Raw genomic sequence first — 47,775 nt, 5'->3', positions numbered from 1 at the left:
CCGGCAGGCATCCATCCCCTGCCCAGCACCACCGGCCGCTTTCCCGGCATCCAGGAAAACCCAGGTCCGCCCAGGAAACCTCAGCTCATCTGCGACGCTACGCGACCGTGATGTACGGCGCGGTCGGCGACGTCAACGGCGACGGCCGCGACGACCTCGCGCTGCACGCGTACTGCGGCGATGGCGTCTACTGCAAGAAGTTCTACACGGCGTCGGCCACGGGCCTCACACCCTCCGCCGTCCCCGCGGGAGACGGCGGCGTAGGGCTCGGCGACGTGAACGGCGACGGTTACGACGACGTGGTGGTCGGCTTCCGGTACGACGAGAAGATCGAGGTCGCGTACGGCTCGCCGTCCGGCGTCACGGCCCCCAGCACCTGGAAGTCGTACAGCCAGGACACCCCCGGCGTGCCGGGCGCTGGAGACCCACGACGCCTTCGGCTCCGCCGTCGCGGTCGGCGACATCACCGGCGACGGCATCGACGACGTGGCGGTCGGAGCGCCCGGCGAGGAGTTCGGCCACGGCGACGCCGCGGGCGTCGTCGACATCCTGCGCGGCAGCCGCACCGGACTGACGGGGTCGGGCGCCCAGGCCTTCACCCAGAACACGGCCGGGGTGCCCGGTACCGCGGAGCTCGGCGACACCTTCGGCAGCGCCGTCCGACTCCTCGACATCAACGGCAACGGCTACGCCGACCTGGCCGCCGGGGCCATGGGCGAGGACAACGACAACGGGGCGGTATGGGAGCTGAGGGGGCGCCCGACGGGCATCGTGACGGACGCGGCGCTGGTGTTCGGGGGCCGGGCGGTCGGGGCGCCGTATGCGAGGGCGGGGTTCGGGGCGGAGACGGAGTAGGCCACGCCGGCGCGTGCCCGGCCACGTCCACGGCGAACGGCACGGTGCCGACCTCCGCACGCCGTCCCGCGCTCCCGCGATCTGCGTGCCGTGGGCGTCCAGGATCTCGGTGAGACGGTCGCCGTAGCGGGCGGAAGAGGGCTCTGCCTGCGGAAACGCCGACCGAGAAAAAATCTGGAAGAAATCCGGGGAGCGTGTCGATTCCCGCGCCGCCCGATCGACGCAGGGGTGAGAGGCCGGGAAGGACCCGGTCACCGACCCTGAGGAGTCACCATGCCGCGCTACCTGTCCCTGGTCCGGATCGACGAGGCCAACGCTCCCGCCGAGGGCCCCAGCCCCGAGCTCATGCAGCGGATGGGGGAGCTGCTGGAGGAGATCACCAAGGCCGGCGTGATGCTCGACACCGCCGGGCTCACGCCGTCGTCGCAGGGCACCCGCGTGCACTGGGACGGTGAGAAGACCTCGGTCACCGACGGGCCGTTCACCGAGTCCAAGGAAGTCATCGGCGGCTACGCGATCATGCAGTGCAAGGACAAGGCCGAGGCGCTGGAGTGGGCCTCGCGGTTCCTGAAGGTCCACGGGGAGGAGTGGCAGGTCACCTGCGAGGTGCGGGAGATCGCCGAGGGCTGACCTGCCCTCCTTGGATCCACAGTCGTACGGGTGTTGCATGGTGGGCTGTGACCCCGCAGCCCACCGCAGACCCGCACGGCGCCATCGAGACCGTCTTCCGTATCGAGTCCCCCCGCGTCATCGCCGCCGTCGCCCGCACCGTCCGCGACGTCGGCATCGCCGAGGAACTCGCCCAGGACGCGCTGGTCGCCGCGCTGGAGCAGTGGCCCCGGGACGGCGTCCCCGACAACCCCGGCGCCTGGCTCATGGCCACCGCCAAGCATCGCGCCGTGGACCTGATCCGCCGCCGCGAGAACTACGCCCGCAAACTCCAGGAGATCGGCCGCGACCTGGAGACGACGGCACCGCCCGAGGAGCCGTCCGCCCTCCACGACCCCGACGACATCGACGACGACCTGCTGCGCCTGGTCTTCACCACCTGCCACCCGGTGCTGTCGCCTCAGGCCCGTATCGCCCTCACCCTCCGTCTCCTGGGCGGCCTGACCACACCCGAGATCGCCCGGGCGTTCCTGGTGCCGGAGTCCACGGTCGCCCAGCGCATCGTGCGGGCCAAACGCACGCTCGCCACCAAGAACGTCGCCTTCGAGGTCCCGTACGGCTCGGACCGCGAGGCCCGCCTCGGCTCGGTCCTGGAGGTCATCTACCTGATCTTCAACGAGGGGTACGCCGCCACCGCAGGCGACGACTGGCTGCGCCCGTCCCTGTGCGAGGACGCGCTGCGCCTGGCGCGCGTGCTGTCGTCCCTGATGCCGAAGGAACCGGAGGTCCACGGCCTGACCTCGCTGCTGGAGTTCCAGGCGTCCCGCGCGGCGGCCCGCACCGGCCCGTCGGGCGAGCCGATCCTTCTCCAGGACCAGAACCGCCGCCGCTGGAACCGCATGCTCATCGCCCGCGGCATCACCGCCCTCGGCCGCGCCGAAGCCACCGCGACGAGCGCCCCCGGCCCGTACGTCCTGCAGGCCGCCATAGCCGCCTGCCACGCGCACGCGTACTCCTACGAGGAGACCGACTGGGCCGCCATCGCCACCCTCTACGGCCTGCTCGCGGCTCGCGCCCCGTCCCCGGTCGTCGAGCTCAACCGCGCGGTCGCCGTGTCGATGGCGGACGGGCCCGGGGCGGCCCTGGAGATCGTCGACTCCCTCGCCGCCGTACCCGCTCTGCGGGAGTACCACCTGCTGCCGAGCGTGCGTGGCGACCTGCTCGCACGCCTGGGGCGTACGGCGGAGGCGCGCGCGGAGTTCGCGCGGGCGGCGGAACTCACGGAGAACGAGCGGGAGCGGGAGCTGCTGCGGATGAAACTCCGTTCACTTCCCCCACAGTGATTGCTCAGTGATCGCTCAGTGATTGCTCGGTAAACCATTCCCTTCCTGGTCAGGGACGGTTTACAGTTGCGCGGCTGCCCCAGCCTGCGTGACGCCTTCCGCGGTCCGGCAGCCGTTTCCGACACCCGTGGGGGGTACACGCATGGGATCTTCAGGATCCGCCAGATCTGCCGCGCGCCGCAGACTCGTCGCGCTCACCGCCGCGACGGCCCTCGCCGCCTGCACCGCCGTCGCGCTCGCACCGGGCGCGTCCGGCGAGACCGAGTGGACCACGACCAACGGCATCCTCACCGCCGACATGGACGGGTCCGTCTCCCAGCTCACCGAGGACGGCTCGGCGCCGCCCGTGAAGCGGCTCTCGAACGCGATGAAGCCCGCCTGGTCGCCGGACGGCAGCCGCATGGCCTACGTCAACCAGACGACGGGACGCGTCAACGTCGTCCGGTACGACTTCACCGGCCCCGTGGAACTCCCGGTCAAGACGACCAACTCGATCCTCGCCGACGACCCGACCTTCTGGGGCAGCGGCAGCCAGGTCGTCTTCTCGCTCAGCGGCCGGCTGCGCGTCGCCCCGTCCGACGGCACCGCCTACGAGCGGCACCTGTTCACCACCGCGCAGGAGGGCTGCGACACCCAGCCCAGCGGCGCCCTGGACGGCAAGCTGGCGTTCATCCGCTCGGGCACCACGTGCAGCGGCGACACCCGCTACGGCTCCGTATGGCTCTACGACGGCCCGACCGGCGCCTTCACCAAGCTGGTGGACGGCAAGGCGAACGCCCCGGCCGTCTCCCCGGACGGCACCAAGGTCGCGTACACCCTGGGCGACAAGCTCTACACGGTCAACGTGGACGGCACCGGGGTGACCCAGTTGGCCGCCGACGACACCGGTTACCTCAGCAAGCCCGCCTGGTCCCCCGACGGCACCCGGCTCGCGTACCAGCTGACGACGACCGCGCAGAACCTGGAGAACCACGTCCTCGACCTCGCCACCGGCGCCGTCAAGGTCATCTACAACACGCCCACCACCGCCAAGTGGGACCTCGCCTGGCAGCCGCTGCGCAAGAACGGCGTGGGCCGGGTCTGGGGCGCCGACGTCTACGGCTCCAACATCGCCGGGTCACGCTGGACCTGGAACACCGTCGGCCAGACCGAGGCCGGCCTGGTGAACGCCTCCTCCGCCGTCCTGGTCTCCAAGGACAGCCAGGCGTACGCGCTGACGGCCCCGGCTCTCGGCGGCAGGAAGGGCGGCCCGGTGCTGCTGACGCCGGCCGACTCCCTCTCCTCCGCCGTGCAGACCGAGCTCAAGCGCATCCTCAAGCCCGGCGCGACGGTCTACCTCGTCGGCGGCACGTCCATCCTGAGCAGCTCCGTCGCGTCGAAGGTCTCCTCGCTCGGCTTCACCCCGAAGCGCCTGGCGGGAACGTCCCGTTACTCGACCTCGGTCGCGGTCGCCAAGTCGATGACCAGCGCCCCCGAGAACGTCTTCCTCGCCACCGGCACCGACTACCACTCCGCGCTGGCCGCCGCCTCCGCCGCCGGTGGCCAGGGCAGGACCGGCAAGTCCGTCGTCGTCCTCAACAACGGCAACCAGCTGACCTCGTCCGTGAAGTCGTACCTGAACAGCCTCGACCCGCGCGTGGCGCGCATCATCCCGGTCGGCGGCTCGGCGAAGTACGCGCTGACCCACACGACCTTCTCCAACTGGCCGTCGTCGTACACCTACTACCCGATCGTCGCGAGCACCCACGAGGCCACGGCTGCCACGCTCGCCCGCTTCTGGTGGCGCGGCCCGGGCAACGCCGCGCTCGCCTCCGTCGACAGCTGGCGCGGCGGGACCACGGCCGCCGCGGCGATGAACGTCTACGGCCCCCTGCTGTGGACGCGAGTCGACGCCCTCTCCACCGACACCAGGTCGTACCTGGTCAGGGGTGCCGCGAACGTCAACTACCTGGCCGTCTTCGGCGGCACCGGCTCGGTGTCCACGGCGGCGCTGGACTCCGCGGGCGCGGCGATCAGCGCGAGCAGCAGCCTGTGGAACTACACGCCGTACTACAACGGCGTGGAGCCGGCGACGAGTTCGAGCACGGCCATGAAGACGGCGCCCACGACCCGTCCGGACCTGACCGCGCTGCGGACGACGGTCACGCAGTAGCCGGTCCCGCAGTAGCCGGTCCCGCAGTAGCCGGTCCCGCAGTAGCGGGTCCCGCGGGGGCGCCGATCAGCATGGTCGGTGCCCCCGCGACCCGGGTCAGGAACACGGTCGCCGAGTGAGGGCCGGACGGCTTGACCTTCTTCCGCAACTCCTCCGGCTCAACGGCCGACCCACGCTTCTTCACGGTCAGGATCCCGACCTCCCGCTCCCGCAGCAGCGCCTTCAACTTCTTGACGTTGAAGGGGAGTTGGTCGGTGATCTCGTACGCCGTGGCATACGGGGTCGGGTGCAGCCCGTCGGCGGTGACGTAGGCGATGGTCGGGTCGATCAGCCCGCCCTGAAGCTCCTCGGCCACCTCGGCGACCAGGTGGGCGCGGATGACGGCGCCGTCGGGCTCGTACAAGTACCGCCCGAGCGGCCGTACGTGGGGATCGGGAAGCCCCTTGCCGAGCAGGCTGCGCGGCCCGGGCAGCAGCGTCGCCCGCACCGCACCGGGCTCGGTCCCGAACCACAGCACCGCCTCCTTCACATCCCCGCCGTCGGAGATCCACTCGGCCTCGGCCTCGGCCGGAATCGCCTCGTGCGGCACTCCGGGCGCGATCTTCAGCGCGGCACGCGGAGCTTTGCGGGCCGCCTCGACGGCCCAGGACAGCGGAGGCGAGTAGGCCTCGGGATCGAAGATGCGGCCGCGTTTGGAGGAACGCCGCGCCGGGTCGACGAACACCGCGTCGTAGCCGTCGGTGCCGACCTCCGTGACGTCCGCCTCCCGCACCTCGATGAGGTCGTCGAGCCCCAGCGCCTCCGCGTTCGCCCGCGCCGCCGCCGCGGTCCCCGGATCCCGGTCCACCGCCAGCACCCGGATCCCGGCCCGCGCCAACGCGATCGCGTCGCCCCCGATCCCGCAGCACAGATCGGCGACCGACCCGACCCCGAGTTCCTTCATCCGCCGGGCCCGATACGTCGCCACACTCGCCCGCGTCGACTGCTCGACCCCGTTCGGCGTGAAGAACATCCGCCCCGCGTCCTCGGCCCCGAACTTCGCCACCGCCCGCTGGCGCAGCCGCGCCTGGCCGAGCGCCGCCGACACCAGCTCGGCGGGGTGCTCGCGGCGCAGCCGGGTGGCGACGGCGAGTTCGTCGGCGGGGTCGGTGTCGCGTACCGCGTCGAGGAGGGCGCGGCCCTCGGGGGTGAGGAGGCAGGAGAAGGAGGCGAGGTCGTTCACCGGGTCATTGTCGGCCAGTCGGTGGATGGTCCGCCTCCGGCGGCGGTGTCGGCCGGTCTTCGGGGCGGGTGCCTGCGAGGATCCGGCTCCATGCGAGTAGTACGACAAAATGACAAAAGTCGCCGCAATGGAGCAGCCACGGGGCGCCGTCGTCGCGCAGCCGGGCGTTCACGGATCCGTGGCGGAATCGCCGCGCTCACTGCCGCCGCCATCGCCTCGGGGTGTGCCCAGGGTGACGGAGGCGGACGAGACGGCGGAGGCGGACATGCGGCCGTACGCCCCACGCCGAGCGGGCGGCCCCTCAAGGCGCCGCCCCCGGTAGAAACCCCGGACGCGCATGCCAAGAAGTTCCGGTCCGCGCACGCCGCCCGGGTCGCCGCCGCGAGGCGCTGGCGTCTGGCGCGCGTCCCGCTCACGCCCCCATCGCCACCCACCAGGAAGCCGGAGATCACCACCCGCAACGGCTTCGAGGTCGACGGGCACGCGGAGCTCGGCCTTCCGCCGGTCTTCACGACCGTCCCCACCAAGCAGCGGGTCGTCTTCCTCACCATCGACGACGGCGCCGAGAAGGACCCGGCGTTCCTGCGGATGATGAGCGACCTGAAGGTGCCGTACACCGCCTTCCTCAGCGACTACCTGATCAAGGAGGACTACGGCTACTTCAAGCGGATGCAGCGAAGCGGCGTCGTCCTGAACAACCACACCCTCCACCACCCCTACCTCCCGGCCCTCTCGTACCACCGCCAGAAGTATGAGATCTGCGGCATGCAGGAGGTGATCGAGAGGCGCTACGGCAAGCGCCCGCTGCTCTTCCGCCCGCCCTTCGGCAACTACAACAGGAACACCCTGCGCGCCGCGAAGTCCTGCGGCATCGAGTACGTCCCCCTGTGGAACGAGGAGGTCTTCGTCGACCACTGGGACTACCGCGAGTGGGACCGGAAGATCCGCCCTGGCGACATCGTCCTCAGCCACTTCCGGGGCAGGGCCGACTGGAAGGGCACAATGCCCGACATGATCCGCCGATTCCTGAACAAAGTGACGGCCGAGGGGTACGCGGTGGCCCGGCTGGAGGACTACCTGTGAGGCCGGCGCCGGCACCGCTGCCGGCGCTCGTACGTGCTCTGGCAGCCGTCGTCCTGGCGCCCGTTCTGCTCGCCGGCTGCGCCCGGTCGGCCGTATCGGACGACCCCGGCGGTGGGACGGGCGAGAAGGCGGCACAACAGGCACGGTCGGCCAACGGCCTGACGCCCACAGCGCAGCCGTACCGCCGCTGGGGTCTCACCGCCCCGTTGCCCGCGCCCCCGTCCCCACCCGCCCGGCGGCAGGTCTCGCCCGGCGGTGATCGGCGGCCCGGGCACGATCCGCTGCCCGTCGTGGACCGCATCCGCACCCGCGACAGGGTTGTCTTCCTCACCTACGACGACGGCGCCGAGAAGGACCCCCGCTTCGTCGACATGGTCCGTGAACTACGGCTGCCCGTCAGCATGTTCCTCACCGACAGCGTGGTCGGTCCGGGCTACGGCCACTTCGCGCGCCTGCGGTCGGTGGGCGCGTCGATGCAGAACCACACCCTCGACCACGCCGCCCTGCGCGGTCTGCCGTACGCCGGCCAGCGCGCCGAGATCTGCGGTCAACAGAACAAACTCCGTGCCCGCTTCGGCATCCGGCCCCAGCTCTTCCGGCCGCCCTACGGCACGTACGACACCACCACGCTCCGTGCGGCAGCCGACTGCGGCGTGCGGGCGGTGGTGCTGTGGCGGGCGGCGATGGAGGGCGACGGCGAGCTGACGTACGCGGAGGGACCCCACCGCCTGCGCGCCGGCGACATCGTCTCCGTCCCTTCGGGCGAACCGACCGGCCTGAGCCTGAGGGAGCGAACGACGAGGCTGCTGCGGGAGGTCCAGGGAAGGGGGCTGACGGTGGGCCGTTTGGAGGACTACGTCTGACGGAACTTTTCGGTGCCGGTCCGTGCATCCCAGCCCGTCTGGGGTCGAAGCGGGGGTCGGGGGGCGGCAGCCCCAGGGGCGCTCACGGCAACCCCGATGACCAGGAACCCGGCTCGGCCGGCGCCGCGAATTAGCAGTCCGCTTGACCGAGTGCTAATCACGGTCATAGTCTCGGCTCTGGCACTCCCCACTGGAGAGTGCCAACTACGCGACGGGCAGGTCCGGCACCCGCGACGACGGATCGACCTGGTCGCCACCTCAGACAGTTAACCCCGTGAGATCTCCGAAGGGGGAGGTCGGATCGTGACGACCGCCAGCTCCAAGGTTGCCATCAAGCCGCTCGAGGACCGCATTGTGGTCCAGCCGCTGGACGCCGAGCAGACCACGGCCTCTGGCCTGGTCATCCCGGACACCGCCAAGGAGAAGCCCCAGGAGGGCGTCGTCCTGGCCGTGGGCCCGGGCCGCTTCGAGAACGGCGAGCGCCTGCCGCTCGACGTCAAGACCGGCGACATCGTGCTGTACAGCAAGTACGGCGGCACCGAGGTGAAGTACAACGGCGAGGAATACCTCGTCCTCTCGGCTCGCGACGTGCTCGCGATCATCGAGAAGTAGTCACCTCGAGCATTCAGTTGCTTTCAGCTGCGCCCCTGGCCCCCGCGACCAAGTAAGAAGCCGGGCGCCCGGGGCGCAGTGTCTTTTTGAACCCACTTTCCGAGAGGGCTCCCGCTGTCATGGCGAAGATCCTGAAGTTCGACGAGGACGCCCGTCGCGCCCTCGAGCGCGGCGTCAACAAGTTGGCCGACACGGTCAAGGTGACGATCGGCCCCAAGGGCCGCAACGTCGTCATCGACAAGAAGTTCGGCGCGCCCACCATCACCAACGACGGCGTCACCATCGCCCGTGAGGTCGAGGTCGAGGACCCGTACGAGAACCTCGGCGCCCAGCTGGTGAAGGAGGTGGCGACCAAGACCAACGACATCGCGGGTGACGGTACGACCACCGCCACCGTGCTCGCCCAGGCGCTGGTGCGCGAGGGCCTGAAGAACGTGGCCGCGGGCGCCTCCCCGGCCGCCCTGAAGAAGGGCATCGACGCCGCCGTAGCCGCGATCTCCGAGGACCTGCTCGCGACGGCCCGCCCGATCGACGAGAAGTCCGACATCGCCGCCGTGGCCGCGCTCTCCGCGCAGGACCAGCAGGTCGGCGAGCTCATCGCCGAGGCGATGGACAAGGTCGGCAAGGACGGTGTCATCACCGTCGAGGAGTCCAACACCTTCGGTCTGGAGCTGGACTTCACCGAGGGCATGGCCTTCGACAAGGGCTACCTGTCGCCGTACATGGTGTCCGACCAGGAGCGTATGGAGGCCGTCCTCGACGACCCGTACATCCTGATCAACCAGGGCAAGATCTCCTCCATCCAGGACCTGCTGCCGCTCCTTGAGAAGGTCATCCAGTCGGGTGCCTCCAAGCCGCTGCTGATCATCGCCGAGGACGTCGAGGGCGAGGCCCTGTCGACCCTGGTCGTCAACAAGATCCGCGGCACCTTCAACGCGGTCGCGGTCAAGGCCCCCGGCTTCGGTGACCGCCGCAAGGCGATGCTCCAGGACCTGGCGGTCCTCACCGGCGCCACGGTCATCTCCGAGGAGGTCGGCCTCAAGCTCGACCAGGCCGACCTGGACGTGCTGGGCTCCGCCCGCCGTGTCACGGTCACCAAGGACGACACAACCGTCGTCGACGGCGCCGGCAAGGCCGAGGACGTCACGGGCCGCGTCGCCCAGATCAAGGCCGAGATCGAGAACACCGACTCCGACTGGGACCGCGAGAAGCTCCAGGAGCGCCTCGCGAAGCTGGCCGGCGGCGTGTGCGTGATCAAGGTCGGCGCCGCCACCGAGGTGGAGCTGAAGGAGAAGAAGCACCGTCTGGAGGACGCCATCTCCGCGACCCGCGCCGCGGTCGAGGAGGGCATCGTCTCCGGTGGTGGCTCCGCGCTGGTCCACGCCGCCAAGGTGCTCGAGGGCGGCCTCGGCAAGACCGGCGACGAGGCCACCGGTGTCGCCGTCGTCCGCCGCGCGGTCGTCGAGCCGCTGCGCTGGATCGCCGAGAACGCCGGCCTGGAGGGCTACGTCATCACCTCCAAGGTCGCCGAGCTCGAGAAGGGCCAGGGCTTCAACGCCGCCACCGGCGAGTACGGCGACCTGGTCAAGGCCGGCGTCATCGACCCGGTCAAGGTCACCCGCTCGGCCCTGGAGAACGCCGCCTCCATCGCCTCCCTCCTCCTCACGACCGAGACCCTGGTCGTCGAGAAGAAGGAAGAGGAAGAGCCGGCGGCCGGCGGCCACAGCCACGGGCACGCGCACTGAGCTCAGCCGCTCCGCGTTCGTACAAAAGGCCCCGTTCCGTCACAGCGACGGAGCGGGGCCTTTCCCCTTCGCGGTCACTGACCGAGTACCCCAAGCTGCTCCAGCAGCCCCGCCCGGTCGTAGAGCCAGCGGCTTTCGCAGATCTTCCCGTCCCGCAACCGCTGCCAGGTCATGCCCTGCATGGTCACTTCCTGTCCGGTCGCCGGAATCCCCAGGAACTCACCTTTGTGCCGCGCGACCCATGTCCACCGGGTGCACACCTGGTCGTCCTGCGCCATCTGGTCGTCGATCCGGAAGGTGAAGTCGAAGGCGGCGTACCAGCCGGCGTACACCTCGCGCATCCCGTCGATGCCCTGGACGGGCTGCGGGTACGACGGATCGTGATCCGCGTAGTCGTCGGTGAGGTGCTCACCGATCCGCCCCGGCTCCGTCTTGCCCATGGCCTCGAAGAAGGACCGCGCGGCCAGGGTGTTCAGCTGCTCGTCCCGCACGACGTCGAGATCGGTGAACGTCGGCGTCTCGTCACAGAGCGCGACCATCTCCTCGAAGATCCGATTGGTCTCAGGAAGGTTGGAGTTCCGCATCGCCTCCTCGTACGACGGAAACTCCACGATCTCGATGAAGTGCGACGCGTCCGACCGGTCCTTGCCGATCACGTCGTGCGTCGCCGTCCGCTTCCCCTTGGTCTGCTCGACCCACCTGTCCATCAGCCGGTTCATCTCGTCGAAGCGGCTGGTCCTGCAGTCGATGAGCTGTACGAAGGTCATGACGTCATCGCCTCCCGGCCCCCCTGGGCGCGACCGAACAGCACTATTGTCCCCGCCGCAGGGGCGCTGTGCCTGTCGGCGTCGGCGAACCGGCCGAACCGGCCGGCAGGGCCTTTACTGCGGCCCGTACTTCCGTCCCGTCCTCGAGCTGATCCCCCCGAGCAACCCCCGAGGCACCAGCTTTGTCGCGCCCATCAGCACCTTGTACCGAGGGTCCGGAATGGACAGGGACTTCCCCCGCGCCAGGTCCTCCAGCGCCGCAGCCGCCACCTTGTCCGCATCCAGCCACATCCACCCCGGAATGTTGTCCGTCCCCATCCCTGCGCGCTGGTGGAACTCCGTCCGTACGAACCCCGGGCACAGCGCCATCAGCCGCACCCCACTCCCGGCCAGGTCCCGCGCCGCCCCCTGCGTGAACTGCACGACCCACGCCTTGGACGCGCCGTATGTCCCGCGCGGCACGAAGGCCGCCACCGACGCGACGTTGACGACACCCCCGCGCCCCCGCTCCCGCATCGCCGCCGACGCCGCCGAGGTCAGCCGCAGTACCGCCTCGCAGTGCACCTTGAGCATCATCAGCTCGTCGGCCATGGAGACGTCGAGATAGCGGCCCTTGTTTCCGAAGCCGGCGTTGTTGATCAGCAGGTCGACGGGGTTCCTGCGGTCGCCGAGGCGGGCGGCGACGGCCTCGATGCCGGTGTCCTCCGCCAGGTCGGCCGTCAGCACCTCCGCCTCGATGCCGTGCCGGTCGTGCAGCTCCGTCGCCTGCTCCCGCAGCCGCTTGGTGTCCCGGGCCACCAGGACGAGGTCATGCCCGTCAGCAGCGAGCCGCCGCGCGAACGCGGCGCCGATGCCCGCGGTCGATCCCGTAATCAATGCCGTTGTCATGGCGCAAGATTAGTGACCCGGACCGTGCGCCTCCGCTCCTTGCTCAGCCGTGCTGGTGCCCCGAGTGACCGAGTGTCCCGCCGCCACCCGACGGCGCCTGCGCCCGCTGCCCCTTCTCCACCACCACGAACTGACCCATCATCCCCTCGTCCTCGTGGTAGAGCAGATGGCAGTGGTACATGTACGGCGTGTCCGGATCCGCCGGCCCGGTGAAGCGCAGCGCCAGCTTCATGGTCGTCCCGTTCGGCAGGAAAACCGTGTCCTTCGGTCCGCGTAGCGCCGGCGGCGGTGCCTCACCGTTCACCTCCAGCACCCGGAACTGCACGTCGTGCACATGGAAGTTGTGCGGCATGCCGTTGCTGTTGCGGACCGTCCACACCTCCGTCGTCCCGCGCGTGACCGTCTCGTCGACGCGGCCCATGCCCATCGACCGCCCGTTGATACCGGACCGCTTCAGGTCGAAGTACCTGCCCCGCACCGCATCCGTGCCGTCGGGTGTCTCCAACTCGCCCAGCCCGGTGGGTATCTCGGGCGAGGGCCGGAGCTTCCTGGCCGCCCGCAGCTCCAGGACGTCGAAGGAGTCGTCGCCCCCACCGAACCTGCGCTGCCAGCTGTCCCCGTAGTTGTCCTGCGGAAAGCTGCGCAGCATCACGCGCTCACCCGCCCGCATCCGTACGACGATCTCGGCTCGCTCGCCCGGCGACAGCTGGACACGCTCCATGGACTCGGGCCGCTCCAGCAGACCTCCGTCCGTCGCTATGAGCGACAAGGCGCGGCCGTCCGGGAATCCGAAGGCGTAGGTGCGTGCCGTCGAGGCGTTGAGCAGCCGCAGCCGTATGAGCTCGTCGCGGACCTCCCGGTAGGGACGCAGTGTGCCGTTGACCATCGTCCGGTCGCCGAGGAAGCCCACGTTCTGCATGATCTTGCGGCCGCCGTCGAGCTTTGCGCCGTCGAAGCGCACGTCCTGCACGATGACGGGCAGGTCGTCGACGCCGTACCGCTTCGGCAGGGAGAGCTTCGTGGACCGCTGGTCGTCGAGGATGAACATGCCGGCCAGGCCCTTGCGCACATGCTGTTCGGTCGAGCCGTGCGGGTGCGGGTGGTACCAGAGCGTCGCGGCGGGCTGGTCCACGGTCCAGTGGGGAGTCCAGGTACCGCCGGGGTGGATCATCTGATGCGGGCCGCCGTCCATCCGTGCGGGCAGGTGCATGCCGTGCCAGTGCACGCCGGACGCCTCGTCGAGCCCGTTCGTGATGCGTACACGGACCCTCTCACCGCGGGCCGCGCGCAGCGTCGGGCCGAGGTAGGAGCCGTTGAAGCCCCAGGTCGGGGTCTTCCGGCCAGCCTCGAACTCCGTCTCGCCCGCGCGCATGCGCAGGTCGAAGACGCGGGTGCCGTCCTTGTCGACGGACGACTCGGCCAGGGGCGGTATCGCCAGCGCGTTGTCGAACGACGCCTTGCCGACCGTGCTGACGTCGGCGCCGGTCCACAGCCAGGCGAACAGGCCGCCGACCGCCAGCACGAGGACCGTGACGACGGAGCCGAGAACGATGAGGACGCGCTTGAAGCGAGACATGCTTCGAGCGTCCTCGATCACCGCTCGCCGAACATCCGGGTCGTCCCCCGGAGGACCCCGAGTCAACCCCCGGCGCTTGTCCGGGGTTTCCCCCTAGGAGCCGTGCGGCGCCTGCCCGACCGACACCCCGGCCCTGAGTGACGTCCCGTCAGACCCCGTACTTCGCCACGTACTTCCGCGCCGCCTCCAGCGACTCCGGATGCAGCGCCTCACCCGCCGCCAGCAGCCGCGGCAGCAACTTCCGCTCCGTCGTGACCGCCCGGAACTGCAGCGCCACCGTCACGTCGTGACCGGGGCGATGGACGATCTCCATCGCATCGCCCGCCCGGATCTCGCCCGGCTCGATCACCCGCAGATACGCGCCCGGCGCACCCTTCGCCGTGAACCGCTTGACCCACTGCTTCTCACCCAGATGGCCCTGGAAGGTGAGACAGGGAATCCGGCCGCACGTCACCTCCAGCACCACCTCGGACCCGATCCGCCAGCGCTCGCCGATGAGCGCGCCGGACACGTCCAGGCCAAGCGTCGTGAGGTTCTCGCCGAACCCGCCGTTCGTCAGCGACCGCCCCAGCTCGCGCTCCCAGTCGTCGAGGTCCTCGCGCGCCACCGCGTACACGGCCTGGTCGTCGCCGCCGTGGTGCTCCTTCTTGCACACCGCGTCTCCGGCCAGCCCACTCCCCCCGATGCCCTTGGGCCCCGGTGCCGCCACCCGTACCGGGCCCGTCACCGGCCGCTTGTCGATGCCCGTCACGTCTTCGGGATCATCCGCGTACGGCACGGCCTTCGGACGGCCCAGGTTCACAGACAGAAGCTTCATGGCGGCACGGTAGGTGACCGTCAGCCAAAGCGTCCATGCACTATTCGGCGCTTTATCCAAGGCTCGCTTATGCTCGACGGGTGATCGAGGCTCGTCATCTCCGCGTGCTGCGCGCCGTCGCCGCCACCGGCTCCTTCTCCGCGGCGGGGCGCGATCTGGGCTGCACCCAGCCCGCCGTCAGCCAGCAGATGAAGGCCCTGGAGGCATCCGTCGGCACGCCCCTGCTGATCCGCAGCGGGCGCGAGATGCGGTTGACCCAGGCCGGTGAGGCGCTGGTGCGGCACGCCGCCGGGATTCTGGCGGGACTCACCGCCGCCGAGGAGGAGGTCGCCGCCATCGCCGGGCTGCGGGCCGGGCGCGTCCGCCTCGTCTCCTTCCCCAGCGGCAGCTCCACCCTCGTCCCCACTGCCCTCGCCGCCCTGCGCGCCGCACACCCCGGCACCCGCGTCTCCCTGGAGGAGGCCGAGCCGCCGAAGTCCGTCGAGTTGCTGCGCGAGGGCGACTGCGACGTAGCCCTCGCCTTTCGGTACGAGGGTGCCGCGGGCTGCCCGGAAGGGGAGTGGGACGACCTCGTCGTACGCCCCCTGCTGACGGACCGTCTCGTCGGCCTCGTACCCGCACGGCACCGGCTCGCGCGCGCGGAGTCCGTCGCCATCGGGGACCTCGCGGCCGAGCCGTGGATCGCCGGATGCCCGCGCTGTCGAGGGCAGTTGGTCGAGGTGTGCGAGAGCGCGGGCTTTACGCCCCGTATCGACTTCGCCACCGACGACTATCCGGCGGTCGTCGGCCTTGTGGGCGCCGGCCTCGGTGTGGCCGTCCTGCCCCAGCTCGCCGTCGAGTCCGTACGGCCGCGAGGCGCGCGCACGGTGGTGTTGGAGCCGGCGGTGCGGCGGGAGATCGTCGCCCTCACCCTGCCCGACCTCGCGCAGGTGCCGGCGGTGGCGGCGACGCTCGAGCAACTGACGAGGGCTGCTGCCCGCTAGCGAAAAACAAGGGCACGCGTGCGCGTGCCCTGTATGGAGAAACGTTCCTTCAGTTGCGGGGGCCGACCTCTCCGCTGGTCGTCGAGGCCGAGACCAGCCGGTTGCGCGCCCGCCCCATCAGCTCCTCACGCTCGTCCTCGGTCAAGCCGCCCCACACGCCGTACGGTTCGCGTACGGCCAGCGCATGCGCCGCGCACTGCGCGCGCACCGGGCACCTCATGCAGACCTCCTTGGCCGAGTTCTCACGAGCGCTCCGGGCCGCACCGCGCTCACCCTCCGGATGAAAGAAGAGCGAGCTGTCCACCCCGCGACAGGCAGCCAACAGCTGCCAGTCCCACAGGTCCGCGTTCGGTCCGGGAAGGCGGGAGAAATCTGCCATTGCGTGACCCCTTGTAGCCGTTCTGGGCGGATACGGTGTCCACGACCGTACATCTACGATCTAAGGAGATGAAAATATGACTCATTGCGAATCTAGCCTCAGACGCCAACAAATGGGAAGAAAAAGGGCTGAATGGGGCATGGGTTGTGATGAAACATTGAGGGTCCGTCGTGCATGTCTGCCCCGTGTCCGTCCCCTCACGTAGAGTGCCGAAGATGGCACACGGCCCCGTAACTCTTTCGAGTGACCGTCGTTGAGAGGGCGGAGGCGGTTGAAGGAACAAGCGCTCGGGCAGGCGTCCGAGACGGTCGACCGCACAGGTGACGATTTCGTACCAGCCTGGAGGCTCAAGGTGACGTGCATCAGCTGCGGAGGGCGGCCATGACATCCGTCCTCGTCTGCGACGACTCCCCGCTTGCCCGAGAGGCGCTTCGCCGTGCGGTCGCGACCGTGCCCGGCGTCGAGCGCGTAACGACGGCGGCCAACGGCGAGGAAGTCCTCCGCCGCTGGGGCGCCGACCGCTCGGACCTGATTCTGATGGACGTACGCATGCCCGGTCTGGGCGGCGTCGAGACCGTGCGGCGGCTGCTGTCCGCCGACCCCGGTGCGCGCATCATCATGCTCACCGTCGCCGAGGACCTGGACGGAGTGGCCCTCGCGGTCGCCGCCGGTGCCCGCGGCTATCTGCACAAGGACGCCTCGCGCGCGGAGTTGCGCGCCACCGTCACGCAGGCCCTCGCCGACCCCACCTGGCGGCTCGCCCCGCGCCGGCTGCGCTCCGCCGAGATGGGCGCCGCGCCGACGCTCACCGCGCGTGAGATCCAGGTGCTGGAGGGCATGAGCCACGGCCGCTCCAATGCCGAGATCGGCCGCGAGCTGTTCCTCTCCGAGGACACCGTCAAGACGCACGCCCGACGCCTGTTCAAGAAGCTCGGCGCCTCGGACCGGGCGCACGCGGTGGCGCTCGGCTTCCGGTGGGGCCTGGTCCGGTAGGTGGGCCTGAGAGCCTGTCCGCAGGCCCCCGCCTGCGCCGCGGCGTCCGGTACGCACTCTCCCGGTCTCGGCTTCGGTCGAGCGGGGGGACCCCCGCGCGGCGTTGCACAACCGCCCACGTGGCTCCGCCACGAGGGCGCTCCGGCTCCTTGCGATGGCACGCTCCCCCACCCTCGAACCGCGCTTCGCACGGCTCGGGCGGGAGGTGCCCCCACGACGCCGCGGCGCCGGTCCTGCGGGCGGACGACGGGGGCCTGCGGACAGGCTCCCAGCGGGGGTACGGGGATCCCCGCCCGCCGCGTGGTGGGCGGGGCGGCTTTTCGCAGTGCGGGTCGGCGCGTTTACCGCAAGGTGAGCGGTGGTGGCAAAGCGGCCTGCCGGGTGCCCGCTGCTCGTTTCGGCGCGGATGCCGCATCCTTGAGATGTGGAGTCTCTCGGGGACGAGTCGATCGAGCGGAAGGGGAGGGCGCAGGGGATGAGTGCCGGCGCACCTGCTCATAACGCTTCGGTGCACAACATCGGGCGCGATGCCACGGACCAGAACGCCGCAAGGCACCATGGACCGATGCGCGAGGACGAGGCGGCTCATGCCCAGGGGGCGATCGGTGCACTCGTCCACCGCGCCGTGGACGGGGACGAGCAGGCCACGCACGATCTGCTCGCGCACGTCCACCCCTTGGCCCTGCGCTACTGCCGCACCAGGCTGTCCCGCCTTCCGGGCGACGCCCGTCACTTCGTCGAGGACCTCGCGCAGGAGGTCTGCGTCGCGGTCCTTCTCGCGTTGCCGCGCTACAAGGACACCGGCCGCCCCTTCGAGGCGTTCGTCTTCGCCATCGCCGCGCACAAGGTGGCCGACCTGCAGCGGGCGGCGATGCGCCACCCCGGCTCGACGGCCGTGCCGTCCGACGAGATGCCGGAACGCCCGGACGACTCCCTGGGCCCGGAGGAGCGGGCGCTGCTGAGCAGCGACGCCGAATGGGCCAAGAAACTGCTGGCCAACCTGCCCGAGAACCAGCGGGAGCTGTTGCTGCTGAGGATCGCGGTGGGGTTGACCGCGGAAGAGACGGGTCAGATGTTGGGAATGTCACCCGGCGCAGTGCGGGTGGCCCAGCACAGGGCGCTGAGCAGGTTGCGCGCGCTGGCCGAGCAGTAGCGCTCCCCTGAGTGCGCCCCAAATGAACAGGCTTCACCGCGGTTCCGTACGAACATACGAAGCCTGAAGCCGCCCAGAACCGTGGAATGAGTCAGCCATGCTTCCCGTTAGCATGGACATCCGCACCGATCAAGGCCATTTGGGGAAGGTGTCATGACTGCCAACGTCGACGGAGTGCCCGGAAAATTCGCGACACTCGGGCTGACCTACGACGACGTGCTGCTGCTGCCGGGCGCATCCGAGGTGCTCCCCAACGCGGTCGACACCTCGTCCCGCATCTCCCGCAATGTTCGGGTGAACATCCCGCTGCTCTCGGCGGCCATGGACAAGGTGACCGAGTCCCGCATGGCCATCGCGATGGCCCGCCTCGGCGGCGTCGGCGTGCTCCACCGCAACCTCTCCGTCGAGGACCAGGTCAACCAGGTCGACCTGGTGAAGCGGTCCGAGTCCGGCATGGTCACCGACCCGATCACGGTGAACCCGGAGGCGACCCTCGCCGAGGCCGACGCCCTGTGCGGCAAGTTCCGCATCAGCGGCGTCCCGGTCACCGACCCGGCCGGCAAGCTGCTCGGCATCGTCACCAACCGTGACATGGCCTTCGAGTCGGACCGCAGCCGTCAGGTGCGCGAGGTCATGACACCGATGCCGCTGGTCACCGGCCAGGTCGGCATCTCCGGCAGCGACGCGATGGAGCTGCTGCGCCGCCACAAGATCGAGAAGCTTCCGCTGGTCGACGAGGCGGGCATCCTCAAGGGCCTCATCACGGTCAAGGACTTCGTCAAGGCGGAGAAGTACCCCAACGCCGCCAAGGACGCCGAGGGCCGCCTCCTTGTCGGTGCCGCCGTCGGCGCCAGCCCCGAGGCCCTGGAGCGCGCCCAGGCGCTCGCCGAGGCCGGGGTGGACTTCCTGGTCGTCGACACCTCGCACGGCCACAACAGCAACGCCCTCAGCTGGATGTCGAAGATCAAGTCGAGTGTCGGCGTCGACGTGATCGGCGGCAACGTCGCCACGCGTGACGGCGCCCAGGCCCTGATCGACGCCGGTGTCGACGGCATCAAGGTCGGTGTCGGACCGGGCTCCATCTGCACCACCCGCGTGGTCGCCGGCATCGGCGTCCCACAGGTCACGGCCATCTACGAGGCCTCCCTCGCCGCCCGCCCCGCCGGCATCCCGCTGATCGGCGACGGCGGCCTGCAGTATTCCGGCGACATCGGCAAGGCGCTCGCCGCCGGCGCCGACACCGTGATGCTGGGCTCGCTGCTCGCGGGCTGTGAGGAGTCCCCGGGCGAGCTGTTGTTCATCAACGGCAAGCAGTTCAAGTCGTACCGCGGCATGGGCTCGCTGGGCGCCATGCAGTCCCGCGGCCAGGGCCGGTCGTACTCGAAGGACCGCTACTTCCAGGCCGAGGTCGCCTCCGACGACAAGCTCGTGCCCGAGGGCATCGAGGGCCAGGTGCCCTACCGCGGCCCGCTGGCCAACGTGCTGCACCAGCTCGTCGGCGGTCTGCGCCAGACCATGGGCTACGTGGGCGCGGCGACCATCGGCGAGATGGAGAGCAAGGGCCGCTTCGTGCGGATCACCTCCGCCGGTCTCAAGGAGAGCCACCCGCACGACATCCAGATGACCGTCGAGGCGCCGAACTACAGCCGCAAGTGACGGCCACGCACGCGTGAGGCTCGGTCGAGGGCGGTCCCGGAACATCCGGGGCCGCCCTTGTCGTACCCGTCGGCGATACTGGAAGACGCTGAAACGCATCAGGGAAAGGCCACAGACGTGACTGAGATCGAGATCGGGCGCGGCAAGCGCGGCCGCAGGGCGTACGCCTTCGACGACATCGCCGTCGTCCCGAGCCGCCGTACGCGAGACCCGAAGGAGGTCTCGATCGCCTGGCAGATCGACGCCTACCGCTTCGAGCTGCCCTTCCTGGCCGCCCCCATGGACTCGGTCGTCTCCCCGGCCACCGCGATCCGCATCGGCGAGCTCGGCGGCCTCGGCGTACTGAACCTCGAAGGGCTGTGGACGCGGTACGAGGACCCGCAGCCGCTGCTCGACGAGATCGCCGGGCTGCCGACGGAGGCCGCCACGCGCCGCCTGCAGGAGATCTACGCCGCCCCCATCAAGGAGGAGCTGATCGGGCAGCGCATCAAGGAGGTGCGCGACTCGGGCGTGGTCACGGCCGCCGCGCTCTCCCCGCAGCGCACCGCCCAGTTCTCCAAGGCGGTCGTCGACGCGGGCGTGGACATCTTCGTCATCCGCGGTACGACGGTCTCGGCGGAGCACGTCTCCGGTGCGCACGAGCCGCTGAACCTGAAGCAGTTCATCTACGAGCTCGACGTCCCGGTGATCGTCGGCGGCTGTGCCACCTACACCGCGGCGCTGCACCTGATGCGCACCGGTGCGGCGGGTGTCCTGGTCGGCTTCGGCGGCGGCGCCGCGCACACCACGCGCAACGTCCTGGGCATCCGGGTGCCGATGGCGACGGCGGTCGCGGACGTGGCGGCGGCCCGCCGTGACTACATGGACGAGTCCGGCGGCCGGTACGTGCACGTGATCGCGGACGGCGGCGTCGGCTGGTCCGGCGACCTGCCCAAGGCGATCGCCTGTGGCGCCGACGCGGTCATGATGGGCTCTCCGCTCGCGCGCGCGACCGACGCGCCGGGCAAGGGCCACCACTGGGGCATGGAGGCCGTCAACGAGGAGCTGCCGCGTGGCAAGAAGGTCCACCTCGGCACGGTCGGCACCATCGAGGAGGTCCTGACGGGCCCGTCCCACACCCCGGACGGCTCGATGAACTTCTTCGGCGCCCTGCGCCGCGCCATGGCCACGACCGGCTACAGCGAGCTCAAGGAGTTCCAGCGCGTCGAGGTGACGGTGGCGGACTCGCAGCACCAGCGCTGACGCCGCGCCCGGCTCGAACGCAAGGGGGCCCGGACCACCGAGAGGTGTTCCGGGCCCCTTCGCATGGGTGCGGGACGGCTCAGGCCGCGGCCTTCTTCGCGCCGGAGAACGCGGCGAACGCGCCGATGCCGAGGAAGACGAAGGTCAGAGCGTCCGCATCCTCGCTCCAGAGCTTGGTCACCACGTCGAAGTGGTCGGTGAGGACCGTGGTCACGGAGACGCCGAGCTCGTCGGCGCCGATCGCCGCGATGCCGATGAGCTGGCCGAGGTAGACGGCGCCCAGGGAGAGGATCGCGCTCAGAACGGGCAGCGCCGGGTTGGCGCCGCCGATCTTGCCGGCGGCGAACCCGATGACGAAACCGACGCCGACCGCGGCGTAGCCGATCTCGTACTCGGTGGCGCCGACGATGCCGCCGTAGATGCCGGCGGTGACCAGGGCCGCCACGACAGCGGCGACGATGCCGAGGGCGATGTTGTTGCGAGCGGGCGCGGGCGCGGGCGGGGCCGGGGGTACGGCGTCCGGCTGCTGGGCGAACGGGTTGCCGTCGGTGGGCTGCGGCGGCACTGACTGGGTCATGACAGGAATCCCCCCACGGGACTGGTCCACAGGACCTTGAATGAGCGGTGTGACTGCGCACGACTGTGCGACGAGACGCCGAAGAGTAACAGGCCGACCGCCCCGCTTCGCCAGTGATTTGGCAGGGCAATCGGTGGCTGTTCGTGGTCAGAGCCGGTGCGCCGCCCCCATCGGCGTCGCGCCCCGCGTGTCCAGCAGAAGCTGGGCCTTCACCGACAGGCCCTGGAGGTCGTAGGTGCGGTGCTGCTGGAGCAGGATCGTCAGGTCGGCGTCGGCGGCGGCATCGTAGAGGGAGTCCGCGCGCGGCACCGGGCGGTCCAGGACGTTCCAGGATGCGATGTGCGGGTCGTGGTAGCTGACGGCTCCGCCCAGTTGCATCAGGCGGATCGCGACCTCCTGGGCGGGCGTGGACTGCTGGTCGGCGAGGTCGGGCTTGTAGGTGACGCCGAGGAGGAGGATGCGGGCGCCGCGCGCGGACTTGCCGTGCTCGTTGAGGAGCGTGGCGGCGCGCTGGACGACGTAACGAGGCATCTGGCTGTTGACCTGCTGGGCCAGTTCGACCATCCGCAGGGTGCGGCCCGCGGGGGCGGTCAGCTCCTGCGGGACGGCGTGTCCGCCGACGCCGGGGCCTGGGCGGAAGGCCTGGAAGCCGAACGGCTTGGTCTCCGCGCAGCGGATGACGTCCCACAGGTCGACGCCCAAATCGTGGCAGAGGACGGCCATTTCGTTGACGAGGGCGATGTTGACGTGCCGGAAGTTGGTCTCCAGCACCTGTACGGTCTCCGCTTCGCGCGGTCCACGCGCGCGTACCACCTTGTCGGTGAGACGGCCGTAGAAGGCCGCGGCCGACTCGGTGCAGGCGGGGGTGAGGCCGCCGATCACCTTGGGGGTGTTGGCGGGAGTGAAGTTGCGGTTGCCGGGGTCGACGCGGGTGGGGGAGTAGGCCAGGTGGAAGTCACGGCCGGCGCGCAGCCCCGAGCCCTCTTCCAGGAGTGGGCGCAGGACGTTCTCGGTGGTGCCCGGGGGGACGGGCGACTCGAGGATGACGGTGGTGTGCGGGCGCAGTCGCTCGGCCAGGGTGCGGGCGGCCGCCTCCACCTGGCTCAGGTCGAGCCCGCCGTCCGCGCCGCGCGGGGTCGGCGCGCAGATGACGGCGGTGCGCACGCGGCCGAGCTCGGCGGGGCTGGTGGCGTGCCGAAAGCCCCCCGCCAGCATCCGGCGCAGCTCGGCTGGGCTGAGCGAGCCGGCCTCCGGCCCGGTCCGGTAACCGAGCGTGGGGATGCCGGCGGCGACGGCGGCCTGGGCCAGGGGCAGGCCGTACAAGCCGAGTCCGATGACGGCGAGATCTGCGGGCATGGCGTGGGCCGTCCTTCCCAATAACCGAAGCGGGGTGGGTGCGCAAGCCCTGTGGACAGGACGAGGGAGCGCAATGTCAGACTAGGAGTAAATATGACCGATTTGCGGGATTGGGCGTTGGCGTTTCCGTGAGTGTTGTCCACAGGCTGGGAGCGAGTGGTGGCTGAAGTCGGGCAACCCGGTCAGAATTTGGGCATGGGGGGTACGAAGCGGGCTTCGCCCGACGGGTGCGGCCTACGCGACCGATGAGCGGGAGGCAGCGGTGAGGACAGCGACACTGGGGCCGGCGGAGCGCGCCGAGTCACTGGCATCAATGGCCGAGCGCGAGCTGGACCTACTGGTCGTGGGCGGCGGCGTCGTGGGCGCGGGCACCGCCCTGGACGCAGCCACTCGCGGACTGTCCACCGGCCTGGTCGAGGCACGTGACTGGGCGTCGGGCACATCGAGCAGGTCCAGCAAGCTGATCCACGGCGGCCTGCGCTATCTGGAGATGCTCGACTTCGTGCTCGTACGGGAGGCCTTGAAGGAGCGCGGCCTGCTGCTGGAGCGGCTCGCCCCGCATCTGGTGAAGCCGGTGCCGTTCCTGTACCCACTCCAGCACAAGGGGTGGGAGCGCCTGTACGCCGGCTCGGGCGTCGCGCTCTACGACGCCATGTCGATGGCCCGGGGGCACGGGCGGGGCCTGCCTCTGCACCGCCACCTGAGCCGCCGTCACGCCCTGCGCGTCGCCCCCGCCCTGAAGAAGGAGGCTCTGGTCGGGGCCCTGCAGTACTACGACGCCCAGATGGACGATGCCCGCTATGTGGCCACCCTCGTGCGCACGGCGGCGGCCTACGGCGCGAAAGTCGCCAACCGCGCGCGCGTGAGCGGGTTTCTGCGTGAGGGCGAACGCGTCGTCGGGGCCCGGGTGCAGGACGTCGAGGCGGGCGGGGAGTACGAGATCCACGCCAAGCAGATCGTCAACGCGACCGGTGTGTGGACCGACGACACCCAGTCGATGGTGGGGGAGCGCGGGCAGTTCCACGTTCGCGCCTCCAAGGGCATCCACCTGGTCGTACCCAAGGACCGCATCCACTCCTCGACCGGGCTGATCCTGCGCACCGAGAAGTCCGTGCTGTTCGTCATCCCCTGGGGCCGGCACTGGATCGTCGGCACGACCGACACCGACTGGGACCTCGACAAGGCCCACCCGGCCGCGTCCAGCGCGGACATCGACTACCTGCTGGAACACGTGAACTCCGTGCTCGCGGTGCCGTTGACGCGCGACGACGTGGAGGGCGTGTACGCGGGCCTGCGGCCCCTGCTCGCCGGCGAGTCGGACGCCACGAGCAAGCTGTCGCGCGAGCACACCGTGGCGCACCCCGTGCCCGGGCTCGTCGTCGTGGCCGGCGGCAAGTACACGACGTACCGGGTGATGGCCAAGGACGCGGTGGACGCCGCCGTGCACGGTCTCGACATGCGGGTCGCCGAGTGCGTGACGGAGGACATTCCGCTGGTGGGCGCCGAGGGCTACCGGGCGCTGTGGAACGCGCGGGCGCGGATCGCGGCGCGGACAGGGCTTCATGTGGTGCGGGTGGAGCACCTGTTGAACCGGTTCGGATCGCTGGCGGAGGAAGTGCTCGAACTCATCGCCGGAAATCCCTCACTGGGCGAACCCCTGCAGTCCGCCGACGACTATCTGCGCGCCGAGATCGTCTACGCCGCCTCGCACGAGGGGGCGCGGCACCTGGACGACGTGCTGACGCGGCGGACCCGCATCTCGATCGAGACGTTCGACCGCGGGACCCGGTGCGCGCGCGAGGCCGCCGAGCTGATGGCGCCGGTGCTGGGCTGGGACGAGGACCACATCGAGCGCGAGATCGAGCACTACCGGAAGCGGGTGGAGGCCGAGCGGGAATCGCAGCGGCAGCCGGACGACCTGACGGCGGACGCGGCGCGGTTGGGGGCGCCGGACATCGTGCCGCTGTAGCACACCGCTCGTAGTGCACTGCTCGTAGTGCACTGCTCGTGGAGCGCCGCTGCAGTACTGCGCCGGACGACCGGTGGCACCGGTGGCGGTCGCCGACCGCGCCGAGGCGGGCAGAACGTCACCCGAACGGGTGGCGGGAGCTGGGATCTCTGCTCGAACCTCGTCCATTCTACCGGGTGCGAGGGCAGAACTCGGCAGCGAGCAGCCGGGGTTCGAGGCCGGGATCTGCGATCGCCGTCGTGTTCACCCGGAATGTGAGGACGCGACGACCGCCGACGGTGGCTGCGGAGCGCACGTAGCTGCCGGCAATGCGCCCGTTGTGCCCCCATACGACGGTGCCGCACGGCAGTTTCACGGGAAAGAGCCCCATGCCGTACGAGCCACGCGCGGCACGGGTGTCGAGCATCTCGCGCAGCCAGTGCGGGGGCAGCAGCCGGCCGCCGAGCAGTGCGGCGTAGAAGCGGTCGACGTCGGCGAGCGTGGTCACCAGCTCGCCGGCGGCGCCGGCCACCCGCGGGTCGAGTGTGGTGACGTCGGTCCCGTCGGTGGCGTAGGCGCGGCCGTGCGGGGAGGGAAGAGAGGTGCGGGATCCAGGGAAGGAGGTGCCGGTCAGGCCCAGCGGAGCGACGATGCGGCGCTCGGTCTCGGCGGCGTAGGAGCGGCCGGTGACCTGCTCGATGACCAGGCCGAGCAGGACGTAGTTGGTGTTCGAGTAGGAGAAGCTGCCGCGGTCGGCAGGGGGGTGGGTGAGTGCGATGTGTACGGCCTGAAGCGGCGTGACGGGGACGGTGCCCCCGGTCTCGACGGTGAAGTCGTGCAGCCCGCTGGTGTGGGTCAGCAGGGAACGAAGGGTCAGCGCGCGCCCGTCGTTGCCCGCCCCGCGTACCAGTCCCGGCAGATGCTGCTCCACCGTGTCGGACAGGGACAGCCGTCGTTCGGCGGCCAGTTGCAGTACGACCGTCGCGATGAAGGTCTTGGTCATGCTGCCGGCGCGGAAGTGGTCGGCGGGGGCGATGCCCTGGCCGGACTGGGCGTAGTGGGTGCCGGTCTCCTCGCGGGCCAGCAGGGCCGCGGCGGGGGCCTTGCCCTTGGTGACGAGCAGCGGGAGGAGGGCGCCCGTCGCCCACACCGGGGGCGCCGACGAGGCGATGGGGGCCAGACCGAGGAGTGCCACGGTGACCAGGCCGACGAGGGACAGGGACACGGGAAAGCCCAGCAGCGTCCGAAACTGCGGCATCGTCGGTCGCGCCATGCGGGTCCCTCCCTTTGTAGCGGCTCATCATGCCGGTAGGCGGAATGTTCGATTCAGTTGGGGCAGGGGGCCTCGCGGCCAGGAGGTCCGGGCCGTGCGGAGGCGTGGTGGTGTGACGGGCACCCTGGGCGTGGGGCACTTGTCGGGTGAGGGACAATGGAGCCTCTGTCAGGGCGGGTTGTATGAGGGGACGCATGTCGGAGGCGGAGCGGGCGGGGACATCTCGTCAGGACACTCGTCAGGACAACCACGAGCGTCTCCTCGCGGGGCGGTACCGGCTGGGCGATGTGCTCGGCCGGGGCGGCATGGGCACGGTGTGGCGGGCCGAGGACGAGACCCTGGGACGGACGGTCGCCGTCAAGGAGCTGCGGTTCCCGTCGAACATCGACGAGGAGGAGAAAAGACGGCTGATCACGCGCACGTTGCGTGAGGCCAAGGCGATCGCGCGGATCCGCAACAACAGTGCGGTGACGGTGTTCGACGTGGTCGAAGAGGACGACCGGCCGTGGATCGTGATGGAGCTCGTCGAGGGCAAGTCGCTCGCCGAGGTCATTCGCGAGGACGGCCTGCTCGAGCCGAAGCGTGCGGCCGAGGTCGGCCTGGCGATCCTCGACGTGCTGCGGTCCGCGCACCGCGAGGGCATCCTGCACCGCGACGTGAAGCCGTCGAACGTCCTGCTGGAGTCCGACACCGACCGGGTCGTGCTCACCGACTTCGGCATCGCCCAGGTCGAGGGCGACCCGTCCATCACCTCGACCGGCATGCTCGTCGGCGCGCCCTCCTACATCTCCCCGGAACGGGCCCGTGGCCACAAGCCGGGCCCGGCGGCCGACCTGTGGTCGCTGGGCGGGCTGTTGTACGCGTCGGTCGAGGGCGTGCCGCCGTACGACAAGGGCTCCGCGATCGCGACTCTGACGGCGGTGATGACCGAGCCGTTGGAGGAGCCGAAGAACGCGGGACCGCTGAAGGACGTCATCTACGGCCTGCTCACCAAGGACCCCGCCAAGCGGCTCGACGACGCCGGTGCGCGGGCGATGCTCAACGCCGTCATCCACGCGCCCGAGCCCAAGGGCGAGCCGGAGCTGGATGCCGATGCGACGAAGGTCGTGCCGTTGCCTCCGCAGCCCGACGGGTCTGGGGGCAAGGGCCGTTCGGGTGCCGGGTCCGGAGCCGGGTTCGGGGGCAAGCGGGCCGAGGAGGCCGGGGAGCGGTTGCGTGGGGCGCTGCGTTCCGTGCGGAAGGCCGCGGTGAGTGCGGGGGCGGCAGGGTCGGCGGCTGCGGCTCGTACCAAGTCCGGGAGCGAGACGGCTGTCTCGGGGTCCGGCGGTGGCGCGGCCGGTGGTTCGTCCACGGCAGTGGGCGGGGCCGGGGTGTCGTCGGCGGCGGGGAGTTCGGGTCGGACTTCCGGTGCCGAGGACGCGGCGGCTGCCGGTTCCGCTGCCGGGGCCGGCACCAGCGCCGGTGCCGAGGCCGGTGGCAAGGCTGGTTCCGGTGCCGGAGAGCAGGATGCTCGGACGGCGAGCGGGAACGGGCAGAGTGGCGGCCGGAGTTCGGGGTGGCCCGTGGTGCCGCCGCCGGATCTGCCGTCGCGGCCCGTGCCGAGGGCGCCGCTGACCGATGTGGTGCCGAAGCGGACGCTGGTGATCATCGCGGTGGTCGTGGCGCTGGCTGTGATCGGAGTGGTGCTGGCCTTCGTGTTCGACGGAGACGGCGACGGGTCCAAGTCGTCCGCGAGCGGTGGCAAGCCCAAAGCCTCGGCCAGCGCGAGTGCCGATACCAAGCAGGACGAGAAGGGCGGCGCTCGTACGGACGGTGAGGCGACCGCATCCGCGGACTCCGGTGCGGGGTCGGGATCCGGCAAGGAGACCGGGAGTACGCCGAGTGCCGGGGCGAGCGCGACCGGCGGGAGCGGCGCCGAGGCGGGATCCGGGGGCGACAGCGGGGCCGCGTCGACCCACAAGGGGAACCAGGGGTACTCGATCGGGCTGCCCAAGGGATGGAAGTTCCAGACCTCGGGGTCGGCGGGGGACCGGTTCACCGGGCCCGACGGGCAGAAGTTGCTCGTCGCCTGGACGTCCACGCCGAAGGGCGACCCGGTGACGGACTGGGAGAACCAGGAGCAGTACATGACGCGCTCCCAGTACAAGAGGATCCGGATAGAGGCGGTGGAGTACCGCAGCTGGAACACGGCCGACTGGGAGTTCACCTATTCCGAGGGCGGTACCAAGTACCGGACGATCGACCGTGGGTTCGTGGTGAACGACCATCTCGGATATGCGCTGATGTACACCGCGAAAGCTGATGACTGGGGCAGCGACGTACGCAAGGACACATGGCGGACGCTGACGGACACGTTCAAGCCGAAGTCGTGAAGTGAGCGGCTGTCGGTTTGGGGCCGTGACAGCCGGGGCTGAGCGGTGAGATACGACAACCCCACTTTGCGGGTTGCCTCCGGCACGTATCGTGAATGCTTGCGGACCGAACGCATCCAGTCGTGCGTCCGGAACGGGACGCAAGGCGAACGGAATTGACCAACCGGGCGGCCGGGGGAGGCAACGTGGACGACTACGCGGGTCGGGTACTCGCCGACCGCTACCGCCTGCCGCTGCCGCCCTCCGACGAGTACGAGCTCACCGAGAGCCGGGCCTTCGACACCTACAGCGGGCAGGAAGTCCTCGTCCGGCAGGTGCCGTTGCCGGAGGTCGTCGAGGCGGAGGTGCTCGACGCCGAGGGCCTGCCCGACGGGTTCACCGCCCGGGACACGCGGGAGCGTGGGGCGCGACGGCCCTCGACGCGGTCGAGTACGCGCCGGCCCAGCGACCCCGCCGTACGGCGGGCGGTCGAGGCGGCGCAGGCCGCGGCGCGGATCCCCGACCATCCGCGCCTGGACCAGGTCTTCGACGTGTTCGCCGAGGGCGGTTCGCTGTGGATAGTGAGCGAGTTCGTGGCCGCGCGTCCGCTGGCCGCGTTGCTCGCCGAGCAGCCGCTGACGCCGTACCGGGCGGCCGAGGTCGCCTCCGACGTCCTCATGGCGCTGCGGGTGCTGCACGCGCATGGCTGGGTCCACCGGAACATCACCGCCCGTACGGTGCTCGTCTGCGACGACGGCCGGGTGATGCTGACCGGGCTCGCGGTCGGGGCCGCGGAGGAGGCGCTGTGCGGGTACGACCCGGTGCCGGTCGAGGACGGTGACAGGGGCGCCGGGGCTGTGACGTTCGGTGGGGCGGCCGGCGCCGATCCCGAGGCTGCCCGGCGTGCCGCGATCGAGGCGCGGGCGGCCGGCGGTGTGCCGGTTCCCGGAGACGGTGCGGCGAGCGGCGCGGGTGCGACCGGGATCGGCGGTGCCGGCGCCGGTGGCGCGGATCCCGAAGCGGCTCGGCGTGCCGCCATCGAGGCGCGGGCGGCCGAGGGGCTGCCGGTGCCCGGTGGTGACGCCGACGACGGGACAGGGGCTTCCGGTGCCGCACCCCACGGCGCCCTGGAAACCGGTGGGGACATCAGGGCCGCGCGGGCCGGAGCGATCGCCGCGTATCGGGCGGGGGCCCGTGCCGCGGCCCGGGTGCACGAGTCGCAGCAGAACGGGCGGGCCGCACTGCCCGGTGCCCGCCAGGCGCCCGAAGGCGGCCCCGCCGGCCAGGCCAACGGCTCGGCGCAGCAGCCGTACCCCGACGGCAACGCCACCACCACGCCGTCCGGCCGGATTGGCGACCCGTACGGCGTGCAGGCCACGGCGTGGCACGGCGCCGCACCCCGAACCGGGGCCGGTGGCGCACCGGCCGACGAGGGCCGCGGCCGCACCGCACTGCCCCCGGCGGGCCCAGGTGCCCAGCCCGGCTTCGGCACACCTCCCGACGCGAGCGCGCCGGCACCGGGCGTCGACGGGTTCGTCGACGGCTTCCCGGCCGGTGGCATCCCCGCTCCCGGCCGCGGGGCGCCCCCCGCTGCGGGCACCCCCGCGCCGGGCGCCGGCGGTTTTCCCCGGCAAGGTGTGCCTGCCCCGGGCGCCACCACTTCCCCTGCACAAGGGGTGCCCACTGGCACTCCCGCCCGAGGCATCCCCGCTCCCGGTGGCCCCGCTCCCGGTGGCCCCTCCACCGCGGCCGGCCCCGCCGCACCGCCCTCCGTCGACTCCCCCCACCCACCGACTCGCTGGGGCGACCTGGTGGCCGGCACCCCCGCTCACCGCGGGCCCACCACCGCGCTCGCCGCGGAGCGGGCCCGGCAGGCTCGGATGGCCGTGGTGGGTCCCGTGACCGAGCGGTGGGCGCCGGAGCAGGCCGGACCCGTGCATGAGAACTGGCAGCTCGCCGCGCCGATCGGCCCCGCGACCGACCTGTGGGCGCTGGGGGCGCTGCTCTTCCGGGCCGTGCAGGGGCATGCGCCGTATCCGGAGGAGTCGACGGCCGAGCTGGTGCAGATGGTGTGCGCGGAGCCGCCCGCCTACGCCGAGGAGTGCGGGCCGCTCAGGCCGGTCGTGGAGTCGCTGCTGCGTCAGGACCCCACCGAGCGCCTGGACTTCGAGGAGCTGAGAGGCTGGCTTCGCTCGCTGGTGCGGTCCGCGCCCGAGCCGGAGGCCGGCACGCATGTTGTCGCCGCTCCGCCGGTCGACCCGAACCGGCTGCCGATCGTACGGCGGCGGGGCGAGCTGGTGCGCCGGCGGCGGGCCGGGCTGCCCGCGCATCACGGGCGGCACAAGCGGGCCAAGCCGGAGACGGCTTCGCCCCGCCGACTCGGGCGTACGTTGCTGCTGCTCGTCCTGCTCGGTATGGGCGCGGCGATCGCGTACGCCATGCTGTTCATGCCGAAGGCCAACAGCAGCAACGGCAGTACGGCCGACGCGGATCGCACCGGCGCCGCGGGTGCGGCCACTCAGGCGGCGCCCGAGCAGTCCGCCGAGGCGAGCAGTGAGCCGCGGCCCGACCAGACCTCCCCCGAATCCGGCAACAGTCCCTCGGAGTCGGCGGGTTCCACCGAGACACAGACCACCGGCCCCGACGTCCCCGACGGCTTCACCCTGCGCGAGGACGCGGCCGGCTTCCAGATCGCCGTGGCCAACGGCTGGAACCGCACCCCGGAGAACGGGCGCGGGCAGGTCGTCTACTCGCACGGCGGCTTCGACCTCATCGTCGTACCGGGCCGGGACACCGCGGACAAGTACGGCAGCGACCCCATGGTCTACCAGCGCGAGCACGAGCGTGAGTTGCAGCCGTACCGGGACTCCAGCTGGGCCTCCTCGGGCGGGCTGAAGACGATCCGGGTCGGCGAGCGGACCATGGCCGAGGGGCAGTTCACCTGGACCGACGACCAGGGGCGCGAGCTGTTCGTGCGCAACCTCGCGATCCTGATCGACGGGCGGTACCACGTGGTGCAGTTGCGCGGTCCGGACGCCGAGCGGGACGAGGTGACGCGGCTGTTCGAGCAGGCGTCGGCGACCTACCAGGTCACCGGCTGAACCCGTCGTTCGACCCTGCGTGATGGTTGAGTCCCGTTCCCGAGAGCGACAACCATCACAGTGCGGTCTCCTTGGCACCCCCGCGGTTCCGGTCCCCTCGACCGGTCCCTAATCTGACCATGTCAAGAACATTGCGGGGCAACGTGAATCAGATGCAGGGCCAGCTCGTTTCGGGGCGCTACCGGCTCGCCGACGCGATCGGCAGCGGTGGCATGGGCCGTGTCTGGCGTGCCCATGACGAGGTGCTGCACCGGGCCGTCGCGATCAAGGAACTGACCGCGGCGCTCTACGTCTCCGAGAGCGACCTGGACCGGCTGCTCGTGCGCACGCGCGCCGAGGCGCGTGCCGCCGCGCGCATCAACCACTCCGCCGTCGTCACCGTGCACGACGTCCTGGAGCACGACGGCCGGCCGTGGATCGTGATGGAGCTGGTCGAGGGGTACTCGCTGGCCGACGCGGTCAAGGAGAGCGGACGCGTCGAGCCGACCGAGGCCGCCCGTATCGGCCTGTGGGTGCTGCGGGCGCTGCGCGCCGCGCACTCCGCCGGCGTCCTGCACCGCGACGTCAAGCCCGGCAACGTCCTGATCTCCGAGGACGGCCGCGTTCTCCTCACCGACTTCGGCATCGCCCAGATCGAGGGCGACACCACCATCACCCGCACCGGAGAGGTCGTCGGCTCGGTCGACTACCTCGCCCCCGAGCGCATCCGCGGCCACGACCCGGGCGCCTCCTCCGACCTGTGGGCACTCGGCGCGACGCTGTACACGGCGGTGGAGGGCCGCTCGCCCTTCCGCCGTACCTCGCCGCTGGGCACCATGCAGGCGGTCGTCGACGAGGAGCCCACCGAGCCGCAGCACGCCGGACCGCTCGGACCCGTCATCGCCGCACTGCTGCACAAGGACCCCGCCGGACGCCCCGACGCGGTCGCCGCCGAACAGATGCTCGCCGAGGCGGCCGAGGGGCGGCGGCCGGACACGGCACAGGCGTACGTGCCGACGCGGCACGGGTCGTACGGACATCAGGGGCCCCACGAGCAGCCGCGGACCGGTGTCACCAGGCCGCACCAGGCCGCCGTCACCCAGGTCGGCCCGTCCGCCGCGCCCCCGAAAAGGCGGCGGCGTCTGCGAACGGCCGCCCTCGTCGTCGCCCTCGCCGCGGTCATCGGCGCGGGAGCAGCGGTCGCGCTGCAGCAGTTCGGCACGGGCAGCCCCGGCGACCCCGCCTCTGTGTCGTCGACTCCGAGTGCCAGTGCCACGCCGAGTGACGAGGGCGGTCAGGGAGTGGTTCCCGCCGGCTGGGAGCGGCGCAACGACCCGGTGGGCTTCAGTATCTCCCTGCCCAAGGGGTGGAAGCGGTCCGTCTCCATCGACCAGGACGGCCTCCGGCAGGTCGACTACTCGCCCGACAAGGGCAAGCACCTCGTGCGGGTCGCCGTCGACACCGCGCCGGACTTCCGCACCTCGTACGAGCACATGAGCAACCTGGAACAGCGGGTCTCACGGCTGCAGGACTACAAGCAGCTGAGCCTCAAGGAGGAGCTTTTCCGCGACCAGCCGGGCGCCCGCTGGGAGTACACGTGGAACGCGCTGGCCAAGGACGCGCCGCACTACTTCCCGGGGCCCTACCGTGCGATAGACGTCGGGTACATGGACAGTAATGGCACCGAGTACGCCATCTACGCGGCCTCACCGGGCGACGACTGGGCCACCACCAGAAAGCAGTTCGACTGGATCCTGCGGGGCTTCCAGGAGGGTTGATCGAGAACGTCGTGACCTATGGGGACGACGACTTCACGGAAGGCGGTCGCGTATCGGCCCATCCGGAAAGTGCGTGGGCCGATACGTCATCTCGAATACAGCGGTTGTTGCCCGGAGGCTCAGGCTCAGGCCCAGGCCGTGCAAGAACGGACGATCGTGGTCCCTTCCCTGACCGCCACCTGCATGCCGATGGAGTCGAGATCGTCGGCGGAGGGTTTTGCGTACGTGGTGAAGGTGGTGGTCGCGTCCACTCCGTCGTATTCGGTACGCCAGGCCCAGTCCGTCACCCATCCAGTGCTGTGGTCAATGGATCTGAATCGAATGGCCACATGGTGACCATCGGCAGCGGTGTCCTTGACCCAACCGCTGATGTCCACATAGTTGGCTGTCCAGTTGGTGAACGTCATGCTCCCCGAGGCGCCGGTCAACCATGAAGAAATGGTAAGGCTCCCATGATCCACTGGGCAGCGTGATTTCAGCCACCCGTTTTACCCTGCATGGTGCGTATCACCTGGTGATTTGTCATGTTTCGCGATTGTTTCAAAGCCGGCTATGGCTGAAAACGATCGCCCCTGGCCGCGCGGTTCAGCATGGTCCGCGCCAAGGCCTGAGTTCCCTGGGGGTGCTGACCGGCTGTCTTGCGGTGGCGGCATACTTGGCCGGTCGCCGCCCCGGAAGGTGTCCGTCCGTTGCGGCATGATGGGGCGCATGGGGACCGAGGGGGCCAACTTCCGTGTGATCGCGGGGCGTTACCGCCTCGAGTCGACGCTCGGTCGCGGCGGCATGGGCGTCGTCTGGCGGGCGACCGACCAGTTGCTCGGGCGAGCGGTGGCCGTGAAGGAGCTCCCCCTCGAGGAGACGCTCTCCGCCGCCGAGGCCCGGCGACAGCGCGAACGCACCCTGCGCGAGGCCCAGGCGGTGGCGCAGTTGAGTCACCCGCACGTCATCGTCGTCCATGACATCCTCGAGCACGACGAACGGCCCTACATCGTCATGGAGTTGGTCGACGGCGACTCCCTCGCCGACCGCATCGCGACGCACGGGCCCGTCGACGCGCGGGAGGCCGCCCGGATCGGCGTCGACCTGCTGAGCGCGCTGCGCACGGCCCACGCGGCCGGGGTCCTGCACCGTGACATCACACCGGCGAACGTGCTCATCGAGGAAGGCACCGACCGTGTCGTCCTCACCGATTTCGGCATCGCCCAAGTGCCGGGCACGTCCACGCTCACCGAGTCCGGGTCCTTCGTCGGCTCGCCGGAGTACACCGCGCCCGAGCGGATGTCCGGGGCCAGAACCGGTCCCGCGGCCGACCTGTGGTCGGTGGGTGCGCTGCTGTGCGCGGCGCTGAGCGGCGAATCGCCGTTCCGGCGCGACTCGTTGAGCGGCACCGTGCTCGCCGTGGTGTCCGACGAGATACGTCCGCCCGCGCAGGCGGGGCCGATCCTGCCCGTCGTGCAGGGGCTGCTGGAGCGGGATCCGAGGCTGCGGCTGGATGCGGCGGGGGCGGAACGGATGCTGCGGGGGTTTCTGGAGACGGGGCTCGCGCCTGTGCCGAAACGGTTCTCCAGCGCGGAGCGCCGGTACTCCACGCGCAGTGTGCTGGCCACCGCGACGCTGGTCGCCGCCATGGTGGTGGCGGGGGTGTCGGCGGCGGCGTTGCTGGCGAACGGGGGCGGGGGCGGGGGTGTGGTGCCGACCAGTTCGGCGCCAGAGGTCTCGGTGAGGCCGTCCAGTACGTCTCCCTCACCAAGTACGTCTCCCTCACCAAGTACGTCTCCCTCGCCCAGTACGTCTCCCCCGACCGGTACCTCTCCCTCGCCCACTACCTCTCGCTCACCGAGCACTCCGACTCCTTCGCCCACCAACTCCGAATAAAGGGGAGATAAGTGGCGACCTGAGTCACGGCTCTGTGACCGGAAAGCATTCCTGCTGGATGCCGAAGCGCTTGCCGCGATATTGATGGAGCCATGAGCAGCAACGGGGGAGTCCCTTACCGGTCCGACGAGCCGACGAGTTTCGACCTGCAACCGCCGCAGCCGAACCCGTCCGCGCCCGTGCCGCACCCGGACAATCCATACGCGGCGCCCACTCGGGTCGTACCGCAGCAGGGCGCGCCGGCACCACAGCCCGCGGCTCCCGCGCAGCCCGCCCAGTCGGCCCAGCCCGCCCAGCCCACCGCGCCGGACCCCGGTACGGGCCGGCTGATCGCGGGCCGCTACCGGCTGCTCGCCAAGCTCGGGCACGGCGGCATGGGCACGGTCTGGCGGGCCAAGGACGAGACGGTGGACCGCGAGGTCGCCGTCAAGGAGCCCCGCGTACCGGATCATCTTCCCGAGCGTGAACGTGCGAACGCCTTCGAGCGGATGCGCCGCGAGGCACGTGCCGCGGCCCGGCTCGATCATCCGGCGGTCGTGAACGTGCATGACGTCGCGGTCGTGGACGGCCAGCCGTGGATCGTGATGGAGCTGGTGCAGGGCCGTTCGCTGGGCGCCGCGTTGCAGGAGGGCACGCTCGGGCCCCGGGATGCGGCGAGAATCGGCCTCGAAGTGCTCGGCGCGCTGGAGGCCGCCCACGCCGCGGGCATCCTGCACCGTGACGTGAAGCCGGACAACGTCCTCCTCGGCCGCCACGACCGCGTCGTCCTCACCGACTTCGGCATCGCCCAGATCGAGGGCGAGACCAATCTGACCGACACGGGCGGCTTCGTCGGTTCGCCCGAGTACATCGCGCCCGAGCGGGTGCTGGGCCAGCGGCCGGGACCGGCCAGCGACCTGTGGTCCCTGGGCGTCGTCCTGTACGCCGCGTCGGAGGGCGTCTCGCCGTTCCGCCGCAGCAACACCCCGGCGACCCTCCAGTCGGTCCTCAACGCCACGCCCGCGCCGCCCGCTTCGGCCCAGGGCCCGCTCGCCGAGGTCATCAACGGTCTGCTCCAGAAGGACCCGGCGCGCCGCCCGAACGCCGCGCGGACGCGTGCGCTGCTGGAACAGGCCGCCAACCCGCCGGCGCCGGTCGCCACGCAGGTCGTGCGCATACCCGAGGGCATCAAGGGGGGCGTCCGGCTGGGGCGCAAGGCGCTGATCGGACTCGGTGCGGCGGTCGTCGCGGCCGCGGTGGCGGCGTACCTGGTGATCGCCGACCCGTTTGCGGGACCGCTGCCGGACGGCTGGGAGACGCACCAGGAGAAGTCCCTCGCCGCGACACTGGCGGTGCCCGCCGACTACAAGCGGGGCGAGCCCGAGGAGACGGACAAGGGGCATTGGGTCACGTACTCCGACGAGAGCGGAGCCATCGTGATCGGCCTGACGCTCGAGAAGAAGGCCGAGGACACGGGCAACAACATTGCCGGTTCCGCGGCAGCCGAGATGTACGACGACGACGGCGACTTCAAGCAGACCGGCGACTACGACGTCGGCATGCCGGAGAACCCGAAGACGGCCCCCGACGAGACCACGTACCAGGGCCGTAAGTCCGCCGAGAACACCGTCATCTACACCACCACCGACACCCAGAACCCCCGCCCCCGCGAGCTGCGGATCTTCTACTACAAGACCTCCGCCGGCGACATGTACAAACTCAGAATCGGCTACCCGGGCAAGGGCGACTTCACGGACCGGGGACGTGAAGTGGCGCAGACGGTCATCGACAACCTGAAGATCGACAAGCTCTGAACTGGCCAAGGGTCGGCCTCGCAAGGTAGTCATGGGGCATGAGCAACGACGGGGGCGGCACCGGCCACAACGAGCGTGTGATCGGCGGGCGTTACCGGCTTCTCGAGCGCATCGGCTCCGGCGGGATGGGCACCGTCTGGCGGGCGCTCGACGAGCTCGTGGAGCGCGAAGTCGCTGTCAAGCAGCCGAGGTTGCCCGGCGACCCCGAGGACGCGGCCCATCAGCGGGCCGCGCACCGGCTCTACCGTGAGGCCCGCGCCGCCGCCCGCGTCGACCACCCGGCGGCCGTCGCCATCCACGACGTCGTCGTCGAGGACGGACTGCCCTGGATCGTCATGGAGTTGATCCGCGGCGAGTCCCTGCACGAGGCCCTCCAGCGTGGCCCGGTGGAGGCGGCCGAGGCCGCCCGCATCGGCGTCGCCGTCCTCGGCGCCCTGCGCGCCGCGCACGCCGTCGGCATCGTCCACCGGGACGTCAAGCCTGCCAACGTCCTGCTCGGCCCGCACCGCCGAGTCGTCCTCACCGACTTCGGCATCGCCCACATCCAGGGCGAGGAATCCCTCACCGTGAGCGGCGAGTTCATCGGGTCCCTGGAGTTCATCGCCCCCGAGCGGATGTCCGGCCGCGGCGCCGGCCCCGCCTCCGACCTGTGGTCGCTGGGCGTGCTCCTGTACGCCGCCGTGGAGGGCTGGTCGCCGTTTCGCCGTACGACCCTGGAGTCCACGCTCGCCGCGATCCTCGCCGCCGATCCGCCCGAGCCGAAACAGGCGGGGCCGCTGGGGTCGCTGATCGTACGGCTGCTGGCGAAGGATCCCGAGGCACGGCCCGGCGCGGAGGAGGCCGGGGCGGCGCTGGAGGCGGTGGCGGAGGGCTGGCCGGTGCCGGGTCCCTCCGGGGGTTCGGCAGCGGCGGGGGCACAGGATGCCTCGGGGATGCGGGAGTTCGCGGAGGATTCGGGGACGGTACGGCTGGGAGGTGCGGCGGCGTCCGGACCGGCGGGTGACCCGAAGCCCGAGCCGCCGGCCAAGGCGACGCCGGGGCCGACAGCCGAGCCGGCTCTTACGTCGGCTCCCTCGCCGGCTTCCTCGTCGGCCTCCGATTCACCTTCCGCGCCGGCGTCCAGGTCGACTTCCGCGCCGACTTCCGCGCCGACTTCCGGGGCGAAGGCCGAGTCGACACCCGACCTCACCCCTCCGACTCCGAACCACAAGGGCCGCTCCCTCCTCCGCCCGATTCCCGTCGCAGTGCTCGGCGTCCTCCTCGTCGGCGGTACCTGGTTCGCCACCTCCTCCTTCCTCGTCGACAAGGGCGACGATCTCAAGGAGATGAAACCCGTCTACACCTCGGCGCCCCTGGCCCCGGAAACCAGCCCCACCCCCACCGCCGACACCTGGACCGACCACGCGGAGAAGGACATGAACGCCGTCCTCTCCCTCCCGCCCGAGTACAAGGAGGCCGCCAGGGAGGGCGGCGCGAGCGAGCAGCCGCGCCTCGTGATCTACGCGCACGATCGCATCCAGGTCCGCCTCACCCAGTGGGACACGGCGCCCACCTCACCCAAGGCCCTGGCGGATCAGCACACGAAAGGCTGGGCCACCAGCTACCAAGAGGCCAGTACGCAGCAGACGAATACCAGCCTCCAGGGCCACGAGGCCGTCCTCGCCGACACCACCTACGACGACGTGGGCACCCGGATCCGGATCATGGAGCTGTTCGTCCTCACCGACGACGGCCGCATGTATGAACTCCGCGTCGACATGCCCAAGGGCACCCCCGCCGAGAAGAAGGGCACCGCGCTCTTCAAGGGCGCCCGTGACCGACTCGAGATCGAGTGACCCGGCACCGACTCAGCACTGGCTCGGCAACGCCCTGATCAGCGCGTTTGTTGCCAGTGGACACTGGCGTCATGTGAGCACTCGGTGAATCCGCGTTACCGACGGGTACACAAAGGCTCCGCTCCGGCATACCCTGCGGCTCATGACGGACGCGCAGGCCCCGGCCAAGACCGGCACGAACCCTCTCGCCCCCGCCCCGGAGGGCGCCCGCACCGCCACCGACGTGGTCACCCCCGAGCTGGTCGCCCAGCTCACCAAGGGCGTGGTCGGCTCCGGTCGTACCGCCAACCACACGCCGTTCACCGGCGAGAAGCTGGCCGACCTGCCCGAGTCCACGCCAGAGGACGTGCAGAAGGCCTTCGAGGCGGCCCGCACGGCCCAGGCCGTGTGGGCACAGGTCCCGGTACGGCAGCGTGCCGCCGTCCTGCTCCGCTTCCACGATCTGGTGCTCGAACGCCAGGCCGAGGTCCTCGACCTCATCCAGCTGGAGACCGGCAAGGCCCGCCTGCACGCCCACGAGGAGGTGCAGGCCGTGGCCGTCGCGGCCCGCCATTACGGCCGTAAGGCACCCGCCTACCTGAAGCCGAAGCGGCACGCGGGCGCCATGCCCACGCTCACACGCGTCACCGAACTGCGCCACCCGCGCGGCGTCGTCGGCCAGATCGCCCCCTGGAACTACCCCCTGGAGCTGTCCGTCGGCGACGCGCTCCCCGCCTTCGTCGCGGGCAACGCCGTCGTCATGAAGCCGGACACGGAGACCTGCCTCACCGCGCTGTGGGCCCGTGACCTGCTGATAGAGGCGGGGCTCCCCGCGGACGTCTTCCAGGTTGTCCTCGGCGACGGCCCGGTCGTCGGCCCCGAGGTCGTCCGGCACGCCGACTACGTCTCCTTCACCGGCTCCACCCGCACCGGCCGCGAGGTCGCCCAGGGCGCCGCCGCCCGCCTGGTCGGCGTCTCCCTCGAACTCGGCGGCAAGAACGCGATGCTGGTCCTTCAGGACGCCGACGTGGAGAAGGCCGCCGCGGGCGCTGTCCGCGCCTGCTTCTCCTCCGCCGGCCAACTGTGCATCTCCATCGAGCGGTTGTACGTCCACGAGTCCATCGCCGACGCCTTCGTCGAGCGCTTCGCCGCCCGCACCAGGGCGATGCGGCTGGGCAAGTCCCTGGCGTACGGCGCCGACATGGGCTCCCTGGTCGGAGAGCGCCAGCTGGAGACGGTCACCCGGCACGTGGAGGAGGCTGTCGCGAAGGGCGCGAAGCTGGTCGCGGGCGGCACGGCCCGTCCCGACATCGGCCCGTACTTCTTCGAGCCGACCATCCTCGACGACGTCGAGCCGGAGATGACCGTGTGCACCGAGGAGACCTTCGGTCCGGTCGTCTCCATCTACCGTTTCAAGACCGAGGACGAGGCGATCGAGCTCGCCAACTCCACGCCGTACGGCCTCAACTCGTCGGTCTGGACGAAGGACGGCAGCCGCGGCCGCGCGGTCGCCGCCCGTCTGCGCACCGGCACGGTGAACGTCAACGAGGGCTACGCCCCCGCCTACGGCAGCGTCCAGTCGCCCATGGGCGGCATGAAGGACTCCGGCCTCGGCCGCCGCCACGGCTCCGAGGGCATCCTCAAGTACACGGAGGCCCAGACGGTCGCCCAGCAGCGCCTGCTGCCGATGGCCCCTTCCTTGGGCATGGACGACGAGAAGTACGCGCAGTTCATGAGCAGGAGCCTGCGACTGATGAAGGCGTTCCGCTTCCGTTAGACAGCCCCGCAAGACAGCACCCGTTCTCAACGAGGAGAGCACGTGTCACAGGAGAAGTCCGTCCAGACCCGGGACGAGGACGGGTACGACTACGACGTCATCGTCGTCGGATCGGGGTTCGGCGGCTCCGTCACCGCGCTCCGCCTGACCGAGAAGGGCTACCGCGTCGGCGTACTGGAGGCCGGCCGCCGCTGGACCCGCGAGAGCCTCCCGAAGAACTCCTGGGACCTGAAGAACTACCTCTGGGCCCCCAGGCTCGGCATGTACGGCATCCAGCGCATCCACCTGCTGGGCAACGTCATGGTGCTGGCGGGAGCGGGCGTCGGCGGCGGCTCCCTCAACTACGCCAACACCCTCTACGTACCGCCGAAGGCCTTCTTCGACGACCCCCAGTGGCGTGACATCACGGACTGGCAGGAGGAGCTGAAGCCGTACTACGACCAGGCCCAGCGCATGCTCGGCGTACGGCTCAACCCGACGATGACCCCCTCCGACGTCCACCTCAAGGCGGCCGCCGAGCGGATGGGCGTCGGCGACACCTTCCACATGGCGCCGGTCGGCGTGTTCTTCGGGGACGGCAAGGACGCGGAGGGGGAGACCGAGGTCAAGCCGGGGGACGAGGTGTCCGACCCCTACTTCGGCGGGGCGGGCCCGGCCCGCAAGGCGTGCACGGAGTGCGGCGAGTGCATGACGGGCTGCCGCCACGGCGCGAAGAACACCCTCAACGAGAACTACCTCTACCTTGCCGAGAAGGCGGGCGCGGTCGTCCACCCCCTGACGACGGTCGTCTCGGTCACGGACGACTCGCAGGGCGGTTACGCGGTGGCGACGCTGCCGACGGACCGGAAGAAGAAGGGCGAGGGCAGACTCTTCAAGGCCCGCAAAGTGGTGATCGCCGCGGGCACGTACGGCACCCAGACCCTGCTGCACCGCATGAAGGCGGGCGGCCAACTGCCGTACCTGTCGACGAAGCTGGGCGAGCTGACCCGCACCAACTCGGAGGCCCTGGTCGGCGCGCAGACCGACAGCCGGCGCTACCGCAAGGTGACGGGCGAGCCGAAGGTCGACTTCACCCGCGGAGTCGCCATCACGTCGTCCATCCACCCGGACGAGAGCACCCACATCGAGCCGGTCCGCTACGGCAAGGGCTCCAACTCGATGGGCGGCCTGTCGATCCTGCAGGTCCCGTACGCGGAGGGCTCCTCGCGCGTCGCCGCCTGGGTCCGCAACGCGGCCCGGCACCCGCTCCTCGTCCTGCGCTCCCTCTCCAACCGCCGCTGGTCGGAGCGGACCATCATCGGCCTGGTGATGCAGTCGCTGGACAACTCGCTGACGACGTATCTGAAGCCGGACGGCGTGGGCGAGGGCCTGCTCACGGCCCGCCAGGGCCATGGTTCCCCCAACCCCAAGCAGATCAGGGCGGCTTCGGAGGCCGCGTCGGCGATCGCGGCCGACATCAACGGCTTCGCCGGCTCCAACGTCGGCGAGCTCATGGGCACCCCGCTCACCGCCCACTTCCTCGGCGGCTGCCCGATCGGCGACTCACCCGAAACCGGCGTGATCGACCCGTACCACCGCCTGTACGGCCACCCCGGCATCTCGGTCGTCGACGGGGCGGCGGTCTCGGCCAACCTCGGCGTGAACCCCTCCCTGACGATCACCGCACAGGCCGAGCGGGCGATGTCGTACTGGCCGAACAAGGGCGAGTCCGACCCGCGCCCGGCGCAGGGGGCGGCCTACGAACGCCTGAAGCCGGTCGAGCCGCAGTCACCGGCGGTCCCGGCGGAGGCGTTCGGGGCGCTGCGGCTGCCGTTCCTGGGGATGCCGGTGGTGCCGCCGAAGAAGTGACGGCCGGGCACGTCAACAGAGAAGGACCTGCGCCCCCCTCCGAGCGCAGGTCCTTCTCTGTTGTGCGTCGCGTCTGTTGTGCGACGGGCTTGGGTGAGGCTTACGCCTCGGCACCGTTCCGACGACGCTTCATCGCGAACATCACGCCGGCACCGGCGACGATGGCGACCCCACCGACGGTGGCGATGACCGGCAGGTTCGAGTCGGAACCGGTGTGGGCGAGTTCGCCGGTGACGTCGACGTCGCTGACGTCGGAGATCGGCTTGCTGCCACCGGTCTGCGGCTTGGCGTCGCCCGGGTCACCCGGGTCGGAGCCCGCGGCGAGGATGTCGAAGAAGTAGACCCAGCCGTTCGGGTCGTCGGCGACCCAGCAGCCGTCCGCGTCCGAGTACGTGGCGAAGCCGCCGGTGATGCCGATGGAGTCCGGCACCTTGCCGCTGACGCTCAGCCGCAGCTTGAACGAGGTCGACTGGCCGGCGTCGAGCGCGAACGCGGTGAACGTCGCGCCCTCACCGGCGGCGTCCGCGAGGGTCTGCCAGCTGCCGGTCTCCTTGTTGAAGACCTGGACCTTGATCTGGCCGGAGTAGTCGACCTCGTCCCAGCCGAACGCTGCGACGCCGATCAGCGGCTTGATGTTCTTGATGTCCTGGTCACCGGAGTTGGAGACGTTGAACGAGAAGCTCGTCCAGCCGCTGCCGGCGACGATCGTCTCGGGCAGGCCCGACAGACCGCTGTGCAGGTCCTCGCTGAGACCGACCGAGTTCTCGTCGGCGTCCTCGCAGTAGTCGACCTCCTCGGGAGCGCTCTCGCTGGGGCTCGGCGACGGGGAGGCGGAAGTCGTGGGCTCTTCGGTGGGAGTCGGCTCTTCGGTGGCCGGCGTGGTCGCGTCCTCGGTGGGAGTCGGCTCCTCCGTGGCCGGCGTGGTCGCGTCCTCGGTGGGCGTCGGCTCTTCGGTGGTCGGCGTGACCTCGTCCTGCGTGGGCGTCGGCTCCTCGGGAGCCGTCGTGCTCTCCGACGGAGGCGTCGGCTCGTCCGTCGTGGCGAACGCGGCCGGTGCGGACAGCAGCGCGATCGGCGCTATGACAGCCGTCGCGGCTGCGGCGGCGAGGGCACGGCGAAGCTTCATGAAGACCTCGAAAGTCCGGAGTGCTGCGACCTCGCAACACGCGTATGGCAGGGAGGCCTCCGCGTGTGGGGCGCGGGTGTGGCCTTTGATACGCAGGGTTTGATCGGCGACGGCTGTGAATGGTTGTGCCCGCACTAACAGGTTTCTTATGTGGTCTGCGTCACACCCTGGGGGTCTCTGCTCGGCGGCCGGGAGCTGACGTACGCTCAGCCGGCCGACAGCCCACTGAGAGGAAGCGCACACCGCCGTGACCGACAAGCCGTCCGAAGGGCCCAGACCGGAGTCCACGTCCGACAGTGACTCCGCCGGCTCCTCGTCCCTGCCCGGAGGCTCGTCCATACCGGACGAGGCATGGGAGAAGTTCGTCCAGGACGCCGAGCGCGATCGCGCCTCCGCCCCGAAGGAGCCGTCCGCACGGGCCCGGATGGTGGCCGAACGGCTGCGCGCGCTGGACGAGGCGGAGGCCCGCAAGTCACGCGCCGGACGCCGCTGGGGGAAGAAGACGCCCGCCGAGCCCTGGCAGCCCGAAGGGTGGCGCACCGGGCCCGCCTGGCAGGAGAGGAACGGTCGGGGCGCGCGCCGGCGAAAGGTCTGGAGCGTGCTCGGCGTGCTGCTGGCCGTCGCGGTGGCCGTGATCGCCCTCAAGCCCTCCGCCGCGCTGTCCTGGCTGCCCGGCGGTTCGCAGGACTCGGCGGGGGCGGACGCTTCGGCGTCGCCGCTGGCCCCGGAGACGAGCCGGCCGAGCGGCGCGCCCGCCGACACCGGCGGCCTGCCGACGCGGAAGAAGCCCTTCACCGGCTCCCCGGCCGACCGCTGGGCCGCGGGTGCGGACGCCATCGAGGTGCCGAAGGTGTCGAAGTCCGTCCGTGGCGTCTCCGCCGCGCGGATCGCGACGGCACTGGGGCTGACCAAGGACTTCCTCGTCGCCTCGAACCTCGACCGGGACGTGCTGTACGGCGCCGAACCGAAGACGGCACTGGCGCTCGTCGACCCGCTGCAGAAGGACTACCTGTCCGACCTGCGGTCCGCCCTGCGCCACCCCACGGTGAAGAACGACCCCACGTGGATCTTCACCCGCTTCGACCCCGACAAGGTCGAACTCGTGGGCACCGAGGTCAGGGTCCGCGGTCGTATGACGGTCGAACCCGGTGACCTCGCCGGCCAGGCGCGGATCCGGGCCGACTACACCTTCGTGTACCCGCTGGCCAGGGCCGGTGGTGGAAAAGAGGTCGCCCGCACGATCGTCCGCCGGGTCGTCGAGGTGGAGGTCCACGACCCTGCCAAGTTCCAGGGAACCGAGGGGCGCATTTGGGTGTACGACCTCGACGGTGAGATCTCCAACGACAACTGCCGGGACGGTGACGGTTTCATCCAGCCGCTCTTCCAGGCCGACCTGTACGCCAGTCCCGACTCCTCCGGCGAGGTGGTCGATCCGTACGACCGCAGCAGGGGGCTGGACGGGGCCGAAGGGAAGTGCGGCACCGTCTCGCGCACGTGACAGCGCCGTAGCCCGACGGACATGAGAAGGGCCCCGCAGGGCGGAGCCGCGGGGCCCTTCCTTCGTCAGCACCGACGTCAGGGCAGCGTCGGTGCTTGGGGAGCGGCGCCGGGGGGTGCGCCGCAGGTCTGTGGTCCTGTGGTCCCGTCGGTCTCGACCTCTGGCAGGACGAACAAAATGCAGTTGGTCGGGGACGGGACTTGGAGCTCTCTCGCATCGTGCTGGATGGGTGCAGCCGCCGCAACCGCTCGACCCGGCCTTGTACTCCGTTCCGGCATTTCCGCCGGTCGGCCCCGGGCGTCCCCGGAGCCGACCTTCTCTTGGGTGACCGGGCTGCTGTCCCCTGCCGTCCGGTCACTTACCTGGAGCGAGGTCCCACGGCGCACGGCACGATGCGTACGCCTCATCGCTCCAGCGAGCCACGCGTGGTTTCTTTCGGGCCCGCCCCTGGCTGGCACGGACACCGGTACCAACGAAGGGGTCCGGGAGGCGTCACGCGCCGTACGGGTGAGACGGTGCCCGAACTCAGATGCGACCGCGGCACAGTTCGAGGAGCGTCATGGCGAGGGCCGTGCCCGGCTTGCCCAGCGCCTCGCTGTAGTGGGTGAGGATCTCCATCTCGCGGGAGAGGTTCACACGCCGTCCGCCGGAGGTGATCCGCGCCTCCTGGATGACGGCCGAGACGGCCATCCGTTCCTGGATCAGGCCGATGATCCGGTCGTCGAGCGCGTCGATGCGTTCACGGGCACCGGTGATCACGCCGGCGGCCTCGGCGGTGTGTGCGCCTGTCTTCTCTGCGGAGGTGGTGGTCATCTCGGGGGCTCCTCGCTGGATGGGTGGGGCCGCCCCGGAGCGACGGGACCCGGAAACGCCAGACGCCCCGGAGCCTGTCGGCCCGGGGCGCCTGGGAAGTCGCTTGTCAGTTGCTCAAGCAGCACGACCATGGCAGCCGGCGGGCCGGGTGCCATAGGTAAAGAGGAAGGTCGGGTGCGTGAGCATGGGGTCAGTATGCCGTGGGGCGGAGCGGTGTCCAAGACGGTTCGCATCCTGAGACAGGCTTCGGCCCCGGAGGGCTCGCGCCGAGCCCGGTAGACTCGGCCCCACACACACCTCGCTCACCGCCGGAAGGCAACCCGTGTCATCAGCGAACCCCGCAGCCGCCCCCGACACCGTTCTGGTCGTCGACTTCGGTGCGCAGTACGCCCAGCTCATCGCCCGTCGCGTCCGCGAGGCCCGGGTCTACAGCGAGATCGTGCCGAGCACCATGCCGGTCGCCGAGATGCTCGCCAAGAACCCGGCGGCGATCATCCTCTCCGGCGGCCCCTCGTCCGTGTACGAGGAGGGCGCCCCGCGTATCGACCGCGCGCTCTTCGAGGCCGGCGTCCCCGTCTTCGGCATGTGCTACGGCTTCCAGCTCATGGCGCAGAGCCTGGGCGGGACGGTCGACAACACCGGTGCGCGCGAGTACGGCCGTACGGATCTGCACGTGTCGAAGTCGTCCTCCACCCTCTTCGAGGGCACCCCGGCCGAGCAGCACGTGTGGATGTCGCACGGCGACGCCTGCTCCGCCGCCCCCGAGGGCTTCTCCGTGACGGCCTCCACGGACGTCGTCCCGGTCGCCGCCTTCGAGAACGACGAGGCGAAGCTGTACGGCGTCCAGTACCACCCCGAGGTCATGCACTCCACGCACGGCCAGCAGGTCCTGGAGCACTTCCTGTACCGCGGCGCGGGCCTGACCCCGAACTGGACCACCGGCAACGTCATCGAGGAGCAGGTCGCGGCCATCCGCGAGCAGGTCGGCGACAAGCGCGCCATCTGCGGTCTGTCCGGCGGCGTGGACTCCGCCGTCGCGGCGGCCCTGGTCCAGAAGGCCATCGGCTCGCAGCTGACCTGCGTGTATGTCGACCACGGCCTGATGCGCAAGGGCGAGACCGAGCAGGTCGAGAAGGACTTCGTGGCCGCGACCGGCGTGCAGCTGAAGGTCGTGGACGCGGAGGAGCGGTTCCTGACCGCTTTGAAGGGTGTCTCGGACCCCGAGGAGAAGCGGAAGATCATCGGCCGCGAGTTCATCCGGGTCTTCGAGCAGGCACAGGCCGAGATCATCGCGGACGAGGGTCCGGCGGTGGAGTTCCTCGTCCAGGGCACCCTCTACCCCGACGTGGTCGAGTCCGGTGGCGGCACCGGCACCGCCAACATCAAGTCCCACCACAACGTGGGCGGTCTGCCGGAAGACCTCGAATTCAAGCTGATCGAGCCGCTGCGCAAGCTGTTCAAGGACGAGGTCCGCATGGTCGGCCAGGAGCTCGGCCTGCCGGACGAGATCGTCCAGCGCCAGCCCTTCCCGGGCCCCGGCCTCGGCATCCGCATCGTCGGCGAGGTCACCAAGGAGCGCCTGGACCTGCTGCGCGAGGCCGACGCCATCGCCCGCGAGGAGCTGACGGCGGCCGGTCTCGACCGGGAGATCTGGCAGTGCCCGGTGGTCCTGCTCGCGGACGTCCGCAGCGTGGGCGTGCAGGGTGACGGACGGACCTACGGCCACCCGATCGTCCTGCGGCCCGTCTCGTCCGAGGACGCCATGACCGCCGACTGGTCGCGGCTGCCGTACGAGGTCCTCGCGCGGATCTCGACCCGGATCACCAACGAGGTGGGGGACGTCAACCGCGTCGTCCTCGACGTGACCTCGAAGCCGCCGGGGACGATCGAGTGGGAGTAGGCCCCTCGGGCGAGTGGAGCAGGCCCTAGG

At 70.7% G+C, this 47,775-nt stretch carries 37 protein-coding genes; 24 read left to right on the top strand and 13 right to left on the bottom strand.

The features are described from left to right. Nucleotides 1-80: 80 nt before the first annotated feature. Entirely contained in the window at nucleotides 81-464 is a 384-nt protein-coding gene (locus ADL12_RS57220) for a hypothetical protein (RefSeq protein ID WP_244188199.1), read from the bottom strand. Here ADL12_RS57220 and ADL12_RS57215 point away from each other — a divergent pair. The 4 genes from ADL12_RS57215 to ADL12_RS38185 all read left to right on the top strand — a co-directional run bounded on the left by ADL12_RS57215 (nucleotide 418) and on the right by ADL12_RS38185 (nucleotide 4,959). Next, nucleotides 418-855: a hypothetical protein gene (locus tag ADL12_RS57215; RefSeq protein ID WP_341846395.1), complete on the top strand. Its 438-nt coding sequence runs from the start codon at nucleotides 418-420 to the stop codon at nucleotides 853-855. The two genes, ADL12_RS57220 and ADL12_RS57215, sit on opposite strands and share 47 nt — an antisense overlap. A gap of 273 nt (nucleotides 856-1,128) precedes the next feature. After that, nucleotides 1,129-1,485 carry a YciI family protein gene (locus ADL12_RS38195; protein WP_062711576.1) on the top strand — a complete coding sequence of 119 codons (357 nt, stop codon included), beginning with the start codon at nucleotides 1,129-1,131 and terminating at the stop codon, nucleotides 1,483-1,485. Nucleotides 1,486-1,532: 47 nt separating this feature from the next. After that, nucleotides 1,533-2,807, top strand: a complete 1,275-nt coding sequence (locus tag ADL12_RS38190) for an RNA polymerase sigma factor (RefSeq protein ID WP_062711573.1) — start codon at nucleotides 1,533-1,535, stop codon at nucleotides 2,805-2,807. Nucleotides 2,808-2,949: 142 nt separating this feature from the next. Then, nucleotides 2,950-4,959 carry a cell wall-binding repeat-containing protein gene (locus ADL12_RS38185; protein ID WP_062711569.1) on the top strand — a complete coding sequence of 670 codons (2,010 nt, stop codon included), beginning with the start codon at nucleotides 2,950-2,952 and terminating at the stop codon, nucleotides 4,957-4,959. On the opposite strand, the gene ADL12_RS38180 is transcribed toward ADL12_RS38185, so the two are convergent. Further along, nucleotides 4,949-6,181: a class I SAM-dependent methyltransferase gene (locus ADL12_RS38180; protein ID WP_062711566.1), complete on the bottom strand. Its 1,233-nt coding sequence runs from the start codon at nucleotides 6,179-6,181 to the stop codon at nucleotides 4,949-4,951. The two genes, ADL12_RS38185 and ADL12_RS38180, sit on opposite strands and share 11 nt — an antisense overlap. A 90-nt stretch (nucleotides 6,182-6,271) precedes the next feature. On the opposite strand from ADL12_RS38180, the gene ADL12_RS38175 reads away from it, so the two are divergent. From ADL12_RS38175 to groL, 4 genes are all read left to right on the top strand, one after another. Then, the gene (locus tag ADL12_RS38175) at nucleotides 6,272-7,264 is read left to right on the top strand and encodes a polysaccharide deacetylase family protein (protein ID WP_062711563.1); all 993 of its coding nucleotides are present in this window, start codon (nucleotides 6,272-6,274) and stop codon (nucleotides 7,262-7,264) included. Continuing rightward, nucleotides 7,261-8,127 carry a polysaccharide deacetylase family protein gene (locus tag ADL12_RS38170; RefSeq protein WP_244188198.1) on the top strand — a complete coding sequence of 289 codons (867 nt, stop codon included), beginning with the start codon at nucleotides 7,261-7,263 and terminating at the stop codon, nucleotides 8,125-8,127. Before ADL12_RS38175 ends, ADL12_RS38170 begins: the two co-directional genes overlap by 4 nt. Before the next feature lie 303 nt (nucleotides 8,128-8,430). Beyond that, nucleotides 8,431-8,739 carry a co-chaperone GroES gene (gene groES / locus ADL12_RS38165; RefSeq protein WP_055493212.1) on the top strand — a complete coding sequence of 103 codons (309 nt, stop codon included), beginning with the start codon at nucleotides 8,431-8,433 and terminating at the stop codon, nucleotides 8,737-8,739. A 119-nt stretch (nucleotides 8,740-8,858) separates the two neighbouring features. Next, nucleotides 8,859-10,484 (top strand): chaperonin GroEL, encoded by a 1,626-nt coding sequence (gene groL / locus ADL12_RS38160; protein ID WP_062711560.1) that lies wholly within the window; start codon nucleotides 8,859-8,861, stop codon nucleotides 10,482-10,484. 74 nt (nucleotides 10,485-10,558) lie between these two features. Here groL and ADL12_RS38155 read toward each other — a convergent pair whose 3' ends face one another. From ADL12_RS38155 to ADL12_RS38140, 4 genes are all read right to left on the bottom strand, one after another. After that, nucleotides 10,559-11,251: an ester cyclase gene (locus tag ADL12_RS38155; RefSeq protein WP_062711557.1), complete on the bottom strand. Its 693-nt coding sequence runs from the start codon at nucleotides 11,249-11,251 to the stop codon at nucleotides 10,559-10,561. Between the two features lie 114 nt (nucleotides 11,252-11,365). Then, nucleotides 11,366-12,139 (bottom strand): SDR family NAD(P)-dependent oxidoreductase, encoded by a 774-nt coding sequence (locus ADL12_RS38150; RefSeq protein WP_062711554.1) that lies wholly within the window; start codon nucleotides 12,137-12,139, stop codon nucleotides 11,366-11,368. Nucleotides 12,140-12,182: 43 nt separating this feature from the next. Next, nucleotides 12,183-13,715: a multicopper oxidase family protein gene (locus ADL12_RS38145; protein WP_062711551.1), complete on the bottom strand. Its 1,533-nt coding sequence runs from the start codon at nucleotides 13,713-13,715 to the stop codon at nucleotides 12,183-12,185. A 148-nt stretch (nucleotides 13,716-13,863) separates the two neighbouring features. Beyond that, nucleotides 13,864-14,532, bottom strand: a complete 669-nt coding sequence (locus tag ADL12_RS38140; protein WP_062711548.1) for an MOSC domain-containing protein — start codon at nucleotides 14,530-14,532, stop codon at nucleotides 13,864-13,866. Nucleotides 14,533-14,612: 80 nt separating this feature from the next. On the opposite strand from ADL12_RS38140, the gene ADL12_RS38135 reads away from it, so the two are divergent. Further along, a complete protein-coding gene (locus ADL12_RS38135) occupies nucleotides 14,613-15,515 on the top strand; it encodes a LysR family transcriptional regulator (protein WP_062711545.1) in 903 nt (300 codons plus the stop codon). A 49-nt stretch (nucleotides 15,516-15,564) separates the two neighbouring features. Here ADL12_RS38135 and ADL12_RS38130 read toward each other — a convergent pair whose 3' ends face one another. Beyond that, nucleotides 15,565-15,894: a WhiB family transcriptional regulator gene (locus ADL12_RS38130; RefSeq protein WP_062711542.1), complete on the bottom strand. Its 330-nt coding sequence runs from the start codon at nucleotides 15,892-15,894 to the stop codon at nucleotides 15,565-15,567. A gap of 381 nt (nucleotides 15,895-16,275) precedes the next feature. Here ADL12_RS38130 and ADL12_RS38125 point away from each other — a divergent pair, with 381 nt between their 5' ends. From ADL12_RS38125 to ADL12_RS38110, 4 genes are all read left to right on the top strand, one after another. After that, nucleotides 16,276-16,887 (top strand): response regulator transcription factor, encoded by a 612-nt coding sequence (locus tag ADL12_RS38125; RefSeq protein ID WP_003948568.1) that lies wholly within the window; start codon nucleotides 16,276-16,278, stop codon nucleotides 16,885-16,887. 565 nt (nucleotides 16,888-17,452) lie between these two features. After that, on the top strand, nucleotides 17,453-18,040 hold the full coding sequence (locus ADL12_RS38120) for a sigma-70 family RNA polymerase sigma factor (protein WP_062711595.1): 588 nt from the start codon (nucleotides 17,453-17,455) through the stop codon (nucleotides 18,038-18,040). A 153-nt stretch (nucleotides 18,041-18,193) separates the two neighbouring features. Further along, nucleotides 18,194-19,696, top strand: coding sequence for an IMP dehydrogenase (guaB, locus tag ADL12_RS38115; RefSeq protein WP_062711539.1), 1,503 nt, complete (start codon nucleotides 18,194-18,196; stop codon nucleotides 19,694-19,696). 117 nt (nucleotides 19,697-19,813) lie between these two features. Then, nucleotides 19,814-20,938 (top strand): GuaB3 family IMP dehydrogenase-related protein, encoded by a 1,125-nt coding sequence (locus ADL12_RS38110; RefSeq protein WP_062711536.1) that lies wholly within the window; start codon nucleotides 19,814-19,816, stop codon nucleotides 20,936-20,938. A 79-nt stretch (nucleotides 20,939-21,017) separates the two neighbouring features. On the opposite strand, the gene ADL12_RS38105 is transcribed toward ADL12_RS38110, so the two are convergent. Both ADL12_RS38105 and ADL12_RS38100 read right to left on the bottom strand, forming a co-directional pair. Next, nucleotides 21,018-21,515: a hypothetical protein gene (locus ADL12_RS38105; protein WP_062711532.1), complete on the bottom strand. Its 498-nt coding sequence runs from the start codon at nucleotides 21,513-21,515 to the stop codon at nucleotides 21,018-21,020. A 147-nt stretch (nucleotides 21,516-21,662) separates the two neighbouring features. Then, a complete protein-coding gene (locus ADL12_RS38100; RefSeq protein ID WP_062711529.1) occupies nucleotides 21,663-22,871 on the bottom strand; it encodes a nucleotide sugar dehydrogenase in 1,209 nt (402 codons plus the stop codon). Nucleotides 22,872-23,133: 262 nt separating this feature from the next. Here ADL12_RS38100 and ADL12_RS38095 point away from each other — a divergent pair, with 262 nt between their 5' ends. Continuing rightward, a complete protein-coding gene (locus ADL12_RS38095; protein WP_079052499.1) occupies nucleotides 23,134-24,840 on the top strand; it encodes a glycerol-3-phosphate dehydrogenase/oxidase in 1,707 nt (568 codons plus the stop codon). Between the two features lie 169 nt (nucleotides 24,841-25,009). Here ADL12_RS38095 and ADL12_RS38090 read toward each other — a convergent pair whose 3' ends face one another. Next, a complete protein-coding gene (locus ADL12_RS38090) occupies nucleotides 25,010-26,077 on the bottom strand; it encodes a serine hydrolase domain-containing protein (RefSeq protein ID WP_062711592.1) in 1,068 nt (355 codons plus the stop codon). A 209-nt stretch (nucleotides 26,078-26,286) separates the two neighbouring features. Between ADL12_RS38090 and ADL12_RS38085 the strand changes: the two genes are divergently transcribed. The 3 genes from ADL12_RS38085 (at nucleotide 26,287) to ADL12_RS38075 (ending at nucleotide 33,301) form a co-directional block, all read left to right on the top strand. Continuing rightward, the gene (locus ADL12_RS38085) at nucleotides 26,287-28,464 is read left to right on the top strand and encodes a serine/threonine-protein kinase (RefSeq protein WP_062711522.1); all 2,178 of its coding nucleotides are present in this window, start codon (nucleotides 26,287-26,289) and stop codon (nucleotides 28,462-28,464) included. Nucleotides 28,465-28,649: 185 nt separating this feature from the next. Further along, nucleotides 28,650-31,544 (top strand): protein kinase, encoded by a 2,895-nt coding sequence (locus tag ADL12_RS38080; RefSeq protein WP_062711519.1) that lies wholly within the window; start codon nucleotides 28,650-28,652, stop codon nucleotides 31,542-31,544. 152 nt (nucleotides 31,545-31,696) lie between these two features. Continuing rightward, complete coding sequence (locus tag ADL12_RS38075) at nucleotides 31,697-33,301, top strand: serine/threonine-protein kinase (protein WP_062711517.1); 1,605 nt, start codon at nucleotides 31,697-31,699, stop codon at nucleotides 33,299-33,301. 125 nt (nucleotides 33,302-33,426) lie between these two features. Here ADL12_RS38075 and ADL12_RS38070 read toward each other — a convergent pair whose 3' ends face one another. Next, nucleotides 33,427-33,708, bottom strand: coding sequence for a hypothetical protein (locus tag ADL12_RS38070; RefSeq protein WP_062711514.1), 282 nt, complete (start codon nucleotides 33,706-33,708; stop codon nucleotides 33,427-33,429). 301 nt (nucleotides 33,709-34,009) lie between these two features. On the opposite strand from ADL12_RS38070, the gene ADL12_RS38065 reads away from it, so the two are divergent. The 5 genes from ADL12_RS38065 to ADL12_RS38045 all read left to right on the top strand — a co-directional run bounded on the left by ADL12_RS38065 (nucleotide 34,010) and on the right by ADL12_RS38045 (nucleotide 42,408). Continuing rightward, nucleotides 34,010-35,176, top strand: a complete 1,167-nt coding sequence (locus ADL12_RS38065; RefSeq protein ID WP_063806784.1) for a serine/threonine-protein kinase — start codon at nucleotides 34,010-34,012, stop codon at nucleotides 35,174-35,176. 92 nt (nucleotides 35,177-35,268) lie between these two features. After that, nucleotides 35,269-36,969, top strand: a complete 1,701-nt coding sequence (locus tag ADL12_RS38060; protein WP_167364456.1) for a serine/threonine-protein kinase — start codon at nucleotides 35,269-35,271, stop codon at nucleotides 36,967-36,969. Nucleotides 36,970-37,007: 38 nt separating this feature from the next. After that, a complete protein-coding gene (locus tag ADL12_RS38055) occupies nucleotides 37,008-38,804 on the top strand; it encodes a serine/threonine-protein kinase (protein ID WP_062711511.1) in 1,797 nt (598 codons plus the stop codon). 142 nt (nucleotides 38,805-38,946) lie between these two features. After that, on the top strand, nucleotides 38,947-40,560 hold the full coding sequence (locus ADL12_RS38050) for a succinic semialdehyde dehydrogenase (protein ID WP_062711508.1): 1,614 nt from the start codon (nucleotides 38,947-38,949) through the stop codon (nucleotides 40,558-40,560). Between the two features lie 42 nt (nucleotides 40,561-40,602). Beyond that, entirely contained in the window at nucleotides 40,603-42,408 is a 1,806-nt protein-coding gene (locus ADL12_RS38045; protein ID WP_062711505.1) for a GMC family oxidoreductase N-terminal domain-containing protein, read from the top strand. 100 nt (nucleotides 42,409-42,508) lie between these two features. On the opposite strand, the gene ADL12_RS53350 is transcribed toward ADL12_RS38045, so the two are convergent. Continuing rightward, entirely contained in the window at nucleotides 42,509-43,534 is a 1,026-nt protein-coding gene (locus ADL12_RS53350) for an LPXTG cell wall anchor domain-containing protein (protein WP_062711502.1), read from the bottom strand. 247 nt (nucleotides 43,535-43,781) lie between these two features. On the opposite strand from ADL12_RS53350, the gene ADL12_RS38035 reads away from it, so the two are divergent. Continuing rightward, nucleotides 43,782-45,032 carry a serine/threonine-protein kinase gene (locus ADL12_RS38035; RefSeq protein WP_244188197.1) on the top strand — a complete coding sequence of 417 codons (1,251 nt, stop codon included), beginning with the start codon at nucleotides 43,782-43,784 and terminating at the stop codon, nucleotides 45,030-45,032. 525 nt (nucleotides 45,033-45,557) lie between these two features. Here ADL12_RS38035 and ADL12_RS38030 read toward each other — a convergent pair. After that, a complete protein-coding gene (locus ADL12_RS38030; RefSeq protein WP_062711499.1) occupies nucleotides 45,558-45,845 on the bottom strand; it encodes a chorismate mutase in 288 nt (95 codons plus the stop codon). A gap of 322 nt (nucleotides 45,846-46,167) precedes the next feature. On the opposite strand from ADL12_RS38030, the gene guaA reads away from it, so the two are divergent. Next, entirely contained in the window at nucleotides 46,168-47,745 is a 1,578-nt protein-coding gene (gene guaA / locus ADL12_RS38025; protein WP_062711496.1) for a glutamine-hydrolyzing GMP synthase, read from the top strand. Nucleotides 47,746-47,775 lie beyond the last annotated feature (30 nt).

It is taken from the genome of Streptomyces regalis, assembly GCF_001509475.1.
Lineage (GTDB): Bacteria > Actinomycetota > Actinomycetes > Streptomycetales > Streptomycetaceae > Streptomyces > Streptomyces regalis.
The sequence above is the reverse complement of the archived record's forward strand: the minus strand, read 5'-3'. Positions and strand labels throughout refer to the sequence as shown.

Excerpts from the sequence above, each read along its gene's own strand:
- ADL12_RS38140 (WP_062711548.1), bottom strand. The coding sequence starts at position 14,532 with ATGAAGCTTCTGTCTGTGAACCTGGGCCGTCCGAAGGCCGTGCCGTAC.
- ADL12_RS38195 (WP_062711576.1), top strand. The coding sequence starts at position 1,129 with ATGCCGCGCTACCTGTCCCTGGTCCGGATCGACGAGGCCAACGCTCCC.
- groL (WP_062711560.1), top strand. The coding sequence starts at position 8,859 with ATGGCGAAGATCCTGAAGTTCGACGAGGACGCCCGTCGCGCCCTCGAG.
- ADL12_RS38120 (WP_062711595.1), top strand. The coding sequence starts at position 17,453 with ATGCGCGAGGACGAGGCGGCTCATGCCCAGGGGGCGATCGGTGCACTC.
- ADL12_RS38150 (WP_062711554.1), bottom strand. The coding sequence starts at position 12,139 with ATGACAACGGCATTGATTACGGGATCGACCGCGGGCATCGGCGCCGCG.
- ADL12_RS38125 (WP_003948568.1), top strand. The coding sequence starts at position 16,276 with ATGACATCCGTCCTCGTCTGCGACGACTCCCCGCTTGCCCGAGAGGCG.
- ADL12_RS38155 (WP_062711557.1), bottom strand. The coding sequence starts at position 11,251 with ATGACCTTCGTACAGCTCATCGACTGCAGGACCAGCCGCTTCGACGAG.
- ADL12_RS57220 (WP_244188199.1), bottom strand. The coding sequence starts at position 464 with ATGTCGCCGACCGCGACGGCGGAGCCGAAGGCGTCGTGGGTCTCCAGC.
- ADL12_RS38070 (WP_062711514.1), bottom strand. The coding sequence starts at position 33,708 with ATGACGTTCACCAACTGGACAGCCAACTATGTGGACATCAGCGGTTGG.
- ADL12_RS38130 (WP_062711542.1), bottom strand. The coding sequence starts at position 15,894 with ATGGCAGATTTCTCCCGCCTTCCCGGACCGAACGCGGACCTGTGGGAC.
- ADL12_RS38030 (WP_062711499.1), bottom strand. The coding sequence starts at position 45,845 with ATGACCACCACCTCCGCAGAGAAGACAGGCGCACACACCGCCGAGGCC.
- ADL12_RS38105 (WP_062711532.1), bottom strand. The coding sequence starts at position 21,515 with ATGACCCAGTCAGTGCCGCCGCAGCCCACCGACGGCAACCCGTTCGCC.
- ADL12_RS38050 (WP_062711508.1), top strand. The coding sequence starts at position 38,947 with ATGACGGACGCGCAGGCCCCGGCCAAGACCGGCACGAACCCTCTCGCC.
- ADL12_RS38075 (WP_062711517.1), top strand. The coding sequence starts at position 31,697 with ATGCAGGGCCAGCTCGTTTCGGGGCGCTACCGGCTCGCCGACGCGATC.
- ADL12_RS38085 (WP_062711522.1), top strand. The coding sequence starts at position 26,287 with ATGTCGGAGGCGGAGCGGGCGGGGACATCTCGTCAGGACACTCGTCAG.
- ADL12_RS53350 (WP_062711502.1), bottom strand. The coding sequence starts at position 43,534 with ATGAAGCTTCGCCGTGCCCTCGCCGCCGCAGCCGCGACGGCTGTCATA.
- guaB (WP_062711539.1), top strand. The coding sequence starts at position 18,194 with ATGACTGCCAACGTCGACGGAGTGCCCGGAAAATTCGCGACACTCGGG.
- ADL12_RS38060 (WP_167364456.1), top strand. The coding sequence starts at position 35,269 with ATGAGCAGCAACGGGGGAGTCCCTTACCGGTCCGACGAGCCGACGAGT.
- ADL12_RS38055 (WP_062711511.1), top strand. The coding sequence starts at position 37,008 with ATGAGCAACGACGGGGGCGGCACCGGCCACAACGAGCGTGTGATCGGC.
- ADL12_RS38145 (WP_062711551.1), bottom strand. The coding sequence starts at position 13,715 with ATGTCTCGCTTCAAGCGCGTCCTCATCGTTCTCGGCTCCGTCGTCACG.
- ADL12_RS38065 (WP_063806784.1), top strand. The coding sequence starts at position 34,010 with ATGGGGACCGAGGGGGCCAACTTCCGTGTGATCGCGGGGCGTTACCGC.
- ADL12_RS38090 (WP_062711592.1), bottom strand. The coding sequence starts at position 26,077 with ATGCCGCAGTTTCGGACGCTGCTGGGCTTTCCCGTGTCCCTGTCCCTC.
- ADL12_RS38100 (WP_062711529.1), bottom strand. The coding sequence starts at position 22,871 with ATGCCCGCAGATCTCGCCGTCATCGGACTCGGCTTGTACGGCCTGCCC.
- ADL12_RS38175 (WP_062711563.1), top strand. The coding sequence starts at position 6,272 with ATGCGAGTAGTACGACAAAATGACAAAAGTCGCCGCAATGGAGCAGCC.
- ADL12_RS38185 (WP_062711569.1), top strand. The coding sequence starts at position 2,950 with ATGGGATCTTCAGGATCCGCCAGATCTGCCGCGCGCCGCAGACTCGTC.